General features: G+C 37.1%; 49 protein-coding genes and 1 pseudogene (2 of these 50 cut by a window edge). 21 read left to right on the plus strand and 29 right to left on the minus strand.

Annotation, left to right across the window (positions count from 1 at the left end; all coding sequences use genetic code 11):
• The 15 genes and pseudogenes from traN to DRF65_RS11485 form a co-directional block, all read right to left on the minus strand.
• Positions 1–333, minus strand: the start of a protein-coding gene (gene traN, locus DRF65_RS11415) for a conjugative transposon protein TraN (RefSeq protein WP_115970885.1). It extends 555 nt beyond the left edge of the window; the window shows 333 of its 888 coding nt (coding positions 1–333); it begins with the start codon at positions 331–333; its stop codon lies off the left edge, out of view.
• 15 nt (positions 334–348) lie between these two features.
• Positions 349–1,701: a conjugative transposon protein TraM gene (gene traM, locus DRF65_RS11420; protein WP_115970886.1), complete on the minus strand. Its 1,353-nt coding sequence runs from the start codon at positions 1,699–1,701 to the stop codon at positions 349–351.
• Complete coding sequence (locus DRF65_RS11425; protein WP_115970887.1) at positions 1,682–1,966, minus strand: nitrogen regulatory IIA protein; 285 nt, start codon at positions 1,964–1,966, stop codon at positions 1,682–1,684. The genes traM and DRF65_RS11425 overlap by 20 nt, the downstream gene beginning before the upstream one ends.
• Positions 1,967–2,048: 82 nt before the next feature.
• Entirely contained in the window at positions 2,049–2,672 is a 624-nt protein-coding gene (gene traK / locus DRF65_RS11430) for a conjugative transposon protein TraK (protein WP_115970888.1), read from the minus strand.
• A 2-nt stretch (positions 2,673–2,674) separates the two neighbouring features.
• Positions 2,675–3,694: a conjugative transposon protein TraJ gene (gene traJ, locus DRF65_RS11435; protein ID WP_115970889.1), complete on the minus strand. Its 1,020-nt coding sequence runs from the start codon at positions 3,692–3,694 to the stop codon at positions 2,675–2,677.
• Between the two features lie 14 nt (positions 3,695–3,708).
• Positions 3,709–4,341 (minus strand): DUF4141 domain-containing protein, encoded by a 633-nt coding sequence (locus DRF65_RS11440; protein ID WP_115970890.1) that lies wholly within the window; start codon positions 4,339–4,341, stop codon positions 3,709–3,711.
• Positions 4,342–4,373: 32 nt separating this feature from the next.
• Positions 4,374–6,940 (minus strand): annotated as a pseudogene (locus tag DRF65_RS11445) (TraG family conjugative transposon ATPase).
• Positions 6,941–6,950: 10 nt separating this feature from the next.
• Entirely contained in the window at positions 6,951–7,604 is a 654-nt protein-coding gene (locus tag DRF65_RS11450; protein WP_123947329.1) for a hypothetical protein, read from the minus strand.
• Position 7,605: 1 nt separating this feature from the next.
• Entirely contained in the window at positions 7,606–7,929 is a 324-nt protein-coding gene (locus DRF65_RS11455) for a DUF4133 domain-containing protein (RefSeq protein ID WP_115970892.1), read from the minus strand.
• A gap of 77 nt (positions 7,930–8,006) precedes the next feature.
• Positions 8,007–8,318: a DUF4134 domain-containing protein gene (locus DRF65_RS11460; protein ID WP_115970893.1), complete on the minus strand. Its 312-nt coding sequence runs from the start codon at positions 8,316–8,318 to the stop codon at positions 8,007–8,009.
• Between the two features lie 190 nt (positions 8,319–8,508).
• On the minus strand, positions 8,509–9,306 hold the full coding sequence (locus DRF65_RS11465; RefSeq protein ID WP_115970894.1) for a hypothetical protein: 798 nt from the start codon (positions 9,304–9,306) through the stop codon (positions 8,509–8,511).
• Between the two features lie 240 nt (positions 9,307–9,546).
• Positions 9,547–10,164 (minus strand): hypothetical protein, encoded by a 618-nt coding sequence (locus tag DRF65_RS11470; RefSeq protein ID WP_115970895.1) that lies wholly within the window; start codon positions 10,162–10,164, stop codon positions 9,547–9,549.
• 5 nt (positions 10,165–10,169) lie between these two features.
• Positions 10,170–10,466: a DUF3408 domain-containing protein gene (locus DRF65_RS11475; protein WP_115970896.1), complete on the minus strand. Its 297-nt coding sequence runs from the start codon at positions 10,464–10,466 to the stop codon at positions 10,170–10,172.
• Between the two features lie 6 nt (positions 10,467–10,472).
• Positions 10,473–10,871 carry a DUF3408 domain-containing protein gene (locus DRF65_RS11480; protein WP_115970897.1) on the minus strand — a complete coding sequence of 133 codons (399 nt, stop codon included), beginning with the start codon at positions 10,869–10,871 and terminating at the stop codon, positions 10,473–10,475.
• Between the two features lie 12 nt (positions 10,872–10,883).
• Positions 10,884–11,651 (minus strand): ParA family protein, encoded by a 768-nt coding sequence (locus DRF65_RS11485; RefSeq protein WP_115970898.1) that lies wholly within the window; start codon positions 11,649–11,651, stop codon positions 10,884–10,886.
• A 681-nt stretch (positions 11,652–12,332) separates the two neighbouring features.
• Between DRF65_RS11485 and mobA the strand changes: the two genes are divergently transcribed.
• The 6 genes from mobA to DRF65_RS11515 all read left to right on the plus strand — a co-directional run bounded on the left by mobA (position 12,333) and on the right by DRF65_RS11515 (position 17,283).
• The gene (gene mobA, locus DRF65_RS11490; protein ID WP_115970961.1) at positions 12,333–12,758 is read left to right on the plus strand and encodes a conjugal transfer protein MobA; all 426 of its coding nucleotides are present in this window, start codon (positions 12,333–12,335) and stop codon (positions 12,756–12,758) included.
• Positions 12,758–14,029 (plus strand): conjugal transfer protein MobB, encoded by a 1,272-nt coding sequence (gene mobB / locus DRF65_RS11495; protein WP_115970899.1) that lies wholly within the window; start codon positions 12,758–12,760, stop codon positions 14,027–14,029. The genes mobA and mobB overlap by 1 nt, the downstream gene beginning before the upstream one ends.
• A 160-nt stretch (positions 14,030–14,189) precedes the next feature.
• Positions 14,190–14,732 (plus strand): Crp/Fnr family transcriptional regulator, encoded by a 543-nt coding sequence (locus DRF65_RS11500; protein WP_115970900.1) that lies wholly within the window; start codon positions 14,190–14,192, stop codon positions 14,730–14,732.
• An 81-nt stretch (positions 14,733–14,813) separates the two neighbouring features.
• Complete coding sequence (locus tag DRF65_RS11505) at positions 14,814–15,416, plus strand: NAD(P)H-dependent oxidoreductase (protein ID WP_115970901.1); 603 nt, start codon at positions 14,814–14,816, stop codon at positions 15,414–15,416.
• 76 nt (positions 15,417–15,492) lie between these two features.
• On the plus strand, positions 15,493–16,344 hold the full coding sequence (locus tag DRF65_RS11510) for an NAD(P)H-binding protein (protein ID WP_115970902.1): 852 nt from the start codon (positions 15,493–15,495) through the stop codon (positions 16,342–16,344).
• Positions 16,345–16,356: 12 nt separating this feature from the next.
• Entirely contained in the window at positions 16,357–17,283 is a 927-nt protein-coding gene (locus tag DRF65_RS11515; protein ID WP_115970903.1) for a helix-turn-helix domain-containing protein, read from the plus strand.
• Between the two features lie 43 nt (positions 17,284–17,326).
• On the opposite strand, the gene DRF65_RS11520 is transcribed toward DRF65_RS11515, so the two are convergent.
• Complete coding sequence (locus tag DRF65_RS11520) at positions 17,327–17,581, minus strand: hypothetical protein (RefSeq protein WP_115970904.1); 255 nt, start codon at positions 17,579–17,581, stop codon at positions 17,327–17,329.
• Positions 17,582–17,813: 232 nt separating this feature from the next.
• Here DRF65_RS11520 and mobC point away from each other — a divergent pair, with 232 nt between their 5' ends.
• The 3 genes from mobC (at position 17,814) to DRF65_RS11535 (ending at position 21,272) form a co-directional block, all read left to right on the plus strand.
• A complete protein-coding gene (mobC, locus tag DRF65_RS11525) occupies positions 17,814–19,799 on the plus strand; it encodes a conjugal transfer protein MobC (RefSeq protein ID WP_115970905.1) in 1,986 nt (661 codons plus the stop codon).
• Between the two features lie 140 nt (positions 19,800–19,939).
• The gene (locus DRF65_RS11530) at positions 19,940–20,779 is read left to right on the plus strand and encodes an ADP-ribosyltransferase-containing protein (protein ID WP_115970906.1); all 840 of its coding nucleotides are present in this window, start codon (positions 19,940–19,942) and stop codon (positions 20,777–20,779) included.
• 316 nt (positions 20,780–21,095) lie between these two features.
• A complete protein-coding gene (locus DRF65_RS11535) occupies positions 21,096–21,272 on the plus strand; it encodes a histone H1 (RefSeq protein WP_115970907.1) in 177 nt (58 codons plus the stop codon).
• A 91-nt stretch (positions 21,273–21,363) separates the two neighbouring features.
• Here DRF65_RS11535 and DRF65_RS11540 read toward each other — a convergent pair whose 3' ends face one another.
• The 7 genes from DRF65_RS11540 to DRF65_RS11570 form a co-directional block, all read right to left on the minus strand.
• Positions 21,364–26,688: an N-6 DNA methylase gene (locus tag DRF65_RS11540; protein WP_115970908.1), complete on the minus strand. Its 5,325-nt coding sequence runs from the start codon at positions 26,686–26,688 to the stop codon at positions 21,364–21,366.
• Positions 26,675–27,112: a DUF1896 family protein gene (locus tag DRF65_RS11545; RefSeq protein WP_115970909.1), complete on the minus strand. Its 438-nt coding sequence runs from the start codon at positions 27,110–27,112 to the stop codon at positions 26,675–26,677. The genes DRF65_RS11540 and DRF65_RS11545 overlap by 14 nt, the downstream gene beginning before the upstream one ends.
• A 173-nt stretch (positions 27,113–27,285) precedes the next feature.
• Positions 27,286–29,370 carry a type IA DNA topoisomerase gene (locus tag DRF65_RS11550; RefSeq protein WP_115970910.1) on the minus strand — a complete coding sequence of 695 codons (2,085 nt, stop codon included), beginning with the start codon at positions 29,368–29,370 and terminating at the stop codon, positions 27,286–27,288.
• Positions 29,371–29,381: 11 nt separating this feature from the next.
• A complete protein-coding gene (locus DRF65_RS11555) occupies positions 29,382–30,794 on the minus strand; it encodes a DUF3945 domain-containing protein (protein ID WP_115970911.1) in 1,413 nt (470 codons plus the stop codon).
• A gap of 72 nt (positions 30,795–30,866) precedes the next feature.
• A complete protein-coding gene (locus DRF65_RS28845) occupies positions 30,867–31,166 on the minus strand; it encodes a helix-turn-helix domain-containing protein (RefSeq protein WP_115970912.1) in 300 nt (99 codons plus the stop codon).
• Between the two features lie 324 nt (positions 31,167–31,490).
• Positions 31,491–32,333 (minus strand): RteC domain-containing protein, encoded by an 843-nt coding sequence (locus DRF65_RS11565; protein WP_115970913.1) that lies wholly within the window; start codon positions 32,331–32,333, stop codon positions 31,491–31,493.
• Positions 32,334–32,898: 565 nt separating this feature from the next.
• Positions 32,899–33,246 carry a winged helix-turn-helix transcriptional regulator gene (locus DRF65_RS11570; RefSeq protein WP_115970914.1) on the minus strand — a complete coding sequence of 116 codons (348 nt, stop codon included), beginning with the start codon at positions 33,244–33,246 and terminating at the stop codon, positions 32,899–32,901.
• Between the two features lie 95 nt (positions 33,247–33,341).
• On the opposite strand from DRF65_RS11570, the gene DRF65_RS11575 reads away from it, so the two are divergent.
• The 5 genes from DRF65_RS11575 to DRF65_RS11595 all read left to right on the plus strand — a co-directional run bounded on the left by DRF65_RS11575 (position 33,342) and on the right by DRF65_RS11595 (position 37,218).
• Positions 33,342–34,085, plus strand: a complete 744-nt coding sequence (locus DRF65_RS11575) for an SDR family oxidoreductase (protein ID WP_115970915.1) — start codon at positions 33,342–33,344, stop codon at positions 34,083–34,085.
• A gap of 27 nt (positions 34,086–34,112) precedes the next feature.
• Complete coding sequence (locus DRF65_RS11580; protein WP_115970916.1) at positions 34,113–34,496, plus strand: DoxX family protein; 384 nt, start codon at positions 34,113–34,115, stop codon at positions 34,494–34,496.
• A 382-nt stretch (positions 34,497–34,878) separates the two neighbouring features.
• Positions 34,879–35,652, plus strand: a complete 774-nt coding sequence (locus DRF65_RS11585) for an SDR family NAD(P)-dependent oxidoreductase (RefSeq protein ID WP_115970917.1) — start codon at positions 34,879–34,881, stop codon at positions 35,650–35,652.
• Positions 35,653–35,716: 64 nt separating this feature from the next.
• Entirely contained in the window at positions 35,717–36,634 is a 918-nt protein-coding gene (locus DRF65_RS11590) for a helix-turn-helix domain-containing protein (protein WP_115970918.1), read from the plus strand.
• 296 nt (positions 36,635–36,930) lie between these two features.
• Positions 36,931–37,218 carry a DNA-binding protein gene (locus tag DRF65_RS11595; protein ID WP_115970919.1) on the plus strand — a complete coding sequence of 96 codons (288 nt, stop codon included), beginning with the start codon at positions 36,931–36,933 and terminating at the stop codon, positions 37,216–37,218.
• A gap of 1,084 nt (positions 37,219–38,302) precedes the next feature.
• On the opposite strand, the gene DRF65_RS11605 is transcribed toward DRF65_RS11595, so the two are convergent.
• Complete coding sequence (locus DRF65_RS11605; protein ID WP_115970921.1) at positions 38,303–39,880, minus strand: recombinase family protein; 1,578 nt, start codon at positions 39,878–39,880, stop codon at positions 38,303–38,305.
• A gap of 567 nt (positions 39,881–40,447) precedes the next feature.
• On the opposite strand from DRF65_RS11605, the gene DRF65_RS11610 reads away from it, so the two are divergent.
• Genes DRF65_RS11610 through DRF65_RS11630 form a run of 5 tightly spaced genes read left to right on the plus strand, consistent with a single transcriptional unit; the run spans position 40,448 to position 49,492 of the window.
• On the plus strand, positions 40,448–43,600 hold the full coding sequence (locus tag DRF65_RS11610) for an SIR2 family protein (protein WP_115970922.1): 3,153 nt from the start codon (positions 40,448–40,450) through the stop codon (positions 43,598–43,600).
• 29 nt (positions 43,601–43,629) lie between these two features.
• On the plus strand, positions 43,630–45,273 hold the full coding sequence (locus DRF65_RS11615) for an HsdM family class I SAM-dependent methyltransferase (protein ID WP_115970923.1): 1,644 nt from the start codon (positions 43,630–43,632) through the stop codon (positions 45,271–45,273).
• Positions 45,273–46,832: a restriction endonuclease subunit S gene (locus DRF65_RS11620; protein WP_115970924.1), complete on the plus strand. Its 1,560-nt coding sequence runs from the start codon at positions 45,273–45,275 to the stop codon at positions 46,830–46,832. The genes DRF65_RS11615 and DRF65_RS11620 overlap by 1 nt, the downstream gene beginning before the upstream one ends.
• The gene (locus DRF65_RS11625) at positions 46,819–48,630 is read left to right on the plus strand and encodes a restriction system-associated AAA family ATPase (RefSeq protein WP_115970925.1); all 1,812 of its coding nucleotides are present in this window, start codon (positions 46,819–46,821) and stop codon (positions 48,628–48,630) included. Before DRF65_RS11620 ends, DRF65_RS11625 begins: the two co-directional genes overlap by 14 nt.
• Positions 48,631–48,637: 7 nt before the next feature.
• Entirely contained in the window at positions 48,638–49,492 is an 855-nt protein-coding gene (locus DRF65_RS11630; RefSeq protein WP_115970926.1) for an HNH endonuclease, read from the plus strand.
• 371 nt (positions 49,493–49,863) lie between these two features.
• Here DRF65_RS11630 and DRF65_RS11635 read toward each other — a convergent pair whose 3' ends face one another.
• Together DRF65_RS11635 and DRF65_RS11640 are read right to left on the minus strand one after the other, a co-directional pair.
• A complete protein-coding gene (locus DRF65_RS11635; protein WP_115970927.1) occupies positions 49,864–51,180 on the minus strand; it encodes a restriction endonuclease in 1,317 nt (438 codons plus the stop codon).
• A 1,127-nt stretch (positions 51,181–52,307) separates the two neighbouring features.
• Positions 52,308–53,585: a hypothetical protein gene (locus tag DRF65_RS11640; protein WP_123947330.1), complete on the minus strand. Its 1,278-nt coding sequence runs from the start codon at positions 53,583–53,585 to the stop codon at positions 52,308–52,310.
• Positions 53,586–53,776: 191 nt separating this feature from the next.
• Here DRF65_RS11640 and DRF65_RS11645 point away from each other — a divergent pair, with 191 nt between their 5' ends.
• Positions 53,777–54,601 (plus strand): 5'-nucleotidase, lipoprotein e(P4) family, encoded by an 825-nt coding sequence (locus tag DRF65_RS11645; protein ID WP_115970929.1) that lies wholly within the window; start codon positions 53,777–53,779, stop codon positions 54,599–54,601.
• 108 nt (positions 54,602–54,709) lie between these two features.
• Positions 54,710–54,976: a hypothetical protein gene (locus DRF65_RS11650; RefSeq protein ID WP_115970930.1), complete on the plus strand. Its 267-nt coding sequence runs from the start codon at positions 54,710–54,712 to the stop codon at positions 54,974–54,976.
• A 356-nt stretch (positions 54,977–55,332) separates the two neighbouring features.
• Here the strand turns inward: DRF65_RS11650 and DRF65_RS11655 are convergent, their stop codons facing one another.
• The 3 genes from DRF65_RS11655 to prmA form a co-directional block, all read right to left on the minus strand.
• A complete protein-coding gene (locus DRF65_RS11655) occupies positions 55,333–55,965 on the minus strand; it encodes an MgtC/SapB family protein (RefSeq protein WP_115970931.1) in 633 nt (210 codons plus the stop codon).
• A 116-nt stretch (positions 55,966–56,081) separates the two neighbouring features.
• Complete coding sequence (locus DRF65_RS11660) at positions 56,082–56,927, minus strand: SH3 domain-containing protein (RefSeq protein WP_115970932.1); 846 nt, start codon at positions 56,925–56,927, stop codon at positions 56,082–56,084.
• 21 nt (positions 56,928–56,948) lie between these two features.
• Positions 56,949–57,671 carry the 3' portion of a 50S ribosomal protein L11 methyltransferase gene (gene prmA, locus DRF65_RS11665; RefSeq protein WP_115970933.1) on the minus strand. The gene runs 105 nt beyond the window's last position, so the window shows 723 of its 828 coding nt (coding positions 106–828); its start codon lies beyond the right edge, outside the window; the stop codon is at positions 56,949–56,951.

A 57,671-nucleotide genomic window follows, 5' to 3' on the forward strand; every position in this document is an offset into this window, starting at 1 on the left:
CATCGGATCTGCATTGTAAATCACATTGAAGTTATAAAACTTGCCATCCTCTGTAATGACACTAAAATTCGTTTCTTCACTAAAATCTTTTACTGCAGCTTTAACACGAAGAACATTCTGTGCATCTTCTGCTATTCCCGCACTTAGCAGCTCTGATCCGAGGTCTGCATATCTTATCGAAACGGGAAAAATTAAATGAGTTGTCTTGTTGTAGGTTACCTCAAGCCTATACGGTTCGACCCTCCCCTTTTCAAGATCGGGCTGTTGTCCAAAAGTTTTTATAATTAGTCCCATCAAAAGGGCTATTACGACTGTATTCCTTATTATGTTCATCTTTCCGATTTTTAATTAGTTATTTTTTTTGGTAACCAGCAAGACTTGCTGCCCAGCTTTGAGCGTAACTTTGACTGTCCTTATTTTTTTTGAAAAGTAGCCCGATACGCCCTGTACAAGACCGCGTGTCAAGTCTCCTACAACTTGCTGTCCCGCTGAACGGGACATTGAAATATTCATTCCTGAGCTCTGGCTCATGTTCGCGGCAATTTCTCCTGCAGCATTAATTTCGTCCGATCTCGGTACCGCTAATCCAGGTTGTCCATTCAGATCATAAGCAAGGATGTCAACAGGCAGGATATTCCCCTGGATCTCAACTGATGAAACTTTTAAATGCAACCTATTTCCTTGGAATTTTGTACCTGCTTCCATTTCCGTCCCTTTCGGAACGCTGTATCCAGCAATCGTTGCGTTCTCCAGTAACCGAAGCTTAACAGAACCGTCACCCGTAACTGTCTTTGTTTCCAAAATGATAGCCCGGATACTATTCCCTGCTAAGCCCATTTGCTCCCTACCACCCACTGTTAAAAACGCTCGATTCCTTTCGCTTCCTAAACCTGCAAGAAAACTGCTATCATCCGGTTCCCGATATAATGCAGTTACTATACTTTTTCTGACTCCTTTTATACTTTCAATCTTTTCGGATTCGCGCTGACCTGTCAGATTTGTATGATTTGCTGAATCTTTATGAGGTGTCGGTACAGCTGTATTTGGTGCCTGCGTCCCACTTGGAAGATACTTTGAAGCCATCTGATATGACTTTTCCATTAGCGTCAGCTGATCGTTCAACGTAGGGGCAGCCGGAACATCTTTGACAGAAAGCTTCTCTTCCAATTGATCAATTTTTCGACGCAATTCTAATTTTTCCCTGTCATCATCTTGGTAAAAGGAACTCAGCGTACTTTGCGCATTCCTATAGCTCATCATTGAATTATTTTGGTAAGCTGGGTTTCCAAAATGCCCTGCAGTTCTTGAATCGTTCACAGATGGACCCGGAAGCTCTGCTGTAGCACTACTATCGCTACCATTGTTCCAATAATCAGCCAGTGATTGCAATGAACTTCTTTTTTCAGCTTCCTTTTCTTCCAGCATCTCTTTCTCATACGCCTTTTGTTTATCGGCCTGCAAACCTTTATCCGTAGCTTCAGGAACAGCATTTTTTAATCCAGAACCTTTCAGCTCATCACCAGAACTTTTCGGCTTGAATATCAGATAAAGACATGCAATGAAAACTATCCCCATAAGACCAAAAATAAGCGGCTTCTTGAGCTTATCAGCTTTTGATTTATTATCGGTTAAACTGGAATTATCAGCTGCTGTCTCTTCATCGACGATAATACTTACGCGTTTATTCTCTTTCTCTTCCATTACTATATTTTTTATTGTGATTCAGGATAGAATCCCCTCTTGAAAGCCCATCACCGATGGATGGAGATTCTATATGGCCAGTTTCAATATGCCGATCTTCTTTGCCCAGATCGTAACACACCTTAACAAGTACACCAATTCCCATTGTGAGGTAAAAGGCAAAGAGAATAATGACATACTTGCATTGTGTCTTCAGCGGCAGTGCCTGCCACTTATTGTCGAGTCTCTCTAACTCGTTTTCTATTGTATTTCTAAAATTTTTCATAGTATTTTTTACTTTTAGAAAAGACCCCCTTTCGGTTAATCTAACATAGCATCCAATCAAGGTTTTGTTTCATTTTCAAAAATTAACGTTCTATCACTTCTTCGTCCTTGTTAGACAATACCCCAAAGTTTAAAATCTGGAATCCTTGTGGGTTATTATCTGATTTCACACTGTTCAAGAGCGTACAAGAAGTAACTAAACTGCGTCTCGTCAGATTACTGGACCTAATTATAAATTGCTTTGCAAATGTTGTAACGGCATAAGGGTAGCTATTAAAATTGCAAATGACACTATCTACTTCGATTCGCTGCTGCACATTACCGCTAATAATCCGATTATAGTATCCCTTTTCCGCTAAATCGTGGTAGTAGTCGTACGCACTTTTATCTGCCAGATCAAATGCGCGCTTCATATTGCTTTCAATAGCTGATTTATCAGGGGCTAGTGTAAAAAACAGCTCGTGGAATCGGCGCACATGCTCCCTGGCCTGCACCGGCCTATTAATGGCAGCATCCTGTGATAATGCCAGCATTAAAGATTTACCCTGATCCAATACATAGATCTTTTCCCTTTGCTCATTCGCAAACGCGTACGACTTCCAGATTGAAAAACCAGTTACGCCAATACAAAGCAGCGCAAAAACAATAGCGTAGAGCCTGATCTGTCTAAAGCTATTCTCAATATTTCTTAAAGTTTTAAACTCCATTGCTATTTCGATTTTTGTCCACCTTGGTTATTACTCATAAGCTGGCCGCCAACTTCGCCGATGGCAGCTCCAGCACCTGCAGCCGCAACATTTCCACTTCGCATAGCCATTTGGCTTACATTTCTGGTAAAGTTGCCGGCACCACCTGCCTGGATAATCCACCCCGTAACCGTAGGTATGGTGAAGTAACCCACAATCCCGATAATCATGAATATCACATACACGGTGTTACTGGTGTCGGGAATGAACGTTGGATCATTGAGCATTTCAATATCCCGCTCCAAAATCAAAGACTGGATTTTCGCGAGCATTGCGCTGAACATATCGGCAACAGGAAGCCAGAGATAAACACTTATATATCGTGTCAGCCATTGGCTCAGTGTACTCTGAAAACCTTCCCACACACTGATAGCGAAAGCAATTGGCCCTAAAATAGACAGCACGATTAAAAAGAATGTACGTATCGTATCAACGACCAGCGCTGCTGCTTGAAAGAGGATTTCCAGAAGTTCCCGCAACCATTTTTTCGTGGCCTGTTCCATATTGTACGCTGTTCGATCCATGTACATCCCTGCCATGGTAACCAGGTCGTTTGGTGCCCAGCCGAGATCTTCCAGCTTTTTGTCGAATTCCTCATTATTAACCAGATAGGCTGTCTCTGGATTCCTAAGCGTTGCTTCCTTTTCCAATAAGTCTTTCTGTTGCTGTAATTTATTCAGGTCTAGCACCTGATTATCCAACATGCTGTGCGTGCCTTGGACAATTGGACTTAAAACCGCGTTTATCGTTCCCAAAACGATGGTCGGAAAAAACATAATGCACAAACCGATCGCAAATGGTCTTAATAATGGAAAAACGTCAATGGGTTCTGCCCTGCTCAACGCCTGCCATACTTTTAATGCGACGTAAAATAATGCACCCAAACCTGCTACTCCTTTAGCTACTGTTGCCATTGTCGCGGACATCGGTAGCATCTCGTCATAGAGCCCACGGAGGAGCTCATGTAGATTGTTAAATTCCATGATTCTCTTTTGAATTACCAATACTTTTGTCCCGCAGTCCCATACAGCTCCATAACCCTTTTGGTATTGTTCTGCTTTTTAGCACGAAGGATACTGACTGAAATATTTTTACTCGTATAGTAGCGCACAAGGTTGTGATACTCTTTGACCTCCTTGTATAGACGGTCGATGATTTCCATTCGTTCTTTGTCATTCAATGATAAGCTACTTGAAGTGACAATCTGCTTTAAATCTTTCAGTAGTTCGGTACTCTCATTTAATAGTGCGGAATAACCGTTACCGATGGCCACTAGTTCATCTGCAGAGAAATTTTTGTCATTCAGCATTTTTCCAAAATTGTTCACGTACATTGAGCTTACATCGCCCACAAGCAAAACAGTCTGCTGGACCTTTCTTGCATCTTTTATGAGATTGTTGACGGCCTTCAACTTGTCGTAATATTCTTTTCCCTGCTCATAGACTTTCTTAACTTCGTTAAAATTCTTCACCACGTTCGAGACCGTGTTGGAGGTCTGCACAATTTCATTTGCTGAATTTAAAATTCCAGACGCCAGATTGGTCGGGTCAGTTACGACCCATTGTGCTTGCACTTTTTGAGTAATGGCAACGGTTAACACCATTACCACTGTAATAATGAAATTTTTCATTTTCTAAATTTTTAGGATTGTTATTAAATAGTTTAATTGTCTTCTTTCGATAGACCCTTGATCTTTCGAAGGGATATTTTCTTGATCGCCCCCTCAACATCGCCTCCCATTTCATGCGCAAGAGTCATCACTTCTAGCTTTTCGGATTCTTCAGTTGTATAAGCAAGATATTCCTGCTGGCTTACTTCTGTGGCATACACTGCGGAATGAGTACCGCCTAATCCAATCCACACTTCTTTGTACAGGCGCGTCGGGTCGTTATCCTGATTGATAGAGAGAATCTGGGACTTTTCTCGTTCGGTAAGACCCAGCATTTTTTGAATATCATCGAATTTGTTAGCATATTTCCGTTGATCTAACAAGATCTTACAGTCAGAATTATTGATGATACTTTCACGTACAATCGGAGAATGAATAATATCGTCCACCTCCTGCGTTACGACGACTGCCTCACCAAAAAACTTTCTAACGGTCTTAAACAAATATTTTAAATATTCTGCCATACCTTCTTTGGCTATGGCTTTCCAAGCTTCCTCGATGAGGATCATCTTTCGGATACCTTTAAGCCTTCTCATTTTGTTGATAAACACCTCCATAATGATTATCGTGACCACCGGAAAAAGAATCTTATGATCCTTTATGGCATCAATTTCGAACACAATAAAACGTTTATTGAGTAGATCAAGCTCTTTATCCGAATTCAGTAAATAGTCATATTCACCACCCCGGTAGTAAGGTTCAAGCACATTCAAAAAGTTGGCGAGATCAAAATCCTTTTCACGCACTTCTTTATCCTGCAGTACTTTTTTATAATCACCTTTGACATATTCATAAAACCCATTAAAGCAGGGATTCTCGGTACTGTTTTTTATCCGCTCGATATAACCCGAGACCGCGTTAGACAGCGCAACTTCCTCACTTCGTTTTGGAGCTTCGTCATCACGCTTCCATAAGGTGAGGATCAAAGTCTTGATACTTTCTCTTTTTTCGATATCAAACACGTTGTCTTCCGTAAAAAAGGGATTGAACGAGATCGGGTTTTCCTCGGTATACGTGAAATAAACGCCATCATGTCCCTTTGTTTTTCCTTTTATCAATTCACAAAGACCTTGGTACGAATTGCCCGTGTCTACTAATAGTACATGAGTACCTTGCTCATAATACTGTCTCACCATATGATTGGTGAAGAACGATTTTCCACTTCCATTTTTATGAAGGGTTGGCGGGCTACTCAATTAAGGGTAGCCCGCCAACCCCCGCTAGGCCCTAAAATGAATTTATTTCTATTTGTAATTATTCCCCGCTTCATAGGCAGGTCAGAGATATCTAAGTGGATCGGTTTTCCGGTTAACCGATCAGCAAGCTTAATCCCAAATGGGCTTAACGAATTCTGGTAATTGGTCTCTTCTGTGAAGAAGCATAGTGCAGGTTCAATAAATGTATAAAACGATTCTTCGGCAGGAAAATCACCTGCATTACCCGGAATACCAGCCCAGAACAACGTTGCAGCATCGACTGTATTGTGACGCGGTTTACATTCCATCAGTGCTAAAGCACTTCCAACATCGTTCTTTATTCGCCTTAACTCTTCGCGATCTTCTGACCAGGCAAAAACATTAAAATGCGCCCGAATAGATGGTGATCCATAGGAATGCGCTTCATTTAAATATTTCTCTATCCATTCCCGGTTAACCTGGTTCGCACGGCTATACCTAGCAAGGGAATGCATATTACGTGCAGACTTTTCAAACTTTCGTAAATTATCAGCACTATTGTCGATGAAGAGATACTGGTTATAAATGTGATTACAACTCAACGTCAATCCCACCGGCGCAGCAAACGATAACATGCAGTCACTTTTATCGGTCGATAGTCTGTCGTACCGTTGCGATTCGGAAACAGCACCGGGAAGATCATCTGTATCGGAAAGCGTATGTAAGACCATTCGCTTACTTCCAATCCGTACCTCTTCGGCTCCCAGTGCCAGATCTTGCAAGGGCACATCTTTTTCGCGGGACAGTGTGAAATACTGCTGTAATAATCCGATTTCATCCTTAGTACCTATAATGGCTGACTCTTCAATCTGATCCATTTTAATATACCCGCTGTCATTGATAATGCGCTGAAATTGGGCAACACTCTCTACAAAACGACGCATGCCTTCTTTATCCCTGACCTCTTTCGGAATTAAGTTTCCCTTACAGAGGCTACTAAAGTTGCTTTGCGTACGCATTTTATCCTTTGTAGTTTTTGTTAAAAACAGGTAGCAATAATGCTTCAAAAAGGGCCTTTCATTAAAATGCATTTGAAAAGAACGGGACAAAAAACTGTGTTCCGAATTTTCAAAATCGGGTCGATATTCTTCTTTTAAGTACCAATCCTGCTTATGCACGATGCTAAAATCAGGCAGTGTTTTAATAGCCTTGCTCCAGGTAGAGTGTATAGATTCATAAACATCAGCACCTACGGTGAAGAGCTCGGGAAGAAAAATTTGGAAGCATAACGTAATATCTCCTTCCTTTGAGATGATACAGTTATTTTCTACGGCCAAAAGTGGAAACCTGCTTTCCAGTGTGGCCGTTTTTGAAATATTTCTCATAATAAAAATTTTAAAGTTTGCGACCATTTCTTTTTTTAGTCACTGATTGTGACTTACCAATCTTCTGCTTATGGATCTGTTTAGAAAGGTCGTGATGACTGACAAAATGAATATGTGAGGGGAGTTCAGTTTCTTTTCGTTCCCGCATCATTTTTATTGTATCCGCTAGCTCGTGCGGATAAAGTGGTAGCTTTCGATCTGTATCAATGTAAAACCCCGGTTCACCGGTTTTGAATGAATAGAGGGTGTCGCTTTTATGGATACGGTTGAATGGGTTTTCACACTCCATGAATTGTGCAGTTGTGTCATCCCAGAAGTAGTCTATACCTTTGATTGAAATGACCTGAAGCCCTTCAACGCGTAATGGATGTTGCTCTAGGTACAGCTTGGAGCCTACAATATCATATACTTCCAACGGCCTAATCCAAATTGCTGCATAACGGTCATCGTCTTTGTCATAGCCCCCCCAGTTGTCCTCTTTTACATTTCTTAGGTTCTTGTCATAGATGAATTCATAATGATCTTCAAAAAGCATCATATCAAGCAGATGGATCTGATTGCTAGCATTTTTTGTGTCTATAAGAACATCGTTTAATGCATCAACAAAAAAGTCTGCATCCGCAAGGCCATGTAGTTTTAGTACCGGTAGTTCTCTCTCTGCCATTCTATCCATTTGCTTTGCGGGTTAAATATGATTTAATGGACTTGCGGCCGATGATGTACTTTGGATGCATCCTTTTTGCCCCTAGTTTCATCAGTCCATGCTCCCCGTACTTTGTATTCAATGCAAAAGTTTTCCAGATAATTAGTGAAACTGCGCCGATACCGAAACCAAGGCAGAGGTACATATGGATTCCAACCATATACATAATCATCACAAGGATCAGAACTGTGAGTAGCCCCCCGGCAAAAACAAATAAGTATTGAGCTTTCAATCCTTTGAACTCGACTGTTCGTCCTATTCCTTTATTTATATTCCATTTAGTCATTAGTTTAGATTTAAAGGTTAAGAAGACCTTGAATTGAGTCCAGTCTTATTTCTTGTTGTAACTAAAATTCTGATTGTTTAATCCAGGAAAAACGATCTTAAGATCGTCGCAGCGACGATCAGGAAAATACATGCACCAAACCATGAAGCGGCAGTTTTTGAAGTATCAGGATCTCCACTACTAAATTTGTTATACACTTTCACCCCTCCGATCAGCCCTACAACAGCCCCGATAGCGTAGATTAGCTTTGTTGCCGGATCAAAGTAGGAGGTCACCATTTGACTTGCTTTTGCGATACCAGCGATACCATCTCCCTCTGCAAAAACTTCATTGCTCAGGAACAACAATAGCCCAATTCCCAGCAGAAATTTAAATTTTCGATTTTTCATGTTTCATTACATTTTAAGTTCGTAATACCCCGCACCTACGGGCTTGGAAACAAAGGTGTAGCAGGAATGAAGGGCTATTGAGGAGAGTGGTATATTGAGGACTAAATTGGCGTAAGGTTTCCTAATAGAAATAACCTTTGGGCATAAAAAAACCGCCAAGTTTTAAATCTTGGCGGTTAATAATATTGAGTTATATCTTCCTTCCTTTATTCTTCTTTGGAGCACTCAATTTTTCATTATTTGCATTCTTTATAGGCTGCTTCAATCTATTTTCAGCTATCAGTTCGTCAATTCCGGTCTTGTTCCAAGGTATCGTCTCAGCCTTAAACTCAAGTCGAAGTCCTGTTTCTTTTAATCCTTCGGTTTCTCCCCAGCCCCATTTCCGATTCCATCCTACAGGATCTAGTGTTTTAACAAATGGAATTTCAACAAACAAAAGATCCTTTGGGTATTCGACAAGTTTGTCCCATTCAATACTTGCTATTTGATGTGTCCTTGGATCATATGGAAACGCATAGGCGTTTCTGTGATCAACATACCAGTCCTCCAGCTCGTCAAAGCTAATACCCAGCGTCGAAAAATCATCTTTGGGCCTCAATAAGTCCAACCGTGCCTCAGCATAAAAAATATGCCCTCCTATTTCAACGGTTGGGATCTGACCATATTTAATACGCCTTGTCAATGCATCCTGGTCCACCATAAGTTCAAAGTCCGTCAACAGCAGAATTTCTTCAACAGCCTTATTATATTTTTCAGCCATCATTTCAGGTGCTAGGTTTACAAATTGTGGAACCGTAATCCACATGTAGTCATTCCTTTCTTTATCGTAACGTTGAAAACAATATCCCTCTTCTCCACAATCTATCATATCTTCTAAAGTGTATCGATTATCTTGTTGGCCTTTTTGACGGAATTCAAGTTTATCAACATCGATAATGAACTGTATCCCATAATCTGGATCTGTATAGATCGGTAATTCCTTTTCCATAAATCAGCTTTTTAATATTAGTAATTAAATATTTACTTCGCTAATGTCTTGGAAAATCTTAATGCTGGATGATGTGTAAATTTTGGAGGTACAATTTTTCCTACAATTACTTAATCAATAGAAAACATTAGGGCTTATCCGATCACAAAAAAACTATCATTTCCTGTAAAGTTTTTTATTTGATATAATAGAAAAAGAATCCCCTAGAAGGGTCCGCTAAAACAGAAACCTGCTATAGTACTATATAAAGTCATTTATGTTAAAATCATCAGAATTGCCATTCTTAGGATTAAATGCACTGTAGCTGTCGCTTTCCAAGGTTTTATCCAATAATAAAGCTACTTTTTGGGAAGAAGCTGTAATAGAATTTTCCAAATAACTGTACAATTCGGTACCTTGTATTTTTTGCATTACATCGATTACTTCATTTTGCTGTTGAGCCTCAAGATCGCTGTGCTGAAGGAGCGTACCAACATTCATCAGCTCTTCAAGAGAAACACCCTGACTGAATCTATCATCATGAGGTGGAAACTCACTTTCAGACCAATCATCATCCTCAACTTCATCGTTTAATTCCATTTTTTGTGTAGGAAAAGGAACCTGCACACTATCCTTTTTGGATACAACATTTTTATAACCTTGGCTTGATGAAAACTCTTCGTCTTCTATTTTTTCTCCTTGTAATCGCTGTTTTCCTATTTCCTTATTGACTTTTCCCATAATATCAGGTAATTGGGCCTCAAACGGCTTTAGCTCTTCCTTTTTCTCGAACTTTACTATTTTAACTTTATCAATAGCAAGCAAAATGATTACGATAAGAAGACAGACCAGTATCCCAAATTGTATTAAAGCATCCATACCTATTAAAAAAGTGGTTTACAGTTAGCTTCAAATTCTTCTATTATTATCGCCTGATAAAGTTCAAAATGATGGGAAAGTATATTATCAAGGTATGCATAAAGGGGAATCTTGTCCCCGCCTATAATGTGGGCAATCCGGGATAAACGGTCATGGTATTCCTGTCTCAGGTAGATACTTTTCTCCCCCCTTTTGTGCATATCTTTTCTGTCCAGAAACAGCTTTCCGTACGTTCCTTTAACAATTCTTGTTTTTTGATTTAGCTTAATAGTAACTTCAACTTTGTTATTTGTCTTTTTCATGGTCTATTATATTATAGGTTTAAATCTCTCATTAAAGTAATCAGTAATGTCGCCTCCAAATTCTCGGAAATGATATTCCAAAATATTGTCGATGTACGAGTAAAGTGTTACTTTATCCTCCCTTGTCAATTGTACAATTCTTAGCAAACGTTCGTGGTATTCGGATCGAATGTATACAACCTTTCCACTTCTGCCCGAGGGAAAACGGTTAACCAGGAACGTCTCTTCGTAATCCACTTTTTTGGATGACGTCGTTTTTGCCTTCTCGCGCGGTTTGCTCTCTATATGTTCTTCCTGCTTTGTGATAACCTTTTCCGAAGGCTCATCTCCGCTCATAATCTGCATGAGATAATCTTCATCGACGACAGGTTTTTCAAAATCTTTTCGTCCCTTTCCTCTTGTCATTTTTCCAATATTTTATAAGTGAATGATCCTTAGAAACTCCACAATAAAAAGGTCAAAACGGGTAACCTTCAGGAGTTGCAATTCAGCTGGTAAAAGGCTTGATCTGAAGACATAATTGATCGTATCATCCGTTTCTTTTCTAAAGCGCTTGCTATCCCGGATACCTGTTTTCATGATAAGTAGATCAAGCTCCTCGATCACATCCTGGTATGCTTTATAAAGACCGGTCTTTTCACGGCCATCAACCTGATTCCAAAAAAGCCAAAGGGCCGGCGCTTTATTCTCGCCCTCTGATGGTGGAAGCTGAAGAAAAGCCTTGCTGAATGCAAGGGTACTTTCAACAACAAGCCTGTCAGCCGTGATGGGGGAAAATATGAAATCCATTGCTTGAAGCGCTGTTAAAACTCCTTTGGTATTAGCCGTGCCGGGTAGATCAAAGAATATGATGTCAGGCTCAACCAAAAGTTGACCTACGTTTTCCAAAGCTGTTTTTAGCGCATTGTCTGCTTTACTCTTAATGATCGGGTAAGCCTTCTTATTGATGGACTGAAACTGCTTCATGGCAGCTTTTTTATGGTACTCACTATTCATAATGGCACTTTTATCCCGTTCCCTCATATTACTCAGGCTATATTGCGGAAAATCACAGTCCATCACTAAAACATTAAAACCTAACCGATAATGTAGCGCGCTGGCTAGCAAAGTCGTGATTGTGGACTTCCCTACTCCTCCTTTTTGCGTGTAAATACTAACCTTTAAAGGTTTCTTCATTTTTTCCATTGCTTATATATTATTACTTGTATTACCATTTGATCGCAAGCACCAGAACCTATTTTACCTTTTGATTTCTAGGAAAGCGGTACATAAAAACTTTTCTATGCTTTTCTGTATGGCCTTTTCCATAATTACCAAAGGGGAAATATGCCTCTCAAAAAAGTTATATAACCATACAGTCATATCTGCAAAAGGCATTTTTCAAACTTTACTGCTTTTGTGCTTTTACTCTTTTATGCTTTTATATTTTTATATTTTTAAAACCTAATACTTTTATTACCTGAAAATTGACAGTTTGCCAAACCGATCAAATTGCAGTTTTATTAATCTTCCCGCTTTGTTGTAAAGGAAACCAGTTTTAATAGCGAATAAGGCTAACATGAACATGCTAGCCTATATTTTCCAGAATTGACTTAACACTTTAAGATTAACATCTATTCTAATACTTCTTACTATTTCCGTTCCCGTGAACGGAGCAAGTTGTGTTTTGAGTGCCTCAAAACTCGTTTTGTGCCCCAAAACGACTTGCTCCTGCCGAGGGCTTAGTGCATCCTCCGAAGTCGGATGCACTATTTAGATTTCTTTTCATCTCTTGTATTCTTTTTCGGCTGTTAGAAGCCTAATTAGGAAAGGATGAGCAAATAGCAGGTTTCTACCTTGAGAACAGCTATGTTTTGTCAAAAAGATATGAAAGCACAACACAAAGGCGGGAGAAATCCAAAATTAAACAGGGCGGTTCATCGCTATGTTTTTCGGTTAACAGATACAGAAAACACGAGGTTTTTATCACTCTTCGAGCAGAGCGGATTGGATACAAAAGCAAAGTTTATTGTTTCACTTTTATTTGAGAGGCGAATAAAATCAATCAAAATAGATTCAGGCGCGAACGAATACACAACAAAATTATCACAGTTCTTCGCACAATTTAGAGCCATCGGGGTGAATTACAACCAGGTCGTAAAGGTGCTACATACAAACTTCAGTGATAAAAAAACGATCCTTTATATTGCTAAATTGGAAAAGCACACCCTTGAACTAGCCACTTTATGCAAGGAAATTCTGATCCTCAGCAAGCAGTTTGAAGCAGAGTACCTGCTAAAAAAAGAAAATTAATGATTGCAAAAATTGGAAGAGGAACAAATATCTACGGTGCTTTACTGTACAATCACAGCAAAGTCCTCACTGATAATGGTGCGATTTTACACCTTCATAATATGCGGGAAACGCCGCATGGAAATTATACAGTAATGCAACTCTTATCTGCATTCGCGCCTTATTTAGTAGCAAATAAAAATACCGAGAAAACAGCTCTTCATATTTCGCTTAATCCAGATCCAGCAGATGGTATATCAGATGAAGACTATATAAAGATTGCAGAGGAATACATGCAAAAATTGGGATATGGCGAACAACCTTATGTCATCTTTAAACATACAGATATCGAACGTACGCATATACACATTGTTTCAACAACCGTGGATCGCAAGGGTATCAAAATTCCCGATTCCTTTGAAAAGAAAAAATCAATGGATATTTGTAGAGAACTCGAAACAAAGTTTAACCTATCACCTGCAACAGAAAAGCAGTTTCTTGATTCCAGCATCCCATTAAATCCAGTGAATTATTCCAAAGGAAATATTAAAGCTCAGATCGCATCTGTTGTTCGATATCTTCCCAAATATTATCAATTCCAGACTCTGGGCAGTTATAATGCATTGCTATCACTTTTTAACATCACATCCGAGCATATTAAAAAAGAATACAGCGGGGAAATCAAAGAGGGACTGGTTTATTTCGCAATGGATGAAAATGGAAATAAAGTTAGTAATCCATTTAAATCTTCCCTTTTTGGTAAACAGGCTGGGCTAAATGAACTCAGAACTCATTTCGATAAAAGCAGAACGAACAGCGTGGCAGCGAAATCGTCACTAACAGAAGTTATACTGCAGGCAATGCAGCTGAATCCCGATGAAAAGAATTTTAAGGATTATTTGATCCAGCATGGCATTAACACTGTTATCAGAAGAAATGAACAAAACAGGATTTATGGCATTACCTTCATTGACCATAACACCAAAACTGTGTTTAATGGTTCCCAGCTCGGAAAGCAATTCTCAGCGAATATATTTCAAGAACTTTTTTTGAGTAACGGCTTAAAACTGAATGAAAGTAAAATGATTCAATCAATTCCTCCTATTCCAACAAATTCATCAAAAAATAACAACTCGGACAACTTACATCCATTTTTTGATTTTATGATGCATTTTTCTAACCTTGATGGTTTTGGATTACTTGATTCACTTCTTATGGGCGGTTTCGCAGAAGACCCCGAAGAACAAGCGTTTGAATACAATATGAAAAAAAGAAGGAGGAGACACAAATAAATTGGATAATCATACGGATTCTCAAATAAAAATAATAAAGGGTAGTATTTCTATTTAATTAATGATACTCACATTAAGGGCTAATCTGAAGTTGTCCCAATCAGCAAATCTACCGTGAATTTCATACCTTTAATTCCCATATTGAATATAATAAATAGTCATGTCAGACAAAACAGAAAGCAATATCGATCGCTGGCGTATTTTTGAGCCCTTTTTTGTTCAGAAGGAAGTTGCTGCCAAGACCATATTGTTGGAAGAGGGTAATGTTTCAAGGACGATGTTCTTCATCGAAAAAGGTTGTTTAAGAACTTGGGTCAACAATAACGGGAAAGACATAACAACACAGTTTTTCTTTGAAGGAGATGGCGTGTCTTCTATCGAAAGCTTTATGACCAACAAACCTAGTTTGTATACGATTGAAAGTATCGAGCCTTGCATTATACAAACCATTACTCAAAAAGATTTTCAAGAAGCTTTCAACAATTCACCTGAACTGAAAGACCTTGTGATTGAACATCTATTCGCAAGACTTTTAAAAAGCCAACAGCTCTTTTTTTCTTATCTTAAACACAGTCCTCAAGAACGTTACCACGAATTAGTAAAACAATATCCTCATATTGTACTACGTGTTCCGCAACATTATATCGCTTCGTATCTGGGCATTACCTCTGTTTCATTAAGCCGAATCCGAAACAGGCGCTAAGCTGCCATTTATTAACAATTGTTATCGTCAGGGCCCGGACTACTTCTCACCTTTGCAGTGTACAATCAAGTAAAGTAAAAAATGAGAACAGTCATCGTATTTAACCACCCTTATGAAGAAAGCTACTGTAACGCCATACTTAACGCGGTAACTAAGGGGCTTCAAAAAGGCAACCACGAAATTGACCTGATGCACCTAGACCAGGATAAATTTAACCCCAGGATGACCGCAGAGGACTTAAAGGCCTTTGTAGCCCACCAGCCGATAGATCCGCAGGTAATTGATTATTGTGAAAGGCTGAAAAAGGCAGATCATTTGATCTTCATTTTTCCGATCTGGTGGGACATTATGCCAGCAACCACCAAAGGCTTTATTGATAGAGTTTTATCTCCCGGTATTGTATATGATCATCACCCAAGAGGTTTCGGCCTTGTTCCACTTTTAAAAAACCTCAAAAGTATAACCGTCATTACCACAATGAACAAGCCAAGAATAATGTATTCCCTGCTCATCGGAAATTTGATCCGCAAAGTAATGTTGAAAAGTGTCTTCAAAACAATGGGATATAAAAATCTAACCTGGATTAGCTATAATATGGTAAAATCAGTTACGCAAGAAAAGAGAGTCCAATGGCTAAATGATTTAGAAAAAAAATTTACTCCCAACAAAGATCTCTCATTCTGACTTAAAAAACAGTCGTTTTGGCTACATCTGTTTTTGGATAGTGTTGCAATTTTGTATAAACAAAAATTGACAACATATGAATATCGTTCTAACAGGCTCATTGGGCAACATCAGCAAACCTCTTGCAACAGCATTGATTGCAAATGAACATTCGGTAACTGTAATCAGCAGCAAACCCGACAAGCAAAAGGAAATTGAATCCATTGGCGCAAAAGCAGCAATCGGGTCATTGGAAGATCTAAATTTTCTGACAACAGCCTTTGCAACCGCAGATGCCGTGTATTGTATGATCCCTTTTAATTTTATGGAAGAAGACCAAACGGCCTATTTCAAAAAAATTGAAACCAACTATGTACAAGCAATCAGAAAAAATGAAATTGAAAAAGTTGCGTTTCTGACCGGTTGGGCAGCTGATACGGGAGATTCAATTCTACTTAATCAGCTTTCGGACAGAACGGTCATCGAGCTACGTCCGGGTTCTTTTTATACCAATTTTTATAATGATATTCCAACTATAAAAGAGCATGGCGCACTAATGGCCGGTTTTGGAGGTAATGATAAAATTGCATTTGTTTCGCCGAATGATATTGCCGAGGTGGTTTATGAAGAACTAACCACACCTTTTCAGGGAAGAAAAACCCGCTTTGCGGCAAGCGAAGAATTGACCTGTGATGAAGCGGCAAAAATTTTAGGTGAAGCCATTGGCAAGCCTGACCTCAAATGGATAGCGCTGCCAGAGGAACAAGTATTAAACGGCTTAATTCAAGCGGGTTTTCCAAAACAGCTTGCACATGATTTTGTAAGAATGCAGGCCGAGACCCACAGCGGAAAAACATTTGAGAATTATCTTAAACACAGACCTGAACTGGGAAAGACTAAATTGAAATCTTTTGCTACTGAATTTGCAAAAGCATACAATGAACAATAACTATCTTTGTATATGGCAGATACAAAACCAATCCGGATACAATCTATCAGCGAGTTTCATCGATTAAGAGGTTTGCCCCAACCTGAACATCCGTTGATCAGCATTGTGACAAAAGATGATTTTCTCGGATTACCCAATCCAAGCACTATGAATGCGGTGTTTGATTTTTATTTTATCGCATTGAAACGTATAGCAGGCGTGAAGTATAGATATGGGCAACTGCACTACGATTTTGAAGATGGCGGCGCCCTCTTCTTCATGGCACCGAATCAGGTGCTCAACATTGAAATTAATGAGAATGAAAATCCCGGAGATTCCTCGGGGTGGCTTTTGCTCATACATCCTGATTTTATCTGGAACACTCCACTTGCAAAGACCATAAAACAGTATGATTTTTTTGATTATACAGTAAATGAAGCGTTGCTATTGTCAGAAAAAGAAGAAATAACGCTAAATGGAATCATAGAAAATATCAGGCAAGAGCATAATGCCAATATTGACAAGTTTAGCAAGCGAATTATCATTTCGCACGTCGAAGCATTGCTCAATTATTCTGAACGGTTTTACAACCGTCAATTCATTACCAGAGAGAAAGCTAATCATCAACTTTTAGAACGTTTGGAAATATTGTTGACAAACTACTTTAAGAGCGATGATTTGATTTCAGAAGGTTTACCAACAGTTCAATATGTTGCAGAAAAATTGAACGTTTCGCCTAGTTATCTGGGTAACTTACTCCGGACGCTTACAGGACAAAACACACAGCAGCATATCCACGACAAACTGATCGAAAGGGCCAAAGAAAGAATTTCTACTACTGACCTTTCGATGAGTGAGATTGCTTACGAATTGGGCTTTGAACATCTACAATCTTTCAGTAAATTTTTCAAGGCCAAAACCAATACTTCTCCTTTAAAGTTCAGACAATCGTTTAATTGAAAAAAATATATGTCTGCAAACGTGAATAAAATTCACGTGGATATTATAACCTATAACGAAGAGCTATTTGACGCCAGATGTCTTCCGCCAAATCCTGATCTTGGCCATGATCGAAGTGCCATTTCCCATTCTTCTTAATAAGCTTCTGCACCAACCCATCTAATAAAACAGAGAATTCTTGTTGGTCCTTCGTTAATTTTTTTTGCAATAATACAATTTGAAAATCACGTGTTTTAAATGTAATCCTAAAAATCTGTTTACTAAGATGTCCTTCATCTTGCCCGATTGTATCTAGCATACCAAAATGTTTACTTCCGAAATCTTTTTAATAGTCTGAATTTTGTCTCAAAATAGAAATTCTTCGAGAATATTCCTAGTTTAAAAAATACTGCCTTCAAAGTTATATGCAGCTATCTAATGTGGAAACTTTTATCCTTCATATAAGACATTACAGGAAAACCTATACCGCAAAAAACAAGTTCTCTGATTTTCATGCATACAGGTAATATCTATGGTGAAAATTTCCACTTATGCAAGAAGACGATTTAAGAGGACTCGCAAAAATAATGGCATTTATGCGCGCAGTCAGCATCCTGCTGGTTCTAATGAATTTCTACTGGTTTTGCTATTCATTTTTTCATGGGCAAGGTTGGACGCTCGAAGTCATAGAAAAAATTCTTCAAAATTTTCAGAAGACATCCGGTTTATTCAATAATTCTTTTAACAGTAAGCTTTTCGCACTGATTTTATTAGCGCTGAGCTGCCTGGGTACTAAAGGGGTTAAAAATGAAAAAATTAAGTGGAAAAATATCAATATGTATCTTATTATAGGAACTATCCTTTACCTGTTAAATTTTCCACTTCTTCACTTTTCTACTTCACTTTACATGCTGACGACCTCAGCGGGATTCATACTGCTGATGGTTGCTGGACTGTGGATGAGTAGGCTCCTAAGGAACAGGTTGATGGATGATCCATTTAATACTGAAAACGAAAGCTTCATGCAAGAGACACGTCTGATTGAGAACGAATATTCAGTTAACCTAGCTACAAAATTTTACTATAAAGGGAAATGGAACGACGGCTGGATCTCTGTTGTCAACGTTTTTAGGGCCTCAATCGTGCTCGGCACCCCTGGTAGTGGTAAAAGCTATGCAATTGTAAATAACTATATAAAACAGCACATCGAAAAAGGCTTTGCGATGTACATTTATGATTTCAAGTTTGACGATCTTTCCGTAATTGCTTATAATCACCTTCTAAAACACTCCCACCAGTACAAAGTAAAACCTCAATTCTATGTAATCAACTTTGATGATCCGCGTAGAAGCCATCGCTGCAATCCACTCAGTCCAAAATTCATGACGGATATATCTGATGCTTACGAAGCTTCTTACACGATCATGTTAAATCTAAATAAAACATGGATTCAAAAACAAGGCGACTTTTTTGTTGAATCCCCTATTATTTTACTTGCAGCTATAATCTGGTTTTTAAAGATTTACGAAAACGGGAAATATTGTACATTTCCCCACGCTATTGAGCTTCTCAACAAAAAATATGCAGATATCTTCACCATCCTAACTAGCTATTCCCAACTTGAAAATTATTTGAGTCCGTTTCTGGACGCTTGGGAGGGCGGTGCACAAGACCAACTTCAAGGCCAAATAGCATCCGCTAAGATTCCCCTTTCGCGAATGATTTCACCACAGCTTTATTGGGTCATGACCGGAGACGACTTCTCCCTTGACATAAATAATCCGAAAGAACCTAAGATTTTGTGCGTTGGTAATAATCCTGACCGACAAAATATTTATTCGGCTGCTCTGGGCCTATATAATTCAAGAATTGTGAAAATGATCAATAAAAAAGGAAAATTGAAGAGTTCAGTGATTATTGACGAGCTCCCAACTATATACTTTCGAGGACTAGACAACCTTATTGCTACAGCGCGAAGTAACAAAGTAGCCGTATGCCTAGGTTTTCAAGATTTCTCGCAACTGATTAGAGATTATGGCGATAAAGAGGCTAAAGTAATTCAGAACACCGTAGGGAACATTTTCTCCGGACAGGTTGTTGGAGAAACCGCGAAAAATCTTGCTGAAAGATTCGGGAAAATAGTACAAAAAAGACAGTCCATCAGTATCAATAGAAATGACACAAGTTCTTCCATTTCTACTCAGCTTGATAGCTTGATTCCTGCATCTAAGATTTCAACCCTGTCACAAGGAATGTTCGTTGGCGCTGTCGCTGACAATTTTGAAGAAAAAATCGATCAGAAGATATTCCATGCGCAGATCGTGGTAGATAATGAGAAAGTTGCGAAGGAAAGCAAAAATTATAAACCTATTCCACAAATTCGCTCCTTTCTTTCTGAAACTGGTGAAGATATTATGGAGAAGGAAATTGATGAAAATTACCGCCGTATAAAACTGGATGTTTCGATTATAATTTCAAACGAACTCGCTAGAATCGAAAATGATCCCGAATTAGCACATTTGACTCGTCGAGAATGACTTGATAACAATGAAACATGCTCGGTAAACACAACAATCCGCAAACTAATGTGCGATACTACAGAAGTCTTGTCTCAAAGTTGAAATAAAATTTTACGATGGGTACACCATTTTAATATGAATAAAAAAATTGACTAAATATGGATTCAGCAATTAACCAACCTAATATTTATACCTTATACCATGGTACTAACAGTGATTTTAATGAATTTTCCTTAGCGTATCTAGGACAAAATACCCAAAGGTATAATTGCCACCGGGGTATATATTTCACCGAAGAGATAGGCATAGCCCAACTTTTCGGTGCTAAGGTTTTAGAGTGTCAAGTGAGTTTGCAAAAGTCTCTGAATATACATGATGTGTTCAATCGCGCAGATCAAGCTCCTGATATTGTCAATATAATATTTGAAGAAAATATTGCAGACCCTGATGAAGCTTTGGAATTTATTGATGAAAATATTAGCCTCGGAGAATATATGGATTTTATGGAAGCCTTTAACTCCGAAGATACGCTTAGTGAATTTAAAGAACGTGGTTATGATCATATCATATCAGGTCTCTCCAGGGATAAAATTGAATACTGTGTTTTTGACCCTTCTAACATTACCATTTCTAACAAAAATATTATTTCACTATTTCCTCAAAACGCATACCTTTCTGTCCTGCCGGCAAATTCCCGGCAGATCGAAAACATTGTTAAAGCCCTAGGCTCAAATGATCAAAGAGAACTGAATTTACTTTGCAAACAATTACACAAAAATATCAATAGTATCCCTGATAAGATTGATGGTTTTGAAATCGATAATCTCAAAAAGCTACGTATACTTGCGGGAAAAGATTATACATCTGGTTCTCTCTGTTATTCTATCAATAAAGGAAAATTGTTTAGGGAGCTACCAGATTCCTTGGATGGAAAATCTCCGGTACTTAAACTCTCCGCAGATAAAGGCAAAAAGCAAGGTATAAGAATTTCGCGATGATCACTACTTCAATAACCGTAGCCGGATCTTTACGATACTATACAGATTACTCTATAAAAAAACTTATTTTTAAATTTTGAATTGATATGATTTCGTTGATTTCTAAACATCAACTTCAACATTTCCATCTTGAGAAGATTAAACTAGATGTGGCCAACATTATTGGAAAAAGAAATGTCGCGGATATAGGATGATCCTAATCTCGCCCATTTGATCCGATAGGACTAATTTGTCTGTTCAAAAAACCAGCAAATGAGATTTTTGTTCCAATTCAATAAAAGCTTATTTTTGCCCTGATAAATTATTCTATTATAACATGAAAGAACTGATCGAAAAAATCAATGCCGGAATAGAGGCATTCAAAACGGATGCGGAATTACAAGCTGAAAAAGGAAACAAGGCAGCAGGAACAAGAGCACGTAAATCATCTCTTGAACTAGAGAAACTTTTTAAGGAGTTTAGAAAAACATCTTTGGAAGCTTCTAAAGGCTAAAAACAAGCCCCTTCATACATGCTGTGAAGGGGCTTTATTTTACCAATAGGCAGTCTTTTAACGAAGTTTTATACCATATAATTATAAAATCCTACGGTTTAAGCTGCGATATTGGTTTTGTAATTTCAGCTTTTGAAACCTTCTCCTCTACTTGTTGGACGTTCTCTTTACCTTCATCCAGGGACAATAGGATTTTTCGCTCCAACGCAGCTAACTCGATTCGCAGCTCCTCTAAACTTCCGTCCTTTTTCCATTCTCCGGACACTATTTCGCGAAGTACCACCTCATCTTTCTTAAATGCCGAAACTTTCTTTTCCTCTGCTTCTATCAATCCAGGAATTTTCTGTAAAGCATTCAAAAAATTCAAGGAAGCACGCTCCGGGTCGCTTGCCATAATTCCATTATTATGTGTATATTTTAAATTACCTTCACCACTGATGAAAAAACGGTTATCTCTTTCCAACGAATCATTCTTTTCAGAAAATTCGGTTTTTACCAGGAGCCTAAAGCCATACAATGAACCGATTTCCTCATAGTCTCCGCCAGTCCGCGCAGTAGCTGATATTTTATTGAGGCGCTCTCCAATTTCTTTCACAGAGACCTGATCCTTTAAGCCCGTAAGGTTAATTGCATTGATGATATTTCCAGCATCCGTTCTTCTGACACGTTTATTAAAATTAGTCCAATCTGTTCTTAAGCGTTCAAGGAGCGACTGTGCAGTCTCCAAATCTTCTGATGTAGTTTCCAATTTATAGAGCGAACTTCGCTTAGATCGCATAAATGATAATTTTTCACCTTCAAGCGCTGCAATCTGCTTCTGCAACTTAGCTTTCTCCAACAAGTCTGTGTTACCCGATAAAATAGCCTGATACTCCGAATAGCTCATACCTGTTTTTTCGTCTATAGCACCCTCATCTATAGTCCTCACCCCCATATTATTACTCTTCAATTGGTCAATAAAAATTTGTTTATTATACAGTGTATTAAATTTGTAGCTGTCTAAAGACTTTTCCACCGCATAGATAAACACATCTACCTTATTATTACCAAAGTGTTTCGCAATCTCGTTGCCCTTCCTGATGGCACGTCCATCACGCTGGGCCAGATCCGACGGTCGCCAGGGAATATCCAGATGGTGAACAGCCACGGCTCGCTTTTGCGCATTAACCCCGGTACCGAGCATTTCCGTCGATCCAAACAGTATACGTATTCTGCCCTCATTTGTTGCTCTTATAAGTTCCTGCCTTTGGTCTCCAGTTTTTGCCTCTTGGATAAAACGGATTTCGTGAGCAGGAATATCAAATTCATGCATCAGCTTTCGCTTAATTTCCGAGTAAATATTCCACTGATCTGGCTTATAGGTTCCCAAATCTGAAAAAACAAATTGTGTCCCTTTTTGCGCATTAAATTTTCGATAATATTCAGATAGCTTCGTTGCGCAAACGGACGCTTTATTACCGGGATGATCACCGTATTCAGGGGAAATCATGCGCATGTCCAGTGACATTTTCCTAGCATAATCCGTTGCGATCAACATTTTCGCCTTTTCTTCGGTAGGAGATAGTTTCTCTCTTCCCAATAATTCGGCCTTTCCGGTTTCTGCAAACTCCATTAATTTTTTTATAAACCTTTCCTGGTCCGGTGTGGGTGGAATATGAACTAAACTTTCGTTTTTTTCAGGACGGTCAATCCCGATGTCCTTGGCAGTCCGATAGTCCGTTATCTCCGAATAGAATTGCGCCAGCTCAGGAACCTTTATAAAATGCCTGAACCTTTCTTTTTGAACAATATTATTAGCTACTGAAAATTCATAATCCACAGATTTTCGTGCATAAATAGCGGCCCATGCATCAAAACAGTTTATCCCCTGCCGTTCCAGTGCTTTTGGCCGTAGGTATTTGAATAACAGGTAGAGTTCAGTTAAGGAATTGCTTATGGTGGTACCGGACAAAAACGTGGCTCCCAGGTCTTTTCCTGTTCGTTCCTGAATCGTTCGGATGGCAAACAGCAGATTTAGGGCTCGCTGACTCCCCTGCGCATTTCCCAGTCCTGCAACACGTTCATGTCGTGTATTGAACATCAGATTTTTAAACCGGTGGCTTTCGTCAACAAAAAGATGGTCAATACCCATCATTTTAAAATCAACAACATCGTCCTTTCGATTTGCAATGTCACTTTCTAAGGTTTTCAGCTTAGCGTTCAGATTCTTCTTCCTGATCTCAACTCCTTTTAGCATTGCTCCGGAGACATCCTTACCCTGTGATCTCAGAACTTCAAGATTACGTGCTATGCCTTCCAGCTCAATATTCAGTATTTCTCTTTGAAGCTCTGACGACTGGGGGATCATGCTGAATTGCTCATGGGTAAGGATAACGCAATCCCAATCGTTATTTTTAATTTCTCCGAAGATTCTTAATCGTTTCTGTGGTGTGAAATCCATTTTACCGGGATATAATAGCTTTGAATGAGGATAAGCTTTACGATACGTTTCAGCGATTTCATGTACATTAGCTTTTAAAGCAATAATCATCGGTTTATGAACTAAGCCCAACCGCTTCATTTCCTGAGCAGCAGTACACATAATAAGTGTCTTTCCTGCGCCGACCTCATGATCACAGATCCCGCCGCCATTACATTTGATCATCCATACCGCATCTTTCTGACTATCGTAGAGGTCTTCAATATTTACAGCACCACGGTTGAGTCCCGGAAAAACCTGATGACTACCGTCATATTGTGGACGGACATGACAATTGAATAAGTCATTGTACTTTTCGGTCAGTTCATCCTTAAATTGATCACTCTGCTCGAATAACCAGTCCGTAAATGCCCTGCGGATATCATCAATTTTGCTATTTGCAGCTTGAATAGCTTCCATATCCCGAACCTTCACCTCAGTACCGTCCGCTAAGTAAGCTTTCTTGGTAATATCGGGTGTGGTATTAACCAATGCATGTCGTAAAAGATTAAGTCCGTCAAAATTTCTGCTTTCTGACTTAACTGCATACTTTTCCGTGATGATTATATTGCTGCCCTTGCAATGCATGGCAAAGTCATCGGAACTTTCCGTATATTGAATAGTGACGCTTTCTTCAAAGAGGTGGCTGGCAAACCGGCTATAAATGTCCGTATCGATCCAGCGTTCACCGAGATTAAAATCCAGTTCTTCAAAGGATATTAAGGCTGGCCTAACTGTTTGGAGGGCTTTTAAACTATCCTCACTGTCCGGGTCAGCGCTATGCGCCGTCAAATAGTTGCTAAGCTTTTTTGCCTTTTCGACCACATTTCCAGATAGAAATGTTTGCGAAGTTTCATAGGCTCCTAACAGTGGATTATAATAGATCCTTCCTTTTAACTGCTCTTTCATTTCTTCAACTGAGATTCCAGAAATTTCGGACATGAAGTCAAGATCAACATTGGCAGAAAGATTGAGCGAAGCTGATAATGCTTCACTGGCACTATTGGCCGTTAAAGCATCGGTAGAAAAACTGACAGGATGGTCAAAAATATCCGCTTTGTGTATTATTCCGCCAATGGCACGTTCCAGATAAGGGACTTCATTTCCCGAGGCATCCGTTTTAATAACTTTGATATTCTCCGCAGTATTTAAATGGCCATATGTCTTTACAAAGGCGTCATACTGGATATTGAGTAATCTTCGGCCTGAAGTATATTCTTGCTGCTGAGTTGCCTCATAGCGGTACAGATCATGATAACAGTCCCGAAGCTTTATATAATCTTTGATCCTATTTTTTTGCTTCTCAGCAAGTAAAAGCGGGTGAAAAATATACTGTCCTTCCCGAAAATTCCATTTGATGGGCCCAACATAGCCCTTGTAAGACACCAAGGTATTATCCCTGTAATATTCTTTGCTCTCTCCTTCAAACACAACGGGCTCCATTACTTCGGCCTGATCAGTAAGGTCTGAAAAAAGAGAAGGCGTACGTGTTCCTGTAGATTCACTAGTTTTTGCGCTCCTAATTGTAGTACGATCTGCTAAGCCATTGTCTGAGCCTTCAGACTTGGCAACACCACTTAAGGTTATAGGATCGAATAATGAGAGTTGCTGTACTTTACTTTCTCGATTCGACTTACGAGCTGTTTTTTTTGGAATTGACCGCTGCGAAAAACGATCAATTTGTTGCTCAGAAAATAAGCTCAGTTGAACCGGTTGCTTTTGGCCACTTTGTGGATTTTTACTTGTTATAGTAAAATCTTTCTCCACAGGTCTCTGCAAAACACCTTTTAGATCTGAAGCATTTTGAATAAAACCGTTGTATAAATTGAAATTAAAAAAAGCACTGAAATCAGCTGCAAGCTTTTCTTTAAGATCACTTGCTATTCCTTCTATTCCCCCATCATGCAGGTAGACTGTCTTCTTTTTTCCGTATGGATCTGTATCTTCGATATATCGGGTCGATACAATATGATTGGGATTAAAAAATAAAAGATTGCAGTGTGTTCCTTCCTCACCGGAGACCGTGTGCATAAAATCCTTGGCCCGATGGGACAAAGAACCTTTATTGTTTCTCTTCTGCAAGACGATGAGGTCACTCCCAACCGACGTACCAGCTTCCTCAAATAGATTATTGGGAAGTCTTACCGCAGAGACTAACAGGTGCTCACGCATCAGTGCCTCCCGGATGGGTTGGTTGGATGGACTGTCCATTAGGCCCTGTGAGGTAATAAAGGCAAGGATACCGCCTTTCCGAAGTTTATCTGTAGCCTTTAAAAAGAAATAGTTATGAATATTTTTCGCTGCAATTTTGCGTGCTTCATCCTTACCTCTTGAAAAGGAAAGGTCAAATACAGAACTGGTTCCAAATGGGATGTTGCTTACAATCAGATCATAAAATCCTGCTTCCTGATCGGCGATACTTTCAAAACCCGCCACGCGGATATCAGCTTCCGGATGCAGCAATTCCAATACTTTTCCGGTCAGGGGATCTTGTTCATAGGCTGTAACACGAACGTTAGGCACATTTTTAAAAGGATCAATAAAGGCTCCAACACCTGCGGAAGGCTCTAGCACATTCCGCATTTCTAAATCACTATCCCCTATTACCGATGCAATAACCGTCGTTATTTCTTTTGGTGTATAGAACGCATCCAGAACACAGCCCTTAACACCATTGACCCAGTGTTTATATTCCTGATCATCCTTGGCATGCTCACGTAATAAATCGTAGAGTTCTTTTGTCAATGCAAACAGTGGCCTTTCACTGTTATTCCATCTTTCGATATCGTCAGCTGATTCTGCTGGTTTAAGTACACATTTTAATCCACCAAAACCTGCATATAGTGACAAAAGCTGCTGTTCGTCCCTTGTTGGTTTGCGTTGCTCCGTTTCGACCGTGAAAGCAATCTTTAGTGCATCAATATTCTGCTGTAGATGCAGCCTCTTATTGAATGCCATGTTGCTCGATCCATATTGAAATGAAACCAGTCAGTTCGCTGTATAACAGGTCATAATCATTTGTATATGCAAAATCATCTGTTAGCTCATACTTTCCAAAAACCTCTTCGCATGTAGGAAGTATTTTTAATGCAAAATCCCTGAATTCAAAATCAAACAGCAGATCGGTGAACTCATACGTCAACACCTCAAATAGTGTCGTGAATTTTGAAAAGTGTAGCCCCTCATAAAGGATATAATCGGCTATTTCATCGCATTTATTGACATGGTTACCAGACCTGAAAGCTCCTTCATAGGCGTTGGCTGCCCATCGTGCACGTTGGCTGATAAATTTGGAATCATCTAATTTCTCAGGGAAACTGGCTTCTATATGCTCCTGTAATTTTAATTGATAGTAGGAATAATCCTTTTGCTCTTTTTTCATGGTGCCATTTATTTACTTGTCAGGTAAACCTAGCCATAGAAGCACGCGCAAAGCGGTTTAGAAGCTATTATAGCCTTGAATGTCCACCATTTTCCGAATTGAAAAATGAAGCAAAAAAAGAAGCCTGAAATCACATCGGATCTCAGGCTTCACACCAAATCACATCATGAAAACTATCTGAACTTGCGTTTCTTTTTCTGTTCAAATTCAAAAGAGGTCGTACCATCTTGCGATAACACAAGATAGGCATCAAACGACTTTCCACTCCGACCGATCATCTTGCGGATAAGCGGGGTTCGCTTCTTCGTCAGCAAAGCTTCTATATGTTTATAGGCTAGCTGTACACCACACACCTTACGAAATAGTATCCACCCACATTCATCCTTGCTGCATTTAATTACCTTTTCACGCAGATGTGCTTTACTATTACATTTTGGACAGCATAGTTCAGGTTGTCCACCTTCTGCTTTCCTTTCTGTCAACAGTTCCATTGTAATCTCTTTTGTCAGCGTTTCAAGTTCTGCATGAAATTCTGCCGCATCCATTTCGTTATGCTGCATCTTTTCAAATGCAAGCTCCCATTGTGCTGTCATTGCCACATCAGCTATCTTCTTATCCGCTACAATCTGATAAACATGGAGTCCTTTCTCAGTCGGAATGATTGATTTCTTATCCCTAAGGATATAGTCCCGGTCGAAAAGCGTTTCAATCACCGAAGCACGGGTCGCTGGCGTTCCTATGCCAATACTTTTAAGTGCCTTTCTCTCTTCAATATCCTCAATGCTATTTCCGGCATTTTCCATTGCTGAGAGAAGTTCTGCCTCCGTATACAATGCTGGTGCCTTTGTCTTTTTGGTAAGAAGTTTCGCATCAGTTATCGTTAGATTGCTACCTTTTTGGAGTTCTGGAAGATCAAAAATAACATCATCCTCCTCTTCATTAAAATTCCCATTGATCTGCTTCCATCCCACAGCAGTAATCCTTATTGCTTTAATGGCAAAATTATAGTGAAGGACCTCTAAGGTTGCTGATGTAATCTCCCTATGACAGGCTGGCGAAATGGCTTCCAGAAGCCGGCAAGCGATCATATCATATAATGTACCTTCATGAGCGCTTAACATGGTGGGTATATGCTCGGTGATTAGAATTCCATGATGATCGGTCACTTTCAAATCGTTCACGATATGCTTGTTATACCTTTCCCATTTAACCTTTCCAACTTTTTCCTTAAAAGCGGTGGCAGCTCCTAAAGCGATAATAAGATTGGGAATTTCGCTCCAGACATCTTCCGGAATGTACTTTGATCCAGTACGGGGATAGGTTATGAACTTTTTTTCATACAAGTTTTGGGCTATTTCAAGTGTCTTTCCCGCAGAAAATCCGAGCTTTTTGTTAGCTTCTTTTTGTAGTCCAGTCAGATCAAAAAGTAAAGGAGCCTGCACAGAACTGGGTTTCTTTTCAACTTCCACAACATGTACCGCACCAGAGCGCTCAATAGATCTTACTGCTGATTCCGCTTTCGCCCGATCTTCCCATTTATCAACCGATAAACTCTTGAAAATAATGCCTTCTTTTTGATGCGCCAACTCAATCTGGTAATAGTCTTTAATTTCAAATGATGTATGATCAATAAACCGCTTGCAGATCAAGGATAAAGTCGGAGTCTGCACACGTCCTAAAGAATATAAACCATCTTCTAAACTGATAGTCAACGCTTGGGTTGCATTGATCCCGATCAGCCAGTCAGACTGTGACCTCTCCCGTCCGGCAGAATAAAGACCGTCAAAATCCGCCCCCTCCTTTAAATTATTCAATCCAGTAATAATTGCTTTCTCCGTCAAACTGCTGATCCAAAGCCTCTCAAATGGTTTGCGACAACCCAGATATTCGTAGATGTATCTGAAAATCACTTCGCCTTCCCTTCCGGCATCGGTAGCAACAATAATGCTGTCACACTTTTCAAAAACGCTGTCAATAATTTCCAGTTGCCGCTTTGAACCTTCATCCTCAATATATCCCTTACCAGCCTTAACCTTTCTACAGGTAAGCATAAAATCTGTTGGAATTATGGGAAGGGATTCCCGATTAAATCCCTTTATTCCATAATCTTCTGGCATTGCTAGTCCCACAAGATGGCCAAAAGCCCAAGTGACCATAAAATCATCGCCAATAAAGTAGCCGTCCTTCCTTTCTGTTGCACCCACAATTCTGGCTAGCTCATGCGCTACCGAGGGCTTCTCTGCTATAATTGCTTTCATGACGATCTCCTTTAATGAAGTTTAGGCCGACTCGACGGAGTCTTCTTCTCCTGGGCATTTGTCGTTACAGTATTACGTGCTGCCTGCTTCGATGTTTCATTTTGCGCCGAAGCCTGTCGCTGCTTCCTGTTTTCATTCGCATTGCCTAACACCTGCTCCAGCTGATTTTCCAGTTGTGGTTTCTGGAAGGAAAAGTCAACCTTTCCTTTTTGTTCATTATAGAAAGCATAACCTGAATACAGCCTGTTCTGATCTTTATTGACAAGGTCTTCCAGATAGATAGCCTTACCCTCTTTTAATAGTTCCTGCTCTTTTTCGCTTAGCTGGCGATCTCTGAATACAGAAGGAATTATCCGTGTTAACTGCTGTTCGTTACTCAAGGTTTCTTTGTTGCCAGCGAATACTATTTTTCTGTCATCCGCACTAAACTGCAGCGTTTGACTAAATAGTTCGCCTGTCTTTGTATTCACCATCCCTTCAACAAGTACAGGTTTTCCCTCCATGAGTTCCTGCTTTTGATCCTTACTTAATTTCACTCCGCCAAACTTATCATTGATTTTAATCCATTCAAGCGGGTATGAAACAGGCTCCTTTGTGTATTTATCCAAACTGATCAATGACTTTACTGTTACACCTTGTTTATTGGTCAGTTCAGCGACACGGCCCATATTTCCTGTTTTTATCAGGTTCTCCTTATCTTCCCGCGTAAATTGGTGACCATAAAAAGGGGATTCCAAAGGAGCTTTATGTCGTATTCCATGTGTCCGGATAACGATTTTATTCTCGACTTGGCGTAAGGAAAGACGCGCATCACCTTTTAATGAAAGCCCTTCAAAATTTCCTTCAATTTTAAATATCGTATCTGATTTGTACCCTTTTAACAGTTTGTCCAATTGCCCATTTTTTTCTAACAGCTCCCTGTTCAAACCAAATTTATGTGCTGTGTTCCAGTCAATGTCATCTACATTATAGCGATACGCTGGCTTGGTATCTTCGTTTGCCTTTCCTTGCTGTAATTCTGGTTTCGTTTCCATATCTTGCTTTTTTTGTTTGTTGTCATGTTTCATCTCCAATGCGTCCAGAAGTTTATTGCCTTCCGGTGTAGGGTTGTCAAGTGCGGACTGCAGTTTTTTCGCCACGGCTTCCATATCGATATCCGAAATTTTAAAAAACTTGTAGCCTGTAGGATCATTTAGTTTTCGCCAGAAATTGGAGAAGAAATTGCTGAGAATATCGCTTTTGTCAACGCGCATAAAGTCCAGCAAATTTTTCTGTTTGGGTTCACCGGTCTCCAGTTTCCCATCCTTATCAACTCCTTTTACCGCTTCTATCCTATTCTTAACTTTGTCAAGAACCAATAGAATATCGGATAGCGGCTCCAGCGCTTTTGCGACCTTTTCGTCAGTTATTGCTTGTTCATTCATAATAAAATGTTTTAAGATTGTCCGAAAGTAGATTGGGGAAAGGCTCAGTTTTATATTTCTTCCTTTAAGAGCCTATTTTTGCCTATACCTTCCGCCATGATAACTGTCCCTAATAAATTGCTGCACATCGGAACTTTTGTAGTAGATCTTACCACTTATCGTAAAAAATTTTATTCTGCCTATCGTACGGTAGCGCTGTAGGCAGCGGTAAGTAATCTTTAACATTTGGAGAACATCTTGATTGTCGAGCAGCTCTTCGCCGTCAATACTTAACCTTTTTTTGTCCCGGATTTCAAGATCCCCTGCGAGGATGTCAAATCGCTTCATGATACGATCCATCCATGCAAGGAATTCACTTCGATCTATATTCATAGCCTTTTACATTTGAGTTACATACCAAAATTGGCCTTGATTTTCCACCAAATCGTACAAGGTTATAGCAAGGTTATACCAAGAGAATTGAACTTTTCTTAGTTTTTTTTATTTAAATGTGGAGTAATAAACATTGGTATCTGATGACTAGGACATTGGTACATACTAATGGATAGAACACAACGAATGCATGGGTGTAATTTGAAAAAACTTAAGCCTGTGAATAAAGTTTCGCTTATCAGATGAGTTAGGATAAATATTAGGCAAAAAAAAACAGGTCATCGATTTGATTACCTGTCTACCGAAAGAGAGTCGGCATGTAGCTCACAGTTCTCTATCCATATATTGTTCCAATGAACTTTTTAGAAAAAGAAGATAACTCGTCTTTTCACCTGCCCGAAACTTCATCTGATGAAACGCATGATGGATGTCTCCCAGATTAACTTCAAAAAGTTCCTCAAATAGTTTGCTGAGTTTTCGCAGACCCGGTCTTCCATTAGACACACTACCTGCCGCATGTAGCGCATAAATAAGTTCAATCAATGCGTTCTTTGAATCTGTCCACGAAAAAGCACCACTGTCAGTTGTAGGAGAAACAGTAGTATAAGTGCTTTCTTTCTGATTAATTATTGACAAGAAATGGGAACAAAGAAGATCCATTGCTATAATCTGAGCTGCTTTGTAGTCGTAATACGTTGAAAATTCGATATCAACTTCAAAGAAAAAGCTATCTACACCATCGAAGAAATTGATATTGCCCAGTCTAAAATATGAATTATCCTTATCGCTTCGGCCAGAACGATAATACCAGTAAAAATCCGAACTCTCCAAATTCTTTTTATACTCCTTATGTAAGAGCTTGATCTGATCGTTATAATAAGCTTGGATCAATTCGTACCGATCTGGGCTAATAACTTCCAAACGGATAAGCTTATTATAATACATCAACTTTCCCAAAATCTCAGGCTTGACATCCTTAAAAAAGGCTATTTCGTCATCGACAGTGGCAAAACCGTTCTTAACAATTTGTGTTTTAAGATCGCTCAAAAATTTGCGAAGAAAAGAAACCATATGATATGCTGCTTCAATGGTGCTTTTCGTACTTTGTCCTACCTTCTTCTCCTCTTGTTCAACTGATAATAGAATATTTTTATATAAGTGCTTCATGGTAATTTTTTAAAGTGAATAACCCCCACACAGTCGTTTTCCCTTTAAATTACATCTCTCCACGTAGAGATATAAAATTAAATATACAATATATTTTTTTTCTAAAAATCAGTAACACAGGATGTTTATTATTCGCCGATACTAAATCGGGATTCGTATGAATAAACTCAACATCTGCTTTTCCCTGAAAAATGTTTGCTCATCACCAAATTATTCTTTCTCAATAAAACAAAGATTATCCTTGAAAATACGTCAGAAATTAAAACAATGAAAATATAATCCTACTTCCTATATAAATTGGCCTTTCCCTAAATGTCCTCAATAAAAAAAATCAACATTCCAGTGATTCCTTCTAATTGTTGCTCGTGACAGTAACACTCGGTAATCCGCAAAATTTAAGCTTATTTTACATTCAATTTTATAGAATTATCAACGTTAATACATACACCAACCCGTAATGAAAAGATATTTGCCTTAGTGACCAGTGACATTCCATTATGCTTCACTTGAGTCGGTATGATTGCCGATAATGACGCTGATAATGCTTTCCAGTAAAACTATGATTTTAACTTTCTTTTATAGCTTCTCTATGGCTTTGTCCCCATTTTATCATTGCATCAATTACTTCCTTTAGGCTATCCGCATATTCTGTTGCTGCATATTCTACCGTAACAGGTTTTGTATCCATTACAGTCCGGGAAACCAGTTTATTCATTTCCATCTCTTGGAGTTCTTTTGACAAAATGCGGGGACTGATCCCTGCGTGTCTTGACAATTCACCAAAACGCATTTTTCCGTCATTCACTAAAATAGCGAGGATAACCAGCTTCCATTTACCGCTTACGACATAGAGCGTGTCTTGAATAGCTAAATGCACATTACTGCAATTCTTCTGTGTATGGTTGCTTTTCATATACTTACATTTATGTAACTACTATCAATTATGTAATTGGTTACAAATGTACACCATTCTCATCTAACTTTGCACAGAACTAAAAAAGTTAAAGTATGAGCAATTTACAAAACAAAGTAATAATAATCACTGGTGGTAATAGCGGAATCGGTTATGCAACAGCCAAAGCGTTTTCAGATGTAAATGCCCGGGTGTTAATAACGGGAAAAAGAGAAGATGCATTAAAGAAAGCAGCAGAAGAAATTGGTGTAAAATCGTTCCTTGCAAACCAAGCTGTTTTGCCGGACATTGACCTATTAGTTGAAGAAGTAAAAAATAATTATGGCAAAGTAGATGTTTTGTTCCTCAATGCTGGAGTTGCATTTTTTGCGCCCATTGAACACACCTCTGAACATGAATTTGATACCATCTTCAATACCAATGTCAAAGGAACTTTCTTTACTCTTCAAAAATTCATTCCGCTCTTGAATGACGGAGCGTCTGTAATAATCCTCGCGTCAGGCAATACGGCTATGACAATGCCTAACAGTTCGGCTTATTCGGCAAGCAAATCCGCGTTGCGTCACATAGCCAAAATTGCAGCAAAAGAATTAGCCCCCAAAAACATCAGGGTAAACATGGTTAGCCCTGGACCTACCCAAACGGAAATGCAGTCTAAGTTCGGAATGGATGAAGCAACTCTAGAGACAATTAAAACTCAAATAATTACGCAAGTACCATTAGGAAAAATGGGGATACCTGAAGATGTTGCAAAAATGGTCGTTTATTTGGCGGATAACAGTTCTTCATCGTTCATTACTGGAGCGGAATTTTTTATAGATGGAGGAATGGCTCTTTAATCAACAATAATTAAGGACAATTGAAATATGAACACAAAAACAAAAAATATAATCGGCTGGATACTAAGCGGCATGGCAGGGATAATGTTGATCGCATCTGCGATCGACAAAATAGTTTCTACTGGACACGCCAAAGAAATGGCATTAAGTTTCGGAATATCACCGAATCAATATATTGTACTCGGAATGATAGAAGTAACTTCTGTCATCCTGTTTTTATATCCAAGAACAGCAATTTTAGGACTTTTATTATTGTCGTCCTATTTAGGTGGCGCTATTGCAACACATTTACAGCATGGACAAGGGATCTTATTTCCTTCATTCTTTGAAATTCTAATCTGGATCGCTGCCGTAATACGCTTCCCTGAGCTGACAAAAAGAATACTTAATAAGCCTTTGGATAACAAATAAATATTGTTAATGGTTAAATGATCCTCCTGCATATTCTATTGCATTCAAATAACAACAGAATAGTGCTGACTAAAATTTAAAATTGAGATTTACTCAAAGAAGCTTGAGCCTTACAACTATATCACTGTAAGGCTTTTATTTTTCATTTCGTGAATCTCCTCCTTTTGTTGGTAAACGCACCTTCCTTTTGGTATTTATCTAGCATATGAAAGGCAAGTCATGAGCACCTGCTTTGCAGCTGGATTTCTTAAATGTTTTAAAATTTTTCAATTTTAGGCCCTAATGCATATTCTCAATATGGCTTTAAATATTCTCGATTTGGCTACAAATCCCACCCTTGTAATATTCACCTTTGCTATAATTAAATTAAACAATTCAAATTATGCAAGCAAATGAACATAAAGTAGCATTGGTTTCAGGTGCTAATACCGGTGTAGGTTTCCAAATCGCAAAAGCCCTTGCCAATAATGGTTATACAGTCTATCTAGGTTCCCGTAACCTTCAAAAAGGCGAAACTGCTGCTGCGGAAATTGGTAGTAATGCAAAAGCTATTCAACTGGATATTACAGATTCCGATTCTGTTAATTCGGCAGTAACAAAAGTACAAAGTGAGGTTGGATTCCTGACCTTGCTGGTCAATAATGCCGCCATCTCGCACGCCGGCACTTCCGGACGTACAATGGAAGAAGTTTTGGGAGCGCAACGTGCAAGCATAGTCCCTATCGACGAGTTAAAAACTGTTTGGGATACAAATGTATTTGGCACTTTAGCAATTACGCAGGCTTTTCTGCCATTGTTACAGAAAGCTCTGGCTGCACGAATTGTAACCGTTTCAAGTGCATTAGGTTCGCTTGGAATCAATGCAAATCCGGAAAACCCTTTCCGTTCAGCATTCGATGCAGCTTATGGTGCTTCTAAAACAGCACTCAATGGGATATTTCTTTCTCTTGCGATAGACCTGGAAAAGACCAACATTAAAGTCCATCTGGTAAGTCCCGGTTTTACAGCAACGGCACTCAATAATTTTCAGGGAACAGATACCGTGGAAGTAGGGTCTCTTGAACCGATCAGAGTAGCATTATCCGAAGATCTCCCGACTGGCAGTTTTACAGGACCTGCAAATTTTGCTGAAGCAGATAACATCCTGCCCTGGTAAGATCTAATCAACTTAAAAGCCTATGATCACAGTCTGTCATAGGTTTTTTTTATACATTTATAACATGAAAAGAAAAGACGATAAATTGATCCGTTTTCTATCAATATCGGAAAGTCATCAGGCTTTTGGATTGCCCGCACCACAGCACCCACTGATCAGTCTCGTTCATTTTAATGAAAGTAATCCTTTCAATACCGAGATGGCACCGATCTACGACGTCCTGAGTTTTTATAAAATAACGTTTATTACCAAAAACAGCGGCAGGTTGAAATACGGACAAGATTATTACGATTTCAATGAGGGCAGTATGTTGTTCTTTGCTCCTAATCAATTGGTAGGTAGTACAGATTATAATAGCAATACCTATTGTTATATATTGCTTATCCATCCTGATTTTTTACTGGGCCATCCTTTGGCAAAAAAGATCAAGCAATATGGATACTTTTCTTATTCGTCCAATGAAGCACTTCATTTATCAGATACAGAGAAAGAAATCATCCTCTCCGTTTACCAGATTATGGAACGGGAACTGAACAGCCGCGTCGATGAATTCAGTCAGGAAGTCGTTCTTGCCCAGATAGAATTGATGCTCAGTTATGTCAATCGGTTCTACAAGCGTCAATTTATTACCCGAAAAGCGGTGAATAATGATATTTTGGAAAAGACAGAAAAAATTCTGGATGATTATCTTAATCAGAAAACACTTAGTTTGGGAGTTCCTACAGTGCAATATCTTTCGGATCAATTACATATTTCGCCCGGCTATCTTAGTGACATGCTGCGCTCCCTTATCGGTAAAGGTGCACAGCAATACATCCACGAAAAGCTCATTGAAAAAGCAAGAGAGCTACTCACTACAACCGAACTAACAATAAGTGAAATTGCATACGAACTGGGTTTTGAACATCCGCAGTCTTTCAGCAAACTATTTAAAATAAAAACCAGTACTTCTCCCTTGGAGTTCAGGCAATCCTTGAATTAGCAGGAGATAAATCAAGATCACACAACGGAAATAGTAGGACAAAATAAGCAACTATTAGCAATCTCTCCTCTATAGCATTTTTATCGTAGAACTTTGAGGCAACACAAAATGTGAAAAATGTAAATACCTCCAAAAGAAACTATAATGCACAATGCCTCAACATTTTTAATATAAATTTTCCAATGCTCGACAAATATAAATCAAGGTTTCACGAATATTGATATAATAAAAATTAGTCAATACTAATGTGGATTATTGTTCTATAAAAAACTATCAATAACTAGTAATAGATAATTATGCAAACATTAGAAGTACTAACTAAAGCAGACCTTGCGCAGTTTAAAATGCAATTACTAAAAGAAATTGAAAAACTGCTAGACGAAAAAATGACTGTTATTCCAAACTCGAATAACTCAGATGTCGAATGGATACGCAGTAAAGTAACTCGCCAGTTTATGAACATATCTGCCGGAACTTTACAGAACCTCCGTATCACAGGAAAAATACGGTTTAAAAAAATTTTGGGATCATACTATTATAACCTCCATGATTTAAAAAACTTATTTGAAAATGGAAAAGCATAGAAGAGATATCATGTTGGAGTACTTGGCTTCAATCAGCAAAGATCAACGTCTTAATGTCTATCACGTTTCTTTGTTATTAGGCATTTTTAAGCTAGCGTACCTACAAAACCAAAGTGAAACTGATTCTATAAATGTCAGCAGAAGTAAGCTAATGTTTCACTCTCATATTTTAACAACACCCACCTATCACAAATATTTCAAACAACTTCAAACCTTTGGTTATATAAAATATACTCCCTCCTACCATCCAGCGTATAAAAGTACAATTGATTTTCTAAATTTTATGCAGCTTCCGTTACCTCTACAGTAAAATTATATACCTTACTAAAAACTAAATAGAGTTGGCTAATTGCCAACTCTAAATTTCAAAATTGTAACTTTTATTCAATAATTAACGGGCTAATGCTTACGGTGACAGGATTCGAACCAAGCAAAATTCAACATAAACACCTAATTATCAAACAGATAAATTATGAAAAAATTAATTATTAAATGAAAAGGTTCGAAAACAAACTTCAGTCAACTTAAGTTAACAGGATTCGAACCTTTTCGCAATTTTCATAAAGAACTAATTTTCAATTACATATACGCAAAATCCAGTTCAAATCTACTAGCAACTGATTCGATGATAATCCTTCCAAGTTCACTTAATGACACCATTAGGACAATTTAGGCCAAATGGTGTCATTTTATTTATAAATCCTTGTTATTCAGTCTATTTAGAGTATTTTTCACCCTTTTACCTTATTTTCTAAAGCAAAATTTCTTCTTATAAAAACAAATATTTTATCTTTTTCAGTTTGTTTTGACGCTAAAACTCTTTAAAAATACAACGACCCAGGCAGGGTTCGAACTTTCTACAAAAAATTAAAACATTGAAAAACAAGCATTTAAAACAAATCATATATTCTTCGGAAGCAAAAGTTCAAAACCTGTCAAGTTATTCAGAAAGGTTGCGAAATTTTTAAAAACAAAACGAAATTAGATGCTAATAAGAAAATTATTTCAATTCATTTTTAAAGTAATTATGACAATTTAATTTTATTTAAATGTATTCTATAACCTATGTTCAATATATTTATTTTTAGATATTTTTCAAGTTTTGTTCATACCCTAAAAAATATAATTCTTTAAAAAATTCAACTATTCTTTGCTCTATCTGCTGACCATGGGTTTCTTTGATTTTCGATGCCAAAGCAGTTAATCCAAATATGACCTTAACAGTTTCTGATAGCATTTTATCAATATTCCCTTCTATTACTTTTACTTTCTCCGGAAAAAACAACCTGATAATTCTCTGTTTGGTTATAGTATCTGAATTTTCATAAAACTCCCCTAAGTTGTTAATTATGTAATCAGTTCCCTTTTCTGTATGTTTTTCAGCCACTATTTTTAAAGCCTGCTGTCTTAATTTATCAGTATTATCTTTTAAAGATTCCTGGCAACGACTTCTTATTAGTATATAATCATCATAGTCAATATTTCCATTTGAAAATAGCTTTTGTGCATTGAATCCTCTATCAATCAACTTTTCCATCTCTTTCTTTATTTCCTCTTTTTTCTGGGTATAGTCATGATGCCCTTCACGGTAAATTTCCTTTGAAATACTATCTGCAAGCTCTAAAAATGGTTCTACTACTCTATTCTTCTTAAGAAATGAAAGAAAACTCAAATTGATAAGGTCAGCTCTTACCCGGTATGAACAGTGTCCCATACAGTGGTAATAATAATATTTTTTAATGTGGCCTTGTGAGCCACTCCCTGTCAGTGTCTTTCCACAATTAGGACATTGTAGAACACCTCTAAAAATTAAATTTTCATTAGCTATCCTTTTTGAAGTTAATTTCTTAGGATGGTTCAAATCCGCGTCTTTTATTATTCTTTGAACCTGATCAAATAAGACTACAGGTATAAGACGCTCATGAGTACCTTCAACAATTTTTTCAGGTTTATCTTCAAATGCCGGAATTTTTATTTTACCACAATAAATAGGATTTCTTACCAATCGGTAAAAAGCACTTCTACTGCAATTAAGTCCATTTGATACCACTTCTTTGTATATATCTTTTAAACAGTATTTATTTTGTCTTACTATAGCTGTAAAAGCCTCACGGATAACATATGCTTCCGGCTCATAGATGGCTATATATTTTTTTCCATCATATGTGATTTTATTTCTATATCCTAGAGGAGCTTTATTTATCCATCTTCCTTCCAGTCTTGCTTTTTGCATTCCCAAACGCACGTTACGGCTTCTTTTATCGTTTTCTACTTCAGAAGTAGCCCAATACATCGCCAACATAATTTTACTTTCTGGGATTGAGAAGTCTATCTGCTGTTCAATTGCCTGAATGGAGACTTTCATATTCTGCAATCTTTCTAACATCTTATAAGCGTCCATAATATTGCGGCTAAATCGATCCCAATAAGTAAAGAGAATAAGTGAAGATTGATTTTTAGTGAGCTTAAGTTCAGCGAATAGTTTGTTCCATTCCGGTCGGTTGAATGTTTTCGCTGAATAGTCTTCGAAAATGGTTTTGGTAACAATGAGATTGTGATCTTTACAATAAAGCACAAGTCGGTCCAACTGGCTGCGTTGGGAATATCCTTTTACAGCCTGTTCATCAGTACTAACTCGTATGTACAGATAAACGGCTTGCATAGCATGAGTATTAATTAAAGTCCTTTAGTTAGAACTCTTATATATTTAAACGAAAAACAGAACAGTTTATTTGACGAGTTTATATACACTTTTTAACAAATAGCTTTTACGCTTCGCTTTGATTTTGTTTTACTGATGCTAATGGCATAATTTATATTTATTGCAGAATCATGGCAGTAATTTGAAAATAACTAAAATAGTGGATTTTATGCTATTCTGAAAAGGATGGTTCAGATATGCGTAGAGATCAGAATCATACATAATTTTCTATAAAAATTTTATATAATACTATAAAAAATAAAATTTGGCAAACAATCATTTAATGAAAGTTGACGCTAACTAAGTTTACTCCTTTCAATAAAACTATTAAGTGTATACTACGGAAAACCGTAAAGTTTTTTAGATTTTCAGACATATCTTTATCGATTCAAAAAACCGAGTATACCAATCCCATTATTAGGGTTGCGTACTCTCTGATGAAGAAAAATTTTGGTATATTTATAAAACTTAAGCAGAGTAAAACAAAAAGCTTTGTGCTGCTCTATCCTATTACACCTATAATATTTAATGGAAGAAAATTTATATTTAGATTACGATGCATTTTTGCGTTCAATAAAACGAAATATTGATGTTCCTCATTCTTTCCTGCTTGGTGCGGGTGCCTCTATAAGTTCTGGCATACAATCCGCATATGATTGTATTTGGGAATGGAAAAGAGACATTTACATTTCTAAGAATCTGAATGCTGCTGAATATTATAAGAATCACAGGAATGAAGGTGTTCGTCAGAGCATTCAAAAATGGCTGGATAACCACGGTGGCTTTCCAGATTTTGATACCAACGAAGAATATTCATTTTATGCAGAAAAGGCATATCCAATAGCTGAGGACAGGCGAAAGTATTTTTTAAGTCTGATTGAAGGCAAGAACCCATACATTGGCTACAAACTACTTTGTTTTTTGGCTGGACAGGGAATCGTGAAATCAGTATGGACAACCAATTTTGATGGCCTAATGGTGAGGGCTGGTCATCAAAATAATCTTACCCCGATTGAAATAACACTAGATAATGCGGATCGGATCTTTAGAAACCAAAGCACAAAAGAACTGCTTTGTATTGCATTGCACGGCGACTATAAATATACAACATTAAAAAATACTGATAAGGAACTAGATTCTCAGGATGAAATTTTTAAAGAACATTTAGGAAACTACCATACGGACAAAAATCTTATAGTTGCCGGATATAGCGGACGTGATGTCTCGTTGATGAACGCCCTTAAATCTGCTTTCTCGAAAAGGGGAACTGGACGCCTCTACTGGTGCGGATACGGTGACAACATTAATAAAGAGGTAGAGGATCTGATTTGGTACGCGAGAGCCTCGGGCAGAGAAGCCTATTATATTTCGACAGATGGCTTTGACAAGACATTGATACATCTTTCAAAGACAATATTTGAGGATAACAAGAGTATATCCGATCAAATTCAACAGGTATTGGAAACTTCAGATGAGGAAGAAACGATTAGTACCGATTTTAAGCTGGATTTCAGCAAGACCGACAAGTATATTAAAAGCAACCTCCATCCCATCGTGTTTCCTAAAGAAGTCTTCCAGTTTCAAGTAGATTACGGACATAACAGACCATGGGCTTTTCTCCGTAAGCTCACTGAAAATACAACTATATCGGCCGTACCGTTTAAGGGTAAAGTATTCGCTCTTGGATCCCTAAGTGAAATCAGTTTTGTTTTTAGACCTTATCTACAGTCCAAGGTTGTGCGTGAGCAGATTTCCAACCACGACATTGCGAATGTAACCGCTTTTAAAAATCTGATGTTAATGGCTGTTGCAAAGTATTTTTGTGCTAGCGGAGAGGTGCGATCCAATTTCAAGGACAGAATATGGCTCAAAGATGCCAAAAGCCAGATTGGTGATGCATCCGTTCATAATGCGCTGTACCTTTCACTTTATTTTGATAAAAAATATGCCTATTTGGCCTTGGCTCCGACAATACACTTAGAATCTCCCACAGAAGTTTCCAAGACAATGAAACAGCAAGTAAGCAAGGGCATCCTAGAAAAGCTCTATAACGATAAATATGACAACGAACTGCATTTTTGGAATGGTGTTCTGTTCGGTCATAAAAAGCTTATATTCGAATATCCCACAAAATCCGGAACAGGTTTTGAGTTCCAGATAAGTGCCAACACAGCGTATGGTGAAATTGATGTACTCGACAGTAAGTACCGTTCTTATACTCCACAAAACTACAACGGAAAACAGACCCAATTTCGCGGAGTCCAGTTTCTGGAGCCACAGCTAATCTTTAAAAATACCTCAAGTAACAATGATTTCAGGGACTTCCACCCTATGCGCGGTCTCATCAATAACCGTCCTTATGATGTTAATCTTAATGGCATTATAAATTCCAACGAGATAAATTTATCGGTGATTTGTGGCTCTAAATACGCACAACGATTTTTTAGCTTTCTTTCGGGTTTGAATTCCAAACATCCAACCCAAGGAATTAATACGGACTATCTCATCGATTATCCCGGATTTTTCGCAGCCTACAACATCCCCATAAATATCCCCATTGCCCAAGACAGTTCATCATGGATGGACATCAACTTTGTTGGTGACAATTCAAAACAGACACATGAAAATGCGGTTGCACTGGCGCAAATTATAAAGGACCGCATTCAAAAAATATCTGCTATCCAAGGTTCAAGTTCCGTTGTAATATTTATTCCTGAGGAATGGCAACCTTTTGAAAGCTACATCAATGATACCGAAAGCTTTGATCTCCATGACAATATTAAAGCGTTTGCTGCTTCCATTGGTATGTCCACCCAGCTTATTAGGGAAGATACATTAGAGGATAAACTGAAGTGCCAAATCTACTGGTGGCTCTCATTATCTTTCTATGTCAAATCGCTGAGAACACCGTGGATTCTAAATAGCCAAGAAAGGAAAACCGCATATGCAGGAATTGGTTATAGCATTTCCAGAATAAAGCACAAACAGGAGATCGTCATCGGATGCAGCCATATATACGATTCCAATGGCCAGGGGCTGAAGTACAGACTTTCAAAAATAGATAATTATGTTTTGGACAAACAAAATAACCCCTATCTCTCTTATAAAGATGCCTTCCAATTTGGAGTATCCATACGGGAACTTTTTTACCAATCCCTCGATACACTACCCGAAAGAGTAGTAATTCATAAAAGGACGAGATTCACGACGGACGAAATAAACGGTATTAGAGCAAGCCTTAATCAAGCGGGTATAAAGAAAATCGATCTGATCGAAATAAACTACGATATTGATGTTAAGTTTGTTGCAATGAGTGTTTACCAGAACAATCTTCAGGTCGACAAGTTTCCAATTTCAAGGGGCACCTGTATTGTAACAAATAAAAAGACAGCCCTTTTATGGACGCATGGCATTGTCCCATCTGTCAAACAGCCTAACTATAAGTTTTATCTAGGAGGAAGAAGTATTCCTGCTCCAATTAAGATTACAAAACATTATGGGGAGTCAAATATTGACTTGATAGCCACCGAAATCCTTGGATTGACAAAGATGAATTGGAATTCACTGGACTTGTATTCAAAGCTACCGTCCACAATCGACTCTTCCAACCAGATCGCTCGAATCGGAAAATTACTTGCACGTTACGAGGGCCGAAGCTATGATTACAGGTTATTCATTTAGATATTTTGAAATTATTAAAGTACTTATGTATGTTAGAAAATAAAATAATTAAGGATCATATTAATACATTATGGAATGCGATGTGGCGTGCCGGGTTCGGCAACTCACTTTTGGCAATAGAGCAAATCACCTTTCTTTTCTTTATTAAAACAATAGAAGACTTAGATCGTAGAAATTTATTTTTTGCGGAAGATTCGAATGGGTCTATTTTTAGTGGAACGTACATTCCGTACATTGACGAAAAACTTTACATCGCAGAAGGAGGAACCTTCAAATATGAAGAAACACAAGCACTACAGCAGCAATTAATAGAGGATAAAAAACCGAGGACCAAAAATGAATTGCGCTGGTCATACTTCAAGCAAATGGAGCCGGAGGAAATGCTAAAACATATTAAGTTTAATGTCTATCCCTTTATTCTCTCACTAAATAGCAATTATTTAAAATCGTCCGATAAATCCAATGCTGTACTTATGATTGAGAATCCCGCAGTTCTCAACGAAGTTACATTATTGATAGACTTAATATTTGAAGAGCTCGACGTTGATAATCTAAATTCTAAAGATTTTAATACTGGTGATATTTTCGAAAGTGTTTTAAGTCAGATAGTCATCTCTGGTAACAGCGGTCAAATCAGAACCCCACGACATATTATAAAACTTATTGTAGAACTATTAGAACCCTCTTTGGGTCAAAAAATAGCTGATCCTGCCTGCGGGACGGGTGGGTTTCTCATTGGTGCCAATAGTCATATAGTGCATAAGTTAAGTATATCCGATGATAAAGAGAATGCTATTGTTGATTTTGATAAATTTTATAGCATCTCATTGTCCGCTCAAACAACAAAAAAACATCAAGAAAATTTAAGTAACAGTTTAAAGGGATTTGATTTAGATATTCACATGGTCAGAATATCGCTGATGAATTTGATGATGCATGGAATTAACAATCCACTAGTTACTTATAAAGATTCCCTGAGCCAAAATTTACTAAAAGATGAGCTATTCGATATGGTAATGTCGAATCCTCCATTTAGCGGTACAATTGACAAAGGAAATATAGATAGGAATCTAAAATTGCAAACGAACCGAGTGCCATTGTTATTTTTGGAAAGGATCTACAATATGCTTAAAAAAAATGGTACAGCCGCTATAATTGTCCCACATAATACTCTTTTCAACACTACTAAAGCATTTGTAGAAATTCGGAAAAAAATTGTCGAAGAAGCACAACTAATCGCTGTATTATCTTTGCCAAAGGGCGTTTTTAGACCAACCGCATCGGTTCAAACGGCAATACTGATATTTAAAAAAGGTAACGCAACAAAAAAAACCTGGTTTTATCATATTAAAGATGATGGATTCACACTAGATGATAAACGTCTGCCAAAATATTTTTCTGACGGTTCAAGAGATTACGGAGATTTAAACGATGTAATATTGCGCTTTAAAAACAGAGATAAAAATAATGACAACGATAGATCGTCACAATGCTTCTTTGTTGATAAAAAAGACTTACGAGAAGCTAATTATAACTTAGATTTTCAAAAATACAAAGATGTTTTAGCTGAAGAATTCGAATTCCAGAGTTTTAAAGATATTTTTAATGAGCTTGAAAAGAATGAATTAAAGATCCAAAAAGAAATTAGTGAGTTAAAAGGTCTATTACTGTGATGGAAATAAAAGAGTATAAATTAGGTGAATTATGTTCCTTACAGATCGGATATCCCTTTCAGAGCGAACATTTCGTCAAAGAGGGCATTCCAGTAATAAGACCTGCCGATATAGGTGACAAAATTAAAAACCCCCACGAAACCCTCAAATCTAATGATTTAAAAAGATTTGAAAGGTTCACGGTAGAAAAAGGAGATGTACTTATTTCTATGTCTGGTGTTTCCCTTGGAAAAACATTCGTATATTCTTTTGATGAAAAAGGTTTTTTTAATCAATATGTCGCCTGCTTCAAATTCGGGAACACAAAATTGCTGCTAAATGAGTACCTATATATTCTTTTACAAGGAATTCAGAAGGATATTGTACGTCATTTTTCGGGAACTAGTCCTACCCCCTTAATTACAAAAGTTTTTATTGAAAATTATCCGGTCAAAATACCTTCGATAAAAGATCAGGTAAAAATAGTTGACATTTACGATAGAGCACTTAAGGTTGGTCATAGACGTTCAAAAAGTATTCAGCTATGTGATCTTCTTAGCCAGAGTCTTTTTCTTGAAACACAGAAGCAGGCTAAAAAACATTATTCCTTTAATAAAATTATTGAAATTCAAACTAATTTAAAAAAAAGTGATATTATCGATAGTGCGGATCTGCCCTTTATAACACCAAATAATATAACGCCTATTAGTGGAGATATCATAAAATCTGATCAAAGTCATCATTCAAAATCGGTAAATAGTAAGTTTTACTTCACAGAAGAACATATTTTGTTCTCCAGAAAAATTAGTGATCTAAATAGAATTGCAACCCCTAATTTCAAAGGTTTCTGCAATACTAATATTTACCCATTTTTAGTCGAAAAAACAACTGCAAATAAACATTACATAAGATACATTTTATTATCACACGATTTTTTCAATTTTACCATGAATTTTCTCGGGAGTAAACAAGTTGCATCCCTTAATCGCTCTGTGATCTATAATTACACCGTAAAACTTCCGAGTAAAAAAATACAAGATCAATTTTCCAAAAGAGTCCAAAACATTGAAAAACTGCGCTCATACTTTGAACAGAATTTAGTTTCAATACAAGCAATTGAAAGTATGATTATTCATAAAACTCGTATGGGCGAACTCTATTTCAACTCAGATGACTTTGATAATGTGATACCCGAAGAAATTCAGCCCGAAGAAGATCCCGCCATAACTAAGATTAATGAAAATATTGCAGATTACCACAGAAACCTTCCCCATACAGGTGCTCCACCTGAAATTGACAACATGATCCGTCAACTTGATACTGAGCTACGGCTAAAAGGTGATATCCCATTTACAGAAGACTATGTTAAGTACAGGATTGTTCGGGGTAAGTTTAAAGACTCATTCACTTTTAGAGAGCTCTGGAACGAGTTAACCACTTTTCCGTTTGAGACAATTCCTTCATATGATGAAATATGTAATTTAGTATTTAAGTGGTTGAAAGAGGAACTACCTTTTGTTCGACAACAATTTAACGACAAGACAAAACAAATAGAAATCATTATCAATGAAACTACTTAGATTAAAACTGAATGACAGCTTTAGAAGCTTGCATAATGGTTTTGAAGTTGACTTTCTGAACGAATTTTATAAATCTAGAGCATGGGACTTTATGCCATACTGTTTAGTTGGAAAAAATGGTTGTGGAAAATCAAATATTTTAGAACTGCTTGCTGCCATTTTCTACCACATTGAATGCATTTACCTGACAAATAAACCGGATGGTTTTGATGGAGAAGGAGAATTGGAGAAAGTTCATACTGGAGGTTTCTTTGCTGAAAGCTGTACGCCAGACGCATTTGAAATTGAGTATCTAATACCTGTACCATGGAAAATTAATAAAGATGACCAACCTACTGATCACAATAAAATATTTGAAAGAGAGGAAACGGCGCATATTCAAATCATAAAAAAAAGGAAAAAAGCACCTATAATCAAATGTTTGAATAAACAACGCTTTGACACGGAAAACAAACTTACTCTACTTAACAGACGTGAGGTAAAAGAAATACTACCCGATTTTGTAGTTGGTTATTCCTCCGGAGAAAATGAAATTCTTAGCCTACCATTCTTTAAAATGCGGTTTTTGAACTATGATGAATATGTAAACGCACTGAGGGAGGAGACAGGTTATTCTCAACCCGAAGGAAGATTCGTATACATTGATACACAGCTTAGTCAGGCAGTTTTTCTTACTAATTTTTTAATGCAGGAAGAAAAATTATTGAAACCAATCTATAATACTATTGGAATTGAAGCAATTACACAGTTTCGCATTATTATTAATCAAGACATAAAAATTTCAAAATTTCAGTACTTAGAAAAGGGAGTTATAGAAGATGGAGAAAGCGACTACAATCAGAGTTTCGAACTTACTGAGTTGCTCAAAACTAAAGACATCTCTGCACGCGATTTAATGGCCATAGATAAGCTTCAATGTTGTTCAACAACACAGTTCTTTGATTCCGAAACAAACACACTTTATCTGGACTATCTTATTGATCGAGACATAAGGGATAATAACGGAGAAATATTACAAGATCAGCAAGGAGTTCAAGTTGGTTTAAGCGAAATGAAAAAAGCTTTTCGCGCCCATTTTGATAATGATCCTTTTGCGCTTTTCAGAGCATTACAAATTCTGCTGACCTTAAACCTTTACGATGTTTCGACTGAAACAAAGGTTGAGGTATACATGTCTGAAAGTCTTTATGTAAATGAAACTGTACCTATTCTTTCGTCGGATAAGAGAATAATGAGATTTAAAGATTTTACGGTAAAGAAGAAAGGAGCTGTTAATGAAATTTTAAGTAAATCATTATCAGATGGTGAACATCAATTTTTACATGCAATGGGAATATGTTTATTATTTAAAGATTCCAATTCTCTCTTTTTGCTTGATGAGCCAGAGACTCACTTTAATCCGGAATGGCGTGCACAATTCATTTCTACTTTAAAAGAGTGCTTACGTCAGTCATCTAACCAGAACATGAGGGATATTCTACTTTCTTCACATTCACCATTTATTATCTCTGACAGCATTGAAGATAATGTGTTAATATTCAAGAGAAATAAGGATAAAATGATCACCGTCGAACGCCCAGATTTTAATACTTTTGGAGCATCCGTTAACCGCATTACAATGGACATTTTCGAACGTGATAATACTATTGGTGATCTAGCTAATTCATCGGTGGAAAATTTTGAAATTAGGCATAAAAACGGTGAGGATCCTAAAGAACTTATTAAGGAAATTAATAATACATTAGGGGAATCCGTTGAGAAAACTATACTGATTAATAGAGTTAAAGGATTTATTTAGGATTAACATGCACTTTACATACAAATATATAAATCACGAAATTGAAAAATTTCAAAAATATTCAGATTTTATTTTTCTACAGGTATGGTGCAAAGCTCGCCACCCGTTCAATATTGCAAAATTTGACCAATACCCGGAATTACAAACAATCTTCAATAAGCTGGAGCAAAATCCAGGTGAATGGGCACAATTCTTTGTCAAAGCGGTTAAAGACATATACGGAGAATTTTTGAAGTTAGGAAAGGCCCAAAAGAAGGAATTAAGCAGATGCTACCAAATTAATAATAATGTAGCCCGCTTATGTCGCAATAATACATTAGTTCCAATAAATTATACCGATTTACAAAAAAAGCACCGAAAAATTTCGACACTCCTAAAAACTTTTTATGATCGCCTATATGGTTCTGAATCACCACTCATATTAAAAGAATTTGGAAATCTAAAAGATATTAGAGTATTACATTATAAAGCCTTTATTGAAAAAAATTTTAACGGTCATGAAGGTGTATGTCCTTTTTGTGGACTAAATCCTATAAAGGGAAATGATCATTCAAAACTAGAGGCATACGATCATTTTATTCCCAAAGCACAATATCCATTTAATTCAATTAATTTCAAAAATCTTGCACCTATGTGTCATGAGTGCAATTCATCATATAAATTAAAAATAAATCCGGTATTAAATATCGATCCCTTATCGAAAAATGCTACTAAAAGAAAAGCATTTTATCCATATTCACAGGAAGAATGGAAAATAAAAATAACTGTTAATCTTCATAATGTAGATTTTAAGAATTTAAGGAAGGAAGAAATCAGTATTGATGCGTCCTGTGCTGGAAGATTAGAAGAAATAGAAAGCTAGAAAGAGGTCTTTGGAATTGAAGAAAGGTACAAGGCAAAAATATTAGGCAGACATACAGGAAAAAAATGGTATTTAGATTTAGTAGATGGTTTTGACAGCGCAAAAAAAATTCTAAAAGCACCCGATCTAACTAAAGAAGAATGGCTAGAATATTCAATAAATCAATGTGACACCGACTTAATGTCTGATTGCGGTTTTTTAAAAAAGCCATTCATACAAGAATGTGAACGGTTGGGCATCAATTAGTAGGATTGCAAGACTATTATTAACTAGTATTCTAATACGATCTTAAAACGCTCAAAAAAAAAAATCACGTTGGTTAGAACGGAGTGAATAAAATACTTTTTGTAATTTTTAACTTCATATTTAGTTTAATGAGGTCTTATTATTAACTTTTCGAGCCACTGAATAGTTGTACTCTTTCCGTTCGCCAATTCTAAAAGATCAGAACTATCAATTAATACGATATGGTGATCTTCTCTAGATGCTCTTTTTAAATGACTGTTTACTTCTTTAGTAAAGCCCTTAACAGATATGAAAAATCCTACTTTAACAAGTTTTTTATGATTTATAATTTTAGTTTCGAAATCACGCATCTCCGAAGCCCCTACCTTCGCACTCCAATTTTTACATTCAACAAAGAAAGTTGGACTTGTGAGAGAGGACCAAAAGGTGCCAGAAACTCCGTTTTTAATCTGCAAATCTATTTCTTCATCGTTTGTATTAACACGCTTTGAAATAACTTCCAAACCGGGAACAGAGGAAAAAATTATCTCCATAAGATTCTCTAAAGCTCTACCTTTTTCCGCGGAATTTTTAAGTTGAGGTATTTCATCTAAAAGCAACAACAATTCTTTCTTAAAATAAGTGTCTTTAATAATGGCTTCTTGATTTACAATTGAGTTAAAGAACTTATTATAAAGTTGAATTTTTCGAATTAATCTATTAGCAGACTGAATATGAAACTCAGAAATTTCTTCCTCATTATCAATCATGTCTTCCAATTGTAGATCAACTTCCGTTGTTGGAGCCGCAGCCTCCAACAATAGCTTAATCTTTACAACCGAGATGATTTCAGCATATTCAATCATTATCTCATATTCAAACAGATTTCCGATAATTTGGACCCAAGGCGGCAACATAAGCGCTTTTTGATAAAAAAAATCTCCCGGCTCAAATAAAAAATTATTAAACATAGACGAATGTTTCTCTTTCTCTATTCGATACGTATTTCCATCCATTGATCTTACCTCCTTGGATGCTTCGCCGATAGAAGCCGAGATTAATGGAAATAAAAAATTCACAAAATCTTTTAATTCCTCTCCACGGGTAAATTTGGGGAGTTTAGCAAAGAATTTATCTGCCTCCTTTTGAACTTCACTTTCACTAAGTTCACCAGAATTTTCCGCTAATTCGTCAATAATATTTTCATAAACTTTTTCTTTTATTTCCTCATAAAAAAAAGAATAGATTTCAGTGATCATTTCCCAGTTAAAACCTAGTTTATCGAGCTTTTCTAATGCCTTCTCGCGCGTTGTTATGAAACCAATCTTACTGGATCCTTCATCGTCATTGGAACTTTGACTATACAAATCATTTTTATCAAATAAGAAAGAAAGGTAGCTAGGAATATCATATTTCCATGAATATTCATGTTTGCCAATCATTAAAGTGGAATAATGACCCATTAAATTTTAGTTTTTAATATTGCAATATATTAATTTAGATCAAAATGTAACCAATTTAATTAAAGCAATTATATTCCAGCTAATTGTAATACCTAATTAGTGAAATGTGCCGAAAAACAATTGTTAGTGATTTGATATAGTTTTGATATAAAAATCGTTAGACGTTCCCAATATTTTGGACTAGCCTAAAATTACATTAGGGCTATATTCAACCTATAATTTTTATTAATGAATCTTAAACAACTAATTTTAGCAATGTGTTACAGACAATTTTTTCGTTCCAATAATACATAAAATTGTATCTTTGAGATTGAAGAGTTATGGATGTTCTTTGAAGTCGTTATAGAATAATTATAGTGTTGATTTAGTCATTTTTTTTTGTGGCGAAATCATGGCAGTAAATTAAAATATACTTGAAAATATGGTTTTAAAGTGGTTGGAACGAATTAGTTCGAATCCCTCCCTTTCATGTGAAAAAATGAATTATAAAAATACAATGAACATTATGATTAAGAATATATAAAGCTCTTTTTTTCAAAATTTCTTTTATCTTATTTATAAATGAGTGGATTTCAAAGCTACTAATAATAAGGACGCTGATATAATCACATAAAATATTCCCGTTTACAATTGGAACATTTGAATGCTTTTGTAGATTTTAAAGATCCGAACGATATGGGTCGTATGTTTATGATATTTACTCGCCAAGAGGTCCATCAAAAGAATAAATGGTTGGACTTTTAAGTATGGCTCGAAATGTAATCCCAGCTGATCAATTATGGTTAAATCCTAATTACGGATAAAACCAGACACTAGAGATGAAAACAGAGAAAGCATTGATTGCTATAGTAACAGCAGCGAAAGTATTGGCTTCTGTATTTTTAGTAGCAATTCTGTTTTGTACGAATTTATGGCAGACTATTAGCTAGCCTGCCGTATCAATCCATTAATAACTATCGATAAAATACTGAATATCAACAAAATACACGCAAAATCCAATTAAGATCATTTATTAAAGAGTTCGAAGATAATCCTTTAAGGATCACAAAACCTCATCATTTTTATGGTGAGGTTTTTTGTTTATATTAAGACTAATAAAATAGTTCAGAAGTAAAAGAGGTATTCTTTTAAAATATCTGCTTTATATCTTTAATACCAATTGTGATATAACTACCGATTGGAAAATATTCTATATCGTACATTTCACTATTATTTGTGTCGCTAATCACATGCTGCTTGCCATTAATATCAGTAAGAAATATTGTAAATTGCTTCGTTTTCTCTGGTAAATCAATCTTTATCTTATTACCAAACAGTAAATCACCAGCTTGAACTTGTTTTGTAGAAATCTTTGGTACTATTCTGTATTCTTTAAAGGTAACCTTTAATTTTAAACTACCTCTAGCATCATAGCTTACGATATGACCAAATACTTTCCCGCAGCTACCTGAATTCGCAACTGAACCTCTAAGTTGAAAACCATGCTTAGTTTTATCAAAAATCCCATTAAATTGAGAGTTTTGAGTTTTATCAACAGCTACTTCTATTGATTCTAAATCGATCATCCACCCTTCCCTAGCATTTACATTAGAAGTTTGATTTTTTGTTCCTGAGCAATGCTCATTTCTATAATTATATTCTTCATTTCTAATAAAGGATTCCATTTCTTCACCATCCACTTTTGCTTCCAGATTATAATTTCCAAATTTATCCGGAATATTAAATACCAAAACTTTATAACTGATTTTTTTGGTTTTTGAAAATAACCCAGCTTTATATTCAAAATTTAAATCTCCATATAATTTATCCACAGATTTCGAATTTTTCAGCGCCTGAGGGTATTCAAAGATCATTTGATTTTCTGTGTTGGAAACTAATTTGCATTTAACCCCATTAAAATCCAAAGAAAGTTTTTTTGCCTTGCCCAGAAATGATCCCTTAAATACGAGGTTACTATTCCATGAGCTACCAACAGCATTTGGGGTATATTTCAATATTCTCGGCTGAGCCTTAGACCCGGGAATAGTAGATAAGGCATCATTTAAATTCCCAATTGTTTCATCTAGTTTATTTAAAGTACCTGCAGCTTTAATATCAAAGTTATTTACTGTATTATTCATCTGATTAAAGGTAAGTCTGACTTTGTCATCCAGTTGATCAAATGTTTTATCCAGTAATCCATTACCTACTTTTTCAAGATTATCTTCAACAAGAAGTAAATGCTGTCTAATTTCAAAGGAATTTTTTGATACCATAAAGTCTGTATCATTTAAAATGTCCTGAATTGCCTTTTTTGTATCATCAATAAAAGTAGAAACTAACGTTCCACCTGCTACCTGCCCATAGCAAAATGTGAATGTTGATAATAAAATAAATAGCGCGAATGTTAATCTAAATGTTTTCATGGCGTATAATTTTAATTTTTTGTTAAAATTATCATCATAAATCACAATAAGAAATACCACTTTTGTGTAAGATTAAACGTTATTTTTAAATTAATTTTAAAAATAAATAATATAATGGAAGTCAATCCATATCGAAAATAGTTGTTATAAAAATCAAATTGTTATAATTTTGTGCTCTCTATTCAAATTCAATGAAAAATTTCAAGTTCATTATCGCAAGCAGTATTTTTGCTTTGACTCTATCGTGTAAAACAGCAGCTCCGGTTTCACAGGCTTCTGTTCAGAATGTTTCTTATCAGAATCTTGGGCGTGACGGAAAAATATATGCTGCGTTTTATCAGCAACGGTCTGCAGAATATGAAGCACTTTGCCTGCAGGCATACAATATTGCAAAACTCCGTTTGGATGAAGCTTTAGCACAAAAATCAGGGAAACCTTTAGCTATTGTTTCGGATATTGATGAGACTTTTTTAGATAATTCCTATTACGCCGTTGAGCGTGCAAAAATGGGAAAAGATTATGATCAGAAAACATGGGAAGAATGGACTGCCAAAGGGATAGCAACACCCCTTACGGGTTCTCAGGAATTCTATCAGTATGCTGCCGGTAAAGGTGTACAGGTGTTTTATGTTACCAATCGTATAGAGCAGGAACGTGCCGGAACATTAAAAAACCTTAAGAAATACAATTTTCCTGTTCAAAGTGACAACAATCTTATTCTCCGGTCTAAGGAAAGCAGTAAGGAAAACAGACGGTTGGATATTGCTAAAAATTATAATATTGTTTTGCTGCTGGGTGATAATCTTGCCGATTTCTCCAGTCTATTTGATAAAAAGTCTGAAACAGAGCGATCAGCTGCTGTGAAAAATTCAGCTAATGATTTTGGGAAAAAATTTATTATTATTCCTAACGTGGGATATGGAGACTGGGAGTCTTCATTTTATAATTACAAATACGACAATACCAATCAGAAAAAGGATTCAATGATGTATAATGCGGTAAAGGCTAATCCTTAATAAGAATATAAATAGATCGACAAGATATTTATAGTATCAACGTTTAAAAATCCTCACCATTTTCATAGTGAGGGTTTTTATTAGTTTCAAGAAAACATCTTACATGAAATGAAACGACTAAACCAGCATAAAACAGCTTCTGCATTTGGTAATACATCTATTCTCAGCTTGGGAATGTTGATTGTTACCTTTTTTGGGATCATTAAAAGCCCTCATTTTCTGGTGGGAGTATTTTGTTTACTGCTCTCCTATATTTCGTCTATAGTAGCTATTATTCTTCAAAGACGTAACCCGCTCTGGTGGATTATTCTTTTTATAAACATAGGCATTACCCTTATTCTTTGGGTATTATCCAATCTGATCCCTCCCCTTTAGCTGCTCCTACTTTAATAAGAATGAAAGCTACGCTTCACAACATGAAAATACCGTTTCACCGGCTGATTTCGCAGGATCAGTTTAACTTTTCTACTGACAGATCACAATTCCTACTATTTTTACATAGGTAAGCTTTTACCGGGAAGCCGTTATAAAGTTAGTTTCAATTATTATTTAAAGAAACATTGATTAAGCATCAATAAAAATCTTTTTTGTGCAAATATTCCTTGTAGCCATTTATGGCTCAACTATACACTTAATCATGTTTGGGTAGGGCTGGTAGTTTCCAGCCCTATTTTGTTTTTTACCACTACAGCAAAACAAAGCCTTTACATGGGCGTAAAGGCTCTTTATCTTTAAAACTTAAATTCATCTATCCCAGGATCATTCAGCAGAGCCTTTGTACAGACTTCATGATTTCTTTTCGCTCCCTGTACTCTCCATATCGCAGTGTACTTTTCTCCACTCCTTACCTGCTTTCCTCTGATCGATTTTAAACCGTTTTCCTTAAAAACATTTTCATATTTCTCCATGATTCCGTCTTCGTAGGTAAGTGTAATCTGATAAATATACCGGGTGCTGATCCTGTCAATAACATCCTGAACATATTTAAACATGATAAGTAATAAAAATACGACCAGAGAACCAATGGTAGCCTCCTGGTAATATCCTGCTCCAATGGTCATTCCCAGAGCAGCACAAATCCATATCGTAACAGCAGTGGTAAGACCAGAAACGCGGTTATCTTCTTTAAAGATCACACCAGCTCCTACAAAACCTATTCCGGTGATAATATTAGCCGCAATACGGTCCGGGCTGTCTGATCCCCCTAAGTTCTGAGAAAGCATAGTAAAAATACAGGACCCGAGACTTACTAATATCATGGTCCGAAGCCCTGCTGACTTCAATTGATATTCTCTTTCAATACCGATTATACCTCCTACAATTACAGAGAACAGAATGGGTAGGATATCATCAAGTAAATTCATTGCTCAGTTTTTTCTATGGTTAAATGTATTTGATTTTTTTCAAATGGGAAAGTTCTGTTTTTAAACAAAAAAAACCGCTGTACAATACAACGGTTTCATTTATTTTAAACAAAAGATTATTTAAGCCTGTAAGAACTTCCGTTCCAAAGATAAGTTTTGGAAGATCGTTTTTTATGCTCTCTATCCTTTTCATCTACCTCCATATCTTCTACTTTAAGGATAAATGCATTAGGAATTCCTCCTTTATCATTAGGGAAAACATATTCTTCACTATGATAATAGGCCCCTGCATCCCCTACATTCATCAACTGTGGAAGCGCTATTAATTTTTTATCTTTTAAAAGAACATATTGATCATAAGTTGCTATTCCACATGCTTCACCAGAAACCATTGCTTTTAAAGTAAACTCTACCTCCTGCAACTTGTGATTGCTTTCAATACTAAAGGATGCCGTACTCAGTTCCTCTCCTTTTCCGGTATCAAAATATACTTCACCAATCAGAGTATTTCCTTCCATCATTTTGATTCCTGCTATATTCTGCTTATCAATTTCGTTAAATGGCCTGGTTTTCTTATCTATTGTTTTAGACAACCCGAAAAGAAAGTCATATCCATTTTTATTACAATAACCCACGCAAAGATTGCCTCCCCAAACATACCCCTCGGAAGTGGTATCTCCTTTCTGATATGAAACTTTATACCAATTGGCTCTTCTTTCTCCCAACTGTAAAACCGGAACAGCCTCTTCTTTTTTAAGGATCATTACCTGTTGATTAGTCTGCAGCGAATCTATTATCTGAGCAGCAGTTCCAGGCTCTTTCCTTACTCTGGTCCAGTCTGTAAAGACCTTCTGGCTTTTATTTTCTGTAAAGTTAAAAACACCATCTGCATATACTTCATTTTCCTGTGCTGTAAAAAACTGCAGCAGCAGTAAAAATAAAGCTGTCAATAAGGTTTTCATATTTGTATTTCGTTTTTTTAATTATTTTTCAAGCAGTAGGCTAACCCATTCTTCTCTCTGCAACTGCTTCTTCAGGGTAAGACCACTTTCTCTGCATACTTCCAGAATATCATCTACATCAAAGAAGCAAAGTCCTGAAAGCAATAATTTTCCACCTTCATTCAGGACAGAAACATAGGTTGGAATATCTGAGATCAGAATATTTCTGTTGATATTGGCTAAAATGATATCGAAATTTTCATTTCCTAAGTTATCTGCTGTTCCCTGCTCAATGTCTAGTTCAACACTATTTCTTGCTGCATTTTCTTTTGAGTTTTCTACAGACCATTCATCGATATCAATTGCCTTGGTATCTCCTGCTCCCTGTTGCTTGGCATAGATTGCTAATACAGACGTTCCACATCCCATATCCAGGACTTTCTTACCCTTAAAATCTATATCCATCATCTGCTGAATCATCAGGTGTGTGGTAGGGTGATGGCCTGTTCCGAATGACATCTTAGGCTGAATGATAATTTCATGCATTCCCGGTACAGATTCATGGAATTCTGCTCTGATCAATACTTTATCATCAATGTTGATGGGTGAAAAGTTCTTTTCCCACTCTTCATTCCAGTTGATGTTCGGCATTTCTTCAAAAGAATATTCGATTTTTACATTTTCATTGTCAAAGATCGGAAGTGCTTTAAGCTGATCTTCATTAAACAAATCAGTCTGGATATATCCTAAGATTCCGTGAATTTC

The sequence above is a fragment of the Chryseobacterium pennae genome, assembly GCF_003385515.1.
Taxonomy (GTDB): Bacteria; Bacteroidota; Bacteroidia; order Flavobacteriales; family Weeksellaceae; genus Chryseobacterium; species Chryseobacterium pennae.

Excerpts from the sequence above, each read along its gene's own strand:
- DRF65_RS11465 (WP_115970894.1), bottom strand. The coding sequence starts at position 9,306 with ATGGAAAAGGAATTACCGATCTATACAGATCCAGATTATGGGATACAG.
- mobB (WP_115970899.1), top strand. The coding sequence starts at position 12,758 with ATGATTGCAAAAATTGGAAGAGGAACAAATATCTACGGTGCTTTACTG.
- DRF65_RS11480 (WP_115970897.1), bottom strand. The coding sequence starts at position 10,871 with ATGACAAGAGGAAAGGGACGAAAAGATTTTGAAAAACCTGTCGTCGAT.
- DRF65_RS11545 (WP_115970909.1), bottom strand. The coding sequence starts at position 27,112 with ATGAAAAAAGAGCAAAAGGATTATTCCTACTATCAATTAAAATTACAG.
- DRF65_RS11455 (WP_115970892.1), bottom strand. The coding sequence starts at position 7,929 with ATGACTAAATGGAATATAAATAAAGGAATAGGACGAACAGTCGAGTTC.
- DRF65_RS11475 (WP_115970896.1), bottom strand. The coding sequence starts at position 10,466 with ATGAAAAAGACAAATAACAAAGTTGAAGTTACTATTAAGCTAAATCAA.
- DRF65_RS11470 (WP_115970895.1), bottom strand. The coding sequence starts at position 10,164 with ATGGATGCTTTAATACAATTTGGGATACTGGTCTGTCTTCTTATCGTA.
- DRF65_RS11500 (WP_115970900.1), top strand. The coding sequence starts at position 14,190 with ATGTCAGACAAAACAGAAAGCAATATCGATCGCTGGCGTATTTTTGAG.
- DRF65_RS11590 (WP_115970918.1), top strand. The coding sequence starts at position 35,717 with ATGAAAAGAAAAGACGATAAATTGATCCGTTTTCTATCAATATCGGAA.
- DRF65_RS11550 (WP_115970910.1), bottom strand. The coding sequence starts at position 29,370 with ATGAAAGCAATTATAGCAGAGAAGCCCTCGGTAGCGCATGAGCTAGCC.
- DRF65_RS11640 (WP_123947330.1), bottom strand. The coding sequence starts at position 53,585 with ATGAAAACATTTAGATTAACATTCGCGCTATTTATTTTATTATCAACA.
- DRF65_RS11570 (WP_115970914.1), bottom strand. The coding sequence starts at position 33,246 with ATGAAAAGCAACCATACACAGAAGAATTGCAGTAATGTGCATTTAGCT.
- mobA (WP_115970961.1), top strand. The coding sequence starts at position 12,333 with ATGAAAGCACAACACAAAGGCGGGAGAAATCCAAAATTAAACAGGGCG.
- DRF65_RS11610 (WP_115970922.1), top strand. The coding sequence starts at position 40,448 with ATGGAAGAAAATTTATATTTAGATTACGATGCATTTTTGCGTTCAATA.
- DRF65_RS11630 (WP_115970926.1), top strand. The coding sequence starts at position 48,638 with ATGCACTTTACATACAAATATATAAATCACGAAATTGAAAAATTTCAA.
- DRF65_RS11535 (WP_115970907.1), top strand. The coding sequence starts at position 21,096 with ATGAAAGAACTGATCGAAAAAATCAATGCCGGAATAGAGGCATTCAAA.
- DRF65_RS11555 (WP_115970911.1), bottom strand. The coding sequence starts at position 30,794 with ATGAATGAACAAGCAATAACTGACGAAAAGGTCGCAAAAGCGCTGGAG.
- DRF65_RS11485 (WP_115970898.1), bottom strand. The coding sequence starts at position 11,651 with ATGGAAAAAATGAAGAAACCTTTAAAGGTTAGTATTTACACGCAAAAA.
- DRF65_RS11650 (WP_115970930.1), top strand. The coding sequence starts at position 54,710 with ATGAAACGACTAAACCAGCATAAAACAGCTTCTGCATTTGGTAATACA.
- DRF65_RS11520 (WP_115970904.1), bottom strand. The coding sequence starts at position 17,581 with ATGCTAGATACAATCGGGCAAGATGAAGGACATCTTAGTAAACAGATT.
- mobC (WP_115970905.1), top strand. The coding sequence starts at position 17,814 with ATGCAAGAAGACGATTTAAGAGGACTCGCAAAAATAATGGCATTTATG.
- DRF65_RS11515 (WP_115970903.1), top strand. The coding sequence starts at position 16,357 with ATGGCAGATACAAAACCAATCCGGATACAATCTATCAGCGAGTTTCAT.
- DRF65_RS11645 (WP_115970929.1), top strand. The coding sequence starts at position 53,777 with ATGAAAAATTTCAAGTTCATTATCGCAAGCAGTATTTTTGCTTTGACT.
- DRF65_RS28845 (WP_115970912.1), bottom strand. The coding sequence starts at position 31,166 with ATGAATATAGATCGAAGTGAATTCCTTGCATGGATGGATCGTATCATG.
- DRF65_RS11620 (WP_115970924.1), top strand. The coding sequence starts at position 45,273 with ATGGAAATAAAAGAGTATAAATTAGGTGAATTATGTTCCTTACAGATC.
- traJ (WP_115970889.1), bottom strand. The coding sequence starts at position 3,694 with ATGGAATTTAACAATCTACATGAGCTCCTCCGTGGGCTCTATGACGAG.
- DRF65_RS11510 (WP_115970902.1), top strand. The coding sequence starts at position 15,493 with ATGAATATCGTTCTAACAGGCTCATTGGGCAACATCAGCAAACCTCTT.
- DRF65_RS11580 (WP_115970916.1), top strand. The coding sequence starts at position 34,113 with ATGAACACAAAAACAAAAAATATAATCGGCTGGATACTAAGCGGCATG.
- DRF65_RS11505 (WP_115970901.1), top strand. The coding sequence starts at position 14,814 with ATGAGAACAGTCATCGTATTTAACCACCCTTATGAAGAAAGCTACTGT.
- DRF65_RS11540 (WP_115970908.1), bottom strand. The coding sequence starts at position 26,688 with ATGGCATTCAATAAGAGGCTGCATCTACAGCAGAATATTGATGCACTA.
- DRF65_RS11440 (WP_115970890.1), bottom strand. The coding sequence starts at position 4,341 with ATGAAAAATTTCATTATTACAGTGGTAATGGTGTTAACCGTTGCCATT.
- DRF65_RS11605 (WP_115970921.1), bottom strand. The coding sequence starts at position 39,880 with ATGCAAGCCGTTTATCTGTACATACGAGTTAGTACTGATGAACAGGCT.
- DRF65_RS11425 (WP_115970887.1), bottom strand. The coding sequence starts at position 1,966 with ATGAAAAATTTTAGAAATACAATAGAAAACGAGTTAGAGAGACTCGAC.
- DRF65_RS11565 (WP_115970913.1), bottom strand. The coding sequence starts at position 32,333 with ATGAAGCACTTATATAAAAATATTCTATTATCAGTTGAACAAGAGGAG.
- DRF65_RS11660 (WP_115970932.1), bottom strand. The coding sequence starts at position 56,927 with ATGAAAACCTTATTGACAGCTTTATTTTTACTGCTGCTGCAGTTTTTT.
- DRF65_RS11585 (WP_115970917.1), top strand. The coding sequence starts at position 34,879 with ATGCAAGCAAATGAACATAAAGTAGCATTGGTTTCAGGTGCTAATACC.
- DRF65_RS11460 (WP_115970893.1), bottom strand. The coding sequence starts at position 8,318 with ATGAAAAATCGAAAATTTAAATTTCTGCTGGGAATTGGGCTATTGTTG.
- DRF65_RS11615 (WP_115970923.1), top strand. The coding sequence starts at position 43,630 with ATGTTAGAAAATAAAATAATTAAGGATCATATTAATACATTATGGAAT.
- DRF65_RS11655 (WP_115970931.1), bottom strand. The coding sequence starts at position 55,965 with ATGAATTTACTTGATGATATCCTACCCATTCTGTTCTCTGTAATTGTA.
- DRF65_RS11635 (WP_115970927.1), bottom strand. The coding sequence starts at position 51,180 with ATGGGTCATTATTCCACTTTAATGATTGGCAAACATGAATATTCATGG.
- DRF65_RS11530 (WP_115970906.1), top strand. The coding sequence starts at position 19,940 with ATGGATTCAGCAATTAACCAACCTAATATTTATACCTTATACCATGGT.
- traK (WP_115970888.1), bottom strand. The coding sequence starts at position 2,672 with ATGGAGTTTAAAACTTTAAGAAATATTGAGAATAGCTTTAGACAGATC.
- DRF65_RS11625 (WP_115970925.1), top strand. The coding sequence starts at position 46,819 with ATGAAACTACTTAGATTAAAACTGAATGACAGCTTTAGAAGCTTGCAT.
- DRF65_RS11595 (WP_115970919.1), top strand. The coding sequence starts at position 36,931 with ATGCAAACATTAGAAGTACTAACTAAAGCAGACCTTGCGCAGTTTAAA.
- traM (WP_115970886.1), bottom strand. The coding sequence starts at position 1,701 with ATGGAAGAGAAAGAGAATAAACGCGTAAGTATTATCGTCGATGAAGAG.
- DRF65_RS11450 (WP_123947329.1), bottom strand. The coding sequence starts at position 7,604 with ATGGCAGAGAGAGAACTACCGGTACTAAAACTACATGGCCTTGCGGAT.
- DRF65_RS11575 (WP_115970915.1), top strand. The coding sequence starts at position 33,342 with ATGAGCAATTTACAAAACAAAGTAATAATAATCACTGGTGGTAATAGC.